Below are 53,830 nucleotides of genomic sequence, written 5' to 3' on the forward strand. Positions count from 1 at the left end.
AGGTCTCACTCCGGGGCGACTCGATTACTTTATCAGATCCGTTCGGGCTGTCAATTTCCCGTTCTTCTCCGATTCCGCCGTTTCCGGGTCCGCTTTCGCGTTCCCTTCCGGGCGGCTGTTGCCATTTCATCAGATCCTGCGCGTTTGTCAAAACCGCGCTTTCCCTGATTCCCGCCAGGGGCCGGCAGGCGCGACTGAGCCGCGTCGGCCGGTTGTCTGGTGGTTCCCCTCCGGCCGGTCGCCTGTCGGCGTCCCGCTCCGTGTGGGGCGAAGAGAACAGTATGCCCAGGGGATGGCCGCGTCAAACCGAACGGCGTGATTCGTTGAAGCGTGTTGCGTCCGCGGTGCGATGTGTTCGCATTCGTGCAGGTCATCACGGTTATCGGAAAGCGGATCCCGGTCGAGAAGGCCGACCGTGAGTCCCTCCGCTCCCCTCCCCGCGCTCGCCCGGCGGCACGCTGGGTGCGGGTCGGCGGGCGAGCGATCGCGTCCGTGGGGTGCGGGGGCGGCGGGCGTCCGGTCCCTCAGTTCGCCAGGGCGGCGAACTTGCCGGGCTCGTAGGAGCCCCCGGGGTTGCGGACGATGACGTTGAGCCTGTTGTTGGCGTTGATCATGGCGATGAGGGAGACCAGCGCGGCGATCTGGTCGTCGTCGTAGTGCGCGCGGACGTCGGCCCAGGTCGCGTCGGACACGCCGCCGGAGGCGTCGGCGACGCGAGTGCCCTCCTCGGTGAGGGCCAGCGCGGCCCGCTCGGCGTCGGTGAAGACCGTCGACTCGCGCCAGGCCGCCACCAGGTTGACGCGGGTGGCGTCCTCGCCCGCGGCGGCCGCGTCCTTGGCGTGGTAGTCGACGCAGAACCCGCAGCCGTTGATCTGGCTGGCGCGCAGCATCACTAGGTTCTGGGTGGCCTCGGGCAGTGACGACTGCGTGATGGCGAGGGCGACGTTGTAGATCCGCTTGGCGATCTTGGCGCCGAGCGGGTTGGTCATCAGGTCGAAGCGCGGTTCCATGGTGTGCTCCCTTGCTCTGCGGTAGGTGTGGTCAGGTGGTGCGGGGAGATCGGCAGGGGGGTCAGCCGGAGTGTCCGGGCTGGTAGTCGCCGCCGCGCTCGGCGACGATGACGCCCATCCGGTTGGTGGCGTTGATGAGTGCGATCAGCATCACCAGGTCCGCGAGCTGGTCCTCGTCGAAGTGCCGGGCGGCGGTGTTCCACACCGCGTCGGTGACGCCGCCGGAGGCGTCGGCGATGCGGGTGCCCTCCTCGGCCAGCTCCAGCGCGGCCCGCTCGGCGTCGGTGAAGACCGTCGACTCGCGCCAGGCCGCCACCAGGTTGACGCGGGTGGCGTCCTCGCCGGCGTGCGCGGCGTTCTTGCTCCACACGTCGGTGGCGTAGCCGTCGCCGTTGACCTGGCTGACGCGCAGCAGCACCAGCCGCTGGACCGCCGCGGGCAGCGTCGAGTCGTCGAGGATCGTCCTGCTCGCCGCTCCGAAGTGCCCGGCGGCCCTGGCCGCCGTTCCGGAGGGGGTGTCGAACAGGTTCGCGCGTGCCGGCATGGCGTGCTCCTCATCGGGAGTTCGTGGGCCGCGGTTCGTCGCCGCGGCATCTGGCGACCATGAAGATGCCGACGTCCCCGTTCCCGTGACGGCTCGCCGGCGTGACGCACGCCACTCCTCGCGGCCGTCACAACGAGGGTGGCGGCGGCATCTTGTGCGTGTGCCGGCCCGCACCCGCGGCAGCACGGGCACCAGGTGATCGACGACAGGCGGGAGCCCCGAATGGACGAGCACGGCCGACCCACCGACCGGTCCGCGGCGGCGGACGCCGCCACGGAGGCGTTCGTCGCGCACCGCGGCCTGCTGTTCACCGTCGCCTACGAGATGCTCGGCTCGGCCGCCGACGCCGAGGACGTGCTGCAGGAGACCTGGCTGCGGTGGTCGGACGTCGATCTGGGCGGCGTCCGCGACCGGCGCGCCTACCTGGTGCGGATCACCACGCGCCAGGCGCTCATGCGCATGCGGACGCTGCGCCGCCGCAAGGAGTCCTACGTCGGTCCCTGGCTGCCCGAGCCGCTGCTGACCGCGCCGGACGTGGCGGAGGACGTCGAGCTGGCCGACAGCGTCTCGATGGCGATGCTGCTGGTGATGGAGACGCTCGCGCCGACCGAGCGGGCGGTGTTCGTGCTCCGCGAGGTGTTCGACCTGCCCTACGACGAGATCGCCGCGGCCGTCGCCCGGACGCCGGCCGCGGTCCGCCAGATCGCCCATCGGGCGCGGGCGCACGTGGCCGCCCGGCGGCCGCGGGCGGCGGTCTCGTCGGCGGAGGCCCGGGACGTGCTCGCGGCGTTCCAGCAGGCCGTCGAGTCGGGGGACGCGCAGCGCCTGCTCGACGTCCTGGCCCCGGACGTCGTGCTGCTGACCGACGGCGGCGGCGTGGTCCGGGCCGCGCTGGCGCCCGTCGTCGGGGCCGGGGCCGTCGCGCCCGTCCTGGGCAGGATCGGCGGGGAGGCGGCGCTGCGGCCCGAGCAGGTCAACGGCTACCCGGCGCTGGTCGTGCGGGTCGGCGGCCGCATCGACACCGTGATCGCCGTGCGCGTCGAGGACGGCCTCATCACCGGCCTCTACGCGGTGCGCAACCCCGAGAAGCTGTCACGGATCGAGCGGGAGACCGCGCTGCACCGCTGACGGGTCCTCGGGCCGGGCCGTCATCCGGCGGCGCGGACGACGGCGTCGCCGGCGTCGGTGCGGTAGTAGAGGACGGACCGGCCGGTGCGGCGGCGCTCGACGAGGCCGGCGTCCAGCAGGACGCGCAGGTGCCGGCCGACCGAGCCGAGGGTCTGGCCGGTCAGCGCCACGAGCTGCGTGGTGCTCTTCGGGTCGGCGAGCAGGACGAGCGCGGCGGCGCGGTGCGGGCCGAGGAGGCGGGCGAGGGGCGCGGGCGCGGCGGCGGGACGTTCGGCGAGCGTGCCGGAACAGGGGTAGGTGAGGGCGTAGCGGCCGGTGCCCTCCCAGCTGGTCCAGCGGCCCTGCGACGGGGTGACGGGCACCAGGAGGAGCTGGACGCCCGCGAGCTCGCGCGGCGGGTAGTCGCCCATGTTGGTCCGCAGGCGGTCGCCGCCGAGCCAGCGCATGCCGGGGCGCAGGCCGTCCAGGGCGGCGGCCCAGCCGCCGCGGCCGAGGCGGCTGGTGCGGGCGACGATGTCGGCCTCCAGGACGTGGCGGCGGCGCGTCCAGTCGGGCCGGACGGTGCGCTCCCACACCCAGGCGAGCAGGTCGGCGGCGCGGTGCGGGAGGTCGTCGCGGTCCAGGGCGTCCGGGAGGGGGCCGCGCAGGGAGCGCAGCAGGTCGTGGCGGGCGGCGGCGGGCGGGGCGGCGCGGAGGACGTCCAGCTCGCGGTCGAAGTCGGGGGCGTCCTCGCCGGTCGGGGTGGGCGTGATGAAGTCGGCGTTCCAGTCGGGGCCGAAGGCGGCGGTGACGAGCCGCGCGGTGACCGGGTCGGCGGTCAGGCGGTCCCGGTAGGCGGCGCGGTGCGTGTGCAGCCAGGCGCGTTCGCCGGGGTGGACGGCGCGGTCGCGGTGGAGCGTTATCAGGCAGGCGATCGTCTCCGACAGGGGCGACACCGTGAAGCGGCTGCCCGCGAGGGTGTCGGCGTTGATCTGCCACCAGCCCATGTTTCGCCTCCACGCGAAACTGTAACGGGTGGCGGCGGGAGCGTCCGACACTCCTCCGCATGCGTACTTACGGGGAACTGTTCAGGACGCGCGAGTTCACGCCGCTGTTCGCGATCTCGGGGTTGCAGGTGACGGCGCAGACGATGGCAGGGCTGGCGCTCGGCACGCTGGTGTTCGCGCGGACGGGGTCGCCGCTGCTGGCGGCGCTCAGCATGTTCGGCTCGTCGTTCGCGCAGCTCGTCGGGGCGGTCGCGCTGCTGTCGGCGGCGGACCGGTTGCCGCCGCGCGCTGCGGCGGCGGCGATGGCGTTGATGTTCGCGGCGGCGACGGCGGTGCTGGCGATTCCGGGACTGCCGCTGTGGGCGGTGTTCGTGCTGCTGCTGAGCGAGGGGCTGGTGGCGTCGCTGTACAGCGCCGTCCGGTACGGGCTGATCACGGAGATCCTGCCGCGCGAGGGGTTCGTGCTGGGCCGGTCGGTGCTGAACATGTCGACGGGCCTGGTGCAGATCGTCGGGTTCGTGGCGGGCGGGCTGCTGCTGGACCGGCTGTCGCCGCGCGGGGTGCTGCTGGCGGGCGCGGCGCTCTTCCTGACGGCGGCCGGGGTCGCGGCGACCGGCCTGACGTCGCGGCCGGCGCGCGCGGGCGGCAGCGTGTCGGTGGCGGAGACCTGGCGGACGAACCGGGTGCTGCTGTCGTCGCGCGAGCGGCTCCCCGCCTACCTGGCGCTGTGGGTGCCGAACGGGCTGATCGTCGGGTGCGAGTCGCTGTTCGTGCCGTACGCGCCGAGCCACGCGGGCCTGCTGTTCGCGATGGCGGCGGCCGGGATGCTGGCGGGCGACACGGTGATGGGCCGGTTCGTCGCGCCGCGGTGGCGGTCCCGGGTGAACGCGCCGCTGCGGTTGCTGCTCGCGGTGCCGTATCTGGCGATGCCGGTGCATCCGCCGCTCGCCATCGCGGTCGTGGTGGTGACCGTGGCGTCGTTCGGCTACTCGGCGAGCCTGCTGCTGCAGGAACGGCTGGTGATGCTGACTCCCGAGGAGATGAGCGGGCAGGGCCTCGGGCTGCAGTTGTCGGGCATCTTCGCCATGCAGGGGGTGGGGGCGGCGCTCGCCGGCGGCATCGCGCAGGTGTCGTCGCCCGCGGTCGCGATGGGCGCGATGGCGCTGGCGTCCTCGGCGGTGACGCTGGCGCTCGCGCCCCGGCTCAAGTCCGTTTCCTACAAGACCGCCGGGGCGCCGGTGCAGCAGGCTTGAGGCATGAGCATCGATCTTGACGCCGCCACGGACTTCATGGCCACGCACGCCCGGCTGCTGGACCGCCGCCGGTTCGCCGTCCTGCTCGGCGACGGCGAGCCGGCCGCACTGCTGGCGGCGGTGAACGCCTACCGCAACCCCGACGGGGGTTACGGCAACGGCCTCGAACCCGACCTGCGCTCCCCCGAGAGCCAGACCGGAAGCGCGCTGCACGCCTTCGAGGTCTTCGCCGACCTGCCGCCCGCGGACGAGGCCGTGGCCCTCTGCGACTGGCTGGCGACGGTGTCGCGGCCCGACGGCGGCGTGCCGTTCGCGCTGCCGGTGATCCGCCCGGCGGGCTGCGCGCCGTTCTGGACGTCCGCCTCGCCCGCGTCCTCGCTCCAGATCACGGCGGCGGTCGCGGCGCAGGCGCACCGCGTCCAGGACCCGCGCGTCGCCGCGCACCCCTGGCTGGAGGGCGCCACCGCCTTCTGCCTGGACGCCATGGAACGCCTGGAGGAGGCGCCGAACGCGATCGAGCTGATGTTCAGCCTGCACCTGCTGGACGCCCTCGGCGACGGGACGGCGAAGCTCGCGGAGCGCCTCGGCCACTTCATCCCCGACGACGGCTGGCTGCGCGTCGCGGGCGGCCAGGAGGACGAGAAGCTCGGCCCGCTCGACTTCGCGCCCTCCCCCGACGGCCACGTCCGCGCCCTGTTCTCCGCGGCGACGGTGGCCGAGGAACTGGACGCGCTGGCCGGCGAGCAGCTCGACGACGGCGGCTGGACGGTGGACTTCGCCAACTACTCCCCCGCCGCGACGCTCGAATGGCGCGGCTACGCGACCGTCCAGGCCGTGGCGGTCCTGCGGCGGAACGGGCGCGCCTGACGTCCGCGCCCGCGCCCCGTTAGGATCGCCGGCAGGGGGCGGCTGATCGACAAGATCGCGTGGGTGCGGCCGGAGGGCGGGCGGGTCCTGTCCACCCGCTCGCGCGGCAAGGACGTCTGGTACCTGCCCGGCGGCAAGCGCGAGGCCGGCGAGAGCGACGAGCGGACGCTGCTCCGCGAGATCGCCGAGGAGCTCGCCGTCGGCCAGCTCATCTTCGACGACCTGCGGGACGCCGGCCGCCTCAGGTGAGGTCCTTGGACTCGTGCAGGGCCATGTCCATCGCGATCGCGGTGGCGACCGCCAGCGTCCGCAGTGGCTCGGCCACCCGCTCCTCGATCGTCACGTCGTACTTGTCGGCCGTGGTCAGCAGGTGCGTGGCGATGCCGGCGAACTTCTTCTGCACGTAGGCGACCCGGTTGCGCTCCCGGTCGATGACGTGGAAGTGGTTGCGGGAGATGTCCACCGTGATCTCGCCGACCTTGCCGCCCTCGGCGTCGCGCAGGATGTAGCGGCGGCCGACGCGCTCGGTGTTGATCGAGCCGATCGCCTCGCCCTCCGGGCCGCGCACCGAGATGAGCATCCGGCCGACCTCCTTGTCGACCTCCAGCATCGGGTCGCCCTCGGGGCTGGACAGGACGACCGAGCGGGGATCCAGCTCGGACTTGCCGGGGAAGACCGACTTCAGCGTCTCGCCGCGCCGCCGGGTCAGCTGGTCGGCGACGGCGAGGACGGTGCCGTCGGTGTCGGTGACGCGGTACCGGCTGCGCGCGTAGGGGCCCCGGCGCGGCTGGTCCACGCGGAACCTGTCCTGAGTGAAGAGTTCTGTCACGCGGGCGATCCTGCCAAGCCGCGCGCCCCCGCGAAAGGGTTTCGCGGGCGTGCGAGCCCTGAGTCAGCGGGCCGCTCCAGGACGTTAAAGGGGGCGGCCCTCGCGGGCCGCCCCCTTTTCACGGGGTCATCCGATCGGAGATCAGAAGTCCATGCCGCCGGCGCCGTCGGGCATCGCCGGAGCGGCGTTCTTCTCCGGCTTCTCGGCGATGACGGCCTCGGTGGTGAGGAACAGGGCCGCGATCGACGAGGCGTTCTGCAGCGCGGAACGCGTCACCTTGGCCGGGTCGAGGATGCCCGACTCGAACATGTTGACGTACTCGCCGGTGGCGGCGTTCAGGCCCTCGCCGGGGGTCAGGTTGCGCACCTTCTCCACCACGACGCCGCCCTCGAGGCCGGCGTTCACGGCGATCTGCTTGAGGGGCTCCTCCAGAGCGCGCTTGACGATCGCGGCACCGGTGGCCTCGTCGCCCTTCAGCTCCAGCTTGTCGAAGGCCTTGGTGCCGGCCTGCAGCAGCGCGACGCCGCCGCCGGGGACGATGCCCTCCTCGACGGCCGCCTTGGCGTTGCGGACGGCGTCCTCGATGCGGTGCTTGCGCTCCTTCAGCTCCACCTCGGTGGCGGCGCCGGCCTTGATGACCGCGACACCGCCGGCGAGCTTGGCCAGGCGCTCCTGGAGCTTCTCGCGGTCGTAGTCGGAGTCGGTGTTGTCGATCTCGGTGCGGATCTGGTTGACCCGGCCGGCGATCTCGTTGGCGTCACCGGCGCCGTCGACGATGGTGGTCTCGTCCTTGGAGACGACCACCTTGCGGGCGCGGCCCAGCATGTCGAGGCTGGTGTTCTCCAGCTTGAGGCCGACGTCCTCGGAGATGACCTGGCCGCCGGTCAGCGTGGCGATGTCGCCCAGCATGGCCTTGCGGCGGTCGCCGAAGCCCGGGGCCTTGACGGCGACGGACTTGAAGATCCCGCGGATCTTGTTGACGACCAGGGTGGCCAGCGCCTCGCCGTCCACGTCCTCGGCGATGATCAGCAGCGGCTTGGAGGACTGCATGACGCCCTCCAGGACCGGCAGCAGGTCCTTGTTGGCCGACGCCTTGCCCTGCACGATGAGGATGTAGGGGTCGTCGAGGACGGCCTCCATCCGCTCGGGGTCGGTGACGAAGTAGGGCGAGATGTAGCCCTTGTCGAAGCGCATGCCCTCGGTGAGCTCCAGCTCCAGCCCGAAGGTGTTGCTCTCCTCGACGGTGATGACGCCTTCCTTGCCGACCTTGTCCATCGCCTCGGCGATCATCTGGCCGATCTGGACGTCGCCCGCGGAGATGGAGGCGGTGGAGGCGATCTGCTCCTTGGTCTCCACGTCCTTGGCGAGCTTGTGCAGCTCCTCGGAGACGCGCTCGACGGCGGCCTCGATGCCCTTCTTCAGGGACATCGGGTTGGCGCCGGCGGCGACGTTGCGCAGGCCCTCGCGGACCAGCGCCTGGGCGAGGACGGTGGCGGTGGTGGTGCCGTCGCCCGCGACGTCGTCGGTCTTCTTGGCGACCTCCTTGACGAGCTCGGCCCCGATCTTCTCCCACGGGTCCTCGAGCTCGATCTCCTTGGCGATCGACACACCGTCGTTGGTGATCGTGGGGGCGCCCCACTTCTTCTCCAGCACGACGTTGCGGCCCTTGGGGCCGAGGGTGACCTTGACGGCGTCGGCGAGCTGGTTCATGCCGCGCTCGAGACCGCGGCGGGCCTCTTCGTCGAACGAGATCATCTTTGCAGCCATGAGGCTCCAGTCCTCCCGGAACAGGTGGCCATAAACGGATCGAGGCGACGCCCGCGACGGACGGATCCGTCCGGGCGGCTGCCATTCCGCCGCCGGACGGGGACCTCGTCGTCCCGACCCGAAGCTGTGGGATTATCACTCGCCACAGCCGAGTGCTAATGGTGTGTTTAGCACTCTACCCCGTCGAGTGCAAGCGGAGGACGGGCTCGTCCGGATACCTCCGGGATGCCCTCTCCCAGGGCCGACGTCCGATGGTGGGGCGTTCGCGCCCGGTGGGACGCGCGGGACGCGGCGGCCGTCCGCACCGCGATCGGGGGCGGCGGCAGGACAAGCCTATGACCGCAGGTCGGACGGCCGGTAACGGTCACCGTCCGACGCCTTCACCAGCGGCAGCACGGCGCTCTCCAGCTGCCGCGGCACCCGCATGCCGTAGCGGGCCTCCAGCCGCGCGCGGGCGCGGACGTAGCGGTCGGCGGCCTCCTCCAGGGAGTGCGGGACGGTCGCGACGCCGAGCGGTTCCAGCAGGTGGCGGCTCATCTTCAGCAGCTCGCCGCGCACCCGGTCGGCCATGCCGCGCCGGCGCTTGCTGACCAGCCACAGCGTCCAGTCCCAGAAGTGCGCGTCGATGGGCTGCAGGGTGTCGGGGCCGACCCGCCAGGGCCGGTGCCGGCTGCGCGCCACCTCGGGGAAGACCAGGTCCACCTTGACCGGCCCCGGGAAGATCATCAGGTAGCCGGCGCAGTCGCCGAGCGGGTCCCACTGCGCGCTCAGCGGGCCGTGCGCGGCGGCGATCCCGGGCAGGTCGGCGGCCAGCTCGCCGAAGTCCTCGACGATCACCTGGTAGTCCCAGTCGGACAGTTCGGTGGCGGTGCCCCGCGCGCGCGAGCCGATCGGCTCGACGCGCCGCACCGCGGGATGGGCGCGCACGGCCGCGGCCAGGTCCTCCGCTATCCCCATGCCACGGCTTTTACCCCCATCTAGCAGTAAAAAGCCCCCCGAACATGGCCGCATCCCGCACCGGAGCGCGGGACGCGGCCGTTCGGCGGGCCGTCCGGGGGCGGCGGCGGATCAGCCGCCGGCCACCGCCGGGATGATGGAGACCTGCGCGCCCGCCGGCGTCGCGGTGTCCAGGCCGTCGGCGAACCGGACGTCCTCGTCGCCCACGTACACGTTGACGAAGCGGCGGATCTTGCCGGCGTCGTCGAGGATGCGGGCCGCGATGCCGGTGTGGGCGGCCTCCAGGTCGGCGACGACGGCGCGCAGGGTGTCGCCCTCGGCCTGCACCTCCGACGCGCCGCCGGTGTAGGTCCGCAGGATCGTCGGGATGCGCACGGACACGCTCATGCTGCTGGCTCCTTGCTCGGGTGGATCGGTGCGGCGGGGGCGGGCGGGCTCAGGCGAGGTCCGCGGCCCGGAAGGCTTCCAGGGTCGGGGCGATGTTCGCGCTCGGCGCGACCGACGAGGAGATGGCGTCCAGCGTCTTCAGGCCGTCGCCGGAGTTGATGATGACGGTCTCGGCGGACGGGTCGAGCGCGCCCGACTCCACCAGCTTGCGCAGCACCCCGACGGTGACGCCGCCCGCGGTCTCGCCGAAGATCCCCTCGGTGCGGGCCAGCAGCCGGATGCCCTCGACGACCTCGGCGTCGGTGACGTCCTCGACGGCGCCGCCGGTGCGGCGCACCACGTCCAGCACGTACGGGCCGTCGGCGGGGTTGCCGATCGCCAGCGACTTGGCGATCGTGTCGGGCTTCACCGGGCGGACCACGTCGTGCCCGGCCTTGAACGCCGCCGCCACCGGGCCGCAGCCCGCGGCCTGCGCGCCGAACACCTGGTACGGCTTGTCCTCGACCAGACCCAGCCTGATGAACTCCTGGAAAGCCTTGTCGATCTTGGTGAGCTGGGAGCCGGACGCCACCGGGACCACGATCTGGTCCGGCAGCCGCCAGCCGAGCTGCTCGGCGATCTCGTAGCCGAGCGTCTTGGAGCCCTCGGCGTAGTAGGGGCGGACGTTGACGTTGACGAACGCCCAGCCGTCCTGCTCGCCGGCGATCTCCGAGGCGAGCCGGTTGACGTCGTCGTAGTTGCCGTCCACGGTCACGAACGTGCCGCCGTACACGGCCGTCGTGATGATCTTCTGGGACTCCAGGTTCGACGGCACGAACACCGCGCTGCGGATCCCGGCGCGGGCCGCGGCGGCCGCGACGGCGTTGGCCAGGTTGCCGGTGGACGGGCAGGCCAGCACCTTGAAGCCGAGCTCGCGGGCGGCGGCGAGCGCGACCGCGACGACGCGGTCCTTGAACGAGTGCGTGGGGTTGCCGCTGTCGTCCTTCACCCAGAGCCGCTGCAGGCCGAGCGCCTCGGCGAGCTGGTCGGCGCGCACCAGCCGGGTGAGGCCCGGCTCGGTGTTCGGGGTGTCGGTGACGTTGCCCGGGACGGGCAGCAGCCCGCGGTAGCGCCAGATGTTGCGCGGCCCGGCCTCGATGGAGGCCCGGGTGACGTCGGCGAAGTCGTAGGAGATCTCCAGCGGCCCGAAACACTCCTCGCACGCGTAGTGCGGGCCGAGTTCCCTGGTGTGACCGCACTCGCGGCAGGTCAGCGCGGTCGCGGGTCCGAGATCGGTAGCAGGCGTGAGCGCCATGAAGCGAGGCCCTTCCCCCATCTTTCCTGCGCCACCTTGGTCGCAGGCCGGAGTTGGCACCATCTCCCGGCCGGCCTCGCAGGTCGCGAGCGCGGTGGCCGGGTGGTTGCCGGGGCTTCGCAGGGCCGGTCCCTCCACCCCTCTGGATGAGCGATATGAAGTTGTTTAGCCAGAGATTACACGAACTGCCCGTTTACCTGATCGGCCGGGGTCGTCCGTTCCGGACACTACCCGGCCGCGGCGGGGTTCACGCGGGCCGCCCCACCTCGCGGTCGCGTGCGTCGCCGCCGTCCTCCGACGGCGCGCGCGGGGCGGGCACCGCGCACCCCTCGGCGCCGTCCGCCGCCCGCTCGGCGCCCTGGGTCGGGTCGAGGAACACGTGCCGGACGAGCGGGACCTCCCGGCAGAGCAGCCCGTCCACCTCGCCCGCGACGTCCTCGGCCTGGTCGGCGCTGATGTCGTCGGCGAAGCCCACCTTCGCGGCGACCAGCAGCTCGTCCGGGCCGAAGTGCAGGGTGAACAGCTCGTCCACCCGCGCCACGCCGGGCGCCCCGGCGATGACCTCGCGGATGCGGTCCTGCACCTCGCGGTCCGCGGACTGCCCGATGATCAGATCCTTGCTGTCGCGGCCGAGCGCGAACGCCACCGCGATGAGCAGCAGGCCGATCACGATGGAGGCGACGCCGTCGTAGACGTGCGACCCGGTGAGCTGGCGGAGCAGCAGGCCGAGCGCGGCGACGACGAGGCCGATGACCGCGGCGGTGTCCTCCAGCAGCGCGGCCTTGAAGGTGACGTCCGGGGAGCGCCGCACGTGGTCGACGATGTCGCGCCCGTTGTCGCGGGTCTCCTTGCGGGCCTGCGAGTACGCCCGGATCCACGAGGTGCCCTCCAGCAGCACGCCGGCGCCGAGCACGGCGTAGGCGAGCCACACCCCGCCCTCCTCGCCGGGCGGCGACAGGATCGTGTGGACGCCCTCGTAGATGGAGTAGCCGGCGCCGGCCACGAAGATCCCGAACGCGGCGAGCAGCGACCAGAAGTAGCGCTCGTTGCCGTAGCCGAAGGGGTGCCGGTGGTCGGCGGGCCGCGCGCTGCGCCGCAGGGACGCCAGCAGGAACCCCTGGTTCATGGTGTCGGCGACCGAGTGGGCGCCCTCGGCCATCATCGCGCTGGACCCGGCGACGACGCCCGCGACCAGCTTCACGACGGCCAGGATGAGGTTCGCCACGCCCGCGACGATCACGGTCTTCTTCGTCTCCGAGGCCATGCGGCAGCCGATACCCCCCGCTTCGTCCCCTAACCCGGCCCCCGCCGCCGCGCTTCCCCCGGGTCGCTTTGGTGCGGCTTCGCCTCGACTGAGAGGCTTCCGCCTATGAGCCAAGTGCTGGTGGCGTCCAACCGTGGACCGGTCTCGTTCGCGCTGTCGGGTGAGGGAGATCTGACGATGCGGCGAGGCGGCGGCGGCCTGGTCTCCGGGCTCGCCTCGGTGACCGGCCCCGGCGGCCCCGACGTGCTGTGGGTGTGCGCCGCGCTCGGCGACGCCGACCGCGCCGCCGCCCGGCAGGCCCCCGAGGGCCGTCTGGACCGCGCCGGCCACGACACCGGCGGCGCGGCCGTCCGGATGCTCGACATCCCCGCCGCGACGTTCCACCGCGCCTACAACGCGGTCGCCAACTCCACGCTCTGGTTCGTCCACCACCTGCTGTACGACACTCCGCGGGCACCGCACTTCGACGCCCGCGCGCGCCGCGACTGGCAGTCCTACGAGGCTTACAACGCCGCGTTCGCCGACGCGCTCGCCCGCGACGCCGAGCCCGGCGCCAAGGCCGTGATCCAGGACTACCACCTGTCGCTCGCGCCCGCGCTGCTGCGCGAGCGCCGCCCCGACCTGCGGATCGCGCACTTCTCGCACACGCCGTGGGCGCCGCCGGAGTACTTCGCGCTGCTGCCCGACGACGTCGGTGCCGCCGTCCTGGAGGGCGTCCTCGGCGCCGACCACGCCGGGTTCCTCACCGAGCGGTGGGCGGCGGCGTTCCTGGACTGCTGCGAGGCGCTGCTGCCCGGCGCCAAGGTCGACCGGCACGCCCGCACCGTCACCCGCGCCGGGCACGTCACCCGCGTCGGCGTGCACGGCCTCGGCGTGGACGGCGCCGGGCTGCGCGCCCGCGCCGCCGAACCGGACGCCGCCGCGCACGCCGAGGCGCTCCGCGCGCAGGTCGGCGGCCGCCGGCTCATCGTCCGCATCGACCGGACCGAGCTGTCCAAGAACATCGTGCGGGGCCTCGCCGCCTACCGCGAGATGCTCGCCAACCACCCCGAGTGGCGCGGCCGCGTCGTCCACCTGGCGTTCGCCTACCCCTCCCGGCACGACCTGCCCGAGTACCGCGAGTACACCGCGGCCGTGCAGCGCGTCGCCGGGGAGATCGTCGACGAGTTCGGCACGCCGGACTGGGAGCCGCTGATCCTCCAGGTCAACGACGACTACCCGCGCTCGCTCGCCGCCTACGGCCTCGCCGACGTGCTGCTGGTCAACCCCATCCGCGACGGCATGAACCTCGTCGCCAAGGAGGGACCGGTGCTGTCGCGCGCGGGGTGCGCCCTGGTGCTGTCGCGGGAGGCGGGCGCCGCCGCCGAGCTCGCCGACGACGCCGTCATGGTCAACCCCTACGACGTGTCGCAGACCGCCGAGGCGCTGCACCAGGCCCTGCTGATGCCGCACGACGTGCGGGCCGAGCGGTGCGCGCGGCTCGCCGCCGCCGCGACGGCGCTGCCGCCCCAGCGCTGGTTCGCCGACCAGCTCGCCGCGCTCGACTAGAACGCGGCGGTCCGCACCGGAGCGTCAGACCCTGCTCATCGCAGGGGAGGTCAACAGGCACTCCACCGCGTTGGGCTCGTGCCGGCGGCGCCACCGCTCGCGCATGTCGGCCTTGCGGTAGGTCATCCGCCGGTTGGCGGTGGCGCGGGCCAGGCGCGCGAGCTGCGCGGGCGTCGCGCGGGCGGCGCCGCTCGGCGTGTAGCCGTGGTCGGGCAGCCGGTCGCCGAACGCCGTCTCGGCGAGGCCGATCTCCCACTCCTCCAGCCGCCGCGCCCACGACCCGACGCGGCTCGAACCGACCTCGCCCTGCGTCCGGTCGTGCCAGCGCTTCTGCTTCGGGACGGTGAGCCTCGCGATCGACTGCGGCTCCGCCATCGCCGGGTCGTAGTCCTCGCCGAGGAAGGCGCAGAGCCGGGTCAGCTCGTCGGCCGGGTCGGCGACGAGCCGCTCGTACTGCAGCTCGTAGTAGCCGTCGGGGCCGAGGCGCGCGGCGTGCCGGCGCCCCATGTCGATGGCCTCCCGCCACGCCGACACCGCGTGGTAGACGTCCTGCTTGTACCAGGGCATCTCCTTCAGCGACGCCACGCAGTCGCGGCCGTCCCGGATGAGGTGCACGAACTGGGCGTCGGGGAACATGCGCAGCAGCAGCGGCACGTGCTTGAAGTAGCTCGGCCGCTTGTCGCCCCAGCGGGGCTTGTCGAACCGGTCGGCGTAGGCGCGGAACACCGTCGCGGCCAGCGAGCCGACCGTCGGCGGCGCCGCGGCGATCCGCTCGACGACCGCCGCGGCGTCCAGGCCGAGGTCGTGGAACTTGCTCTCCCGCCGACCGGTGATCCACTCGCCGATCGCGCGCCTGTTCTCCCTGTCCTCCAGGTCACCGAAGTCGCACCTGCGCGTGTAGAGCGGGAGCAGGAAGCGCGTCTCGGCGGGGATCGCGATCCGCGGGTGCGAGTGCAGCATCAGCTGGAGCAGCGTGGTGCCCGAGCGGGGGCAGCCGATAACGAAGATCGGCCGGTCAGCGTGGGTGGCCATGCAGGCGATGCTGCTGGAAACCGCGCCGCCGCACCGCCGTAGTGTCCGTACCGTTGCCGACCCATTGCCGTCCGTGAACGTCATCTGACCGCCGCGTGGAACGGGCCGGGGGCGCGGCGGGCGCGCGGCGCGGGCCGGCGGCGCGGGTCAGGTGTAGGACTCGCCGAGCGTCTGGCGGACCTGCTTGCGCGCCTCGTGGATCCGCGACTTGACCGTGCCGAGCGGCAGCTGGAGCTGCTCGGCGATCTCGGCGTACTCCAGCTGCGACACGTCGCGCAGCACCAGCGCCTGGATCAGGTCGGGCTTGCGCGCCTCCAGGTCCTCCATGGCGTCCAGGATGTCCACCCGCGAGCCGGCGATGACGCTGGTGCGGCGCGGGTCGGGACGCTGCTGCGGCAGCTCGCCGGCCTGCTCGACCGAGCGGCGCTTCAGCGAGCGGTAGGTGGAGCGGGAGGAGTTGGCGACGACCACGTGCAGCCAGGTCGAGAACCGCGACCGGCCCTCGAAGCGGTGGATGTTGCGGGCCACCTGCAGCAGCGCGTCCTGGCACGCCTCCTCGGCGTCCTGCCGGCAGGGCAGGAAGCGCGACGCGTGCCGCAGCACGTCCGGTTCGATCTTGCGGAGCAGCTCGTTGAGGGCGCTCCGATCGCCCTGGGCCGCCTTGAGGGCCAGCTCTTCGGTCCGTTCATCGAATGCCATCGCCGCTGCCTCAGTGCTCGCTCGCCCACACACCCCGTTTGTTGGGCATGATACGGGAGTGTCCTTCCCACCGACTGTCGGCCGTTACCGAATCGATCGCGTCCTCGGGTCCGGGGCGTTCGCCTCGGTCTGGCTCGGGCACGACGACGCGCTGGACTCCCAGGTGGCCATCAAGGTCCTCTCCGGAAGTCTCATCGATGACCTCGACGTGCGCAATCGTTTCCTGGAAGAGGCCCGGATCCTCCGCCGCGCCGATTCCGACAAACTGGTCAGAGTGCACGACATCGGGGACCTGCCCGACGGCCGCCCCTACTTCGTCATGTCCTACGCCGACCGGGGGACCCTGGCCGAGCGCATGCGCGAGCGGCCACTTCCGGTCAGCGAGGCGCTGGTCCTGGCCGAGGAGATCGCCTACGGCGTCGAGGTCATCAACGCCCTCGGCGTCATCCACCGCGACCTGAAGCCGTCCAACGTGCTGTTCCAGTCCACCCGCGGCGGGGGCGAGAAGCTGCTCATCGCCGACCTCGGGCTGGCCAAGGCGCTCGCGCACGCGTCGGGCGCCTTCACCCTCCCCGTCGGCACGCCCGGCTACATGTCCCCCGAGCAGGCCCGCTTCGGCGGCGGCCTGGACGTCCGCGCGGACGTGTACGGCCTCGGCGCGCTGACCTACCACATGCTGACCGGCCGCCCTCCGGGACCGGCGCCGATCAAGGTGGCGCCGAGCGAGCTGCGCGACGGCCTGTCCCCGGCGTTCGACCAGGTCATCCTGCGCGCTCTGGAGGTCGAGCGCGAGAAGCGCTGGCCCACCGCCGAGGCGTTCGCCGAGGCGCTGGCCACCCTGCGCCCCACCACCGCCCCTGCATACGACGACCCGCCACCGGCACTGGAGGCGACCGTGAGCGACCAGTACTACCCGGGGCCCGAGCAGCCCCGCCGACCCGAGCGCACCCCGACCCACCCCGACGCGAACCGGCCCGATGACGCGCGCACCTCCGAGATGCGGGCGCCGGGGCAGTACCAGGGCGGTGGCGGCGACGCCACCATCGTGGACGGGCCGGGCGCGCAGTACGGCGGGCCCGGGCAGGGGCCCGGTTACACGCAGGGACCGGGGCCTGGACCTGGGCCGGGGCCGGGGCCGGGCCAGGACGACGCCGAGCGGACGATCTCGATCTCGACCGGGCCCGGCGGCGGGCCTTCGCAGCAGGGGCCCTACGGCGGTCCCGGCGGGCCGCCGCCCGGGACGGGCGGTAAGACCGCCGTCTTCCACGGGCAACAGCAGTATGGCGACGGTCCCCCGCCCGGCGGGCCTGGTGGGCCTGGTGGGCCGGGTGGGCCTGGCGGGCCGGGTGGGCCTGGCGGGCCGGGCGGGCCGCCGTCCGGGGCCTCGAAGCGGGGCCGGCACGGCGGCGGGTCGTCGCGCAGCCTGCTGCCGTGGATCATCGTGGCGGTGATCCTCGCCGTCGCGCTGGCCGGCGGGCTGCTCATCGGCACCCTGCTGGACAAGGGCGACGACGATGGCGGCGGCACGAAGAAGGCGGCGCTGCCCGCCGACTTCGTACGGGTCGCCGACAAGTCCGGGAAGATCAAGGCGGCGGCGCCGAAGGCGTGGCCGCTCGGCCCGGCGCCGACGTGGACGCCCTCGTCGGTCGGGCTCGCCGACGCCACCGCGCGCCCGGTGCTGCGCGCCGCGCAGAACGTCGCGAACTTCCCCGGCAGCGGCACGAGCCCCGGCGTCTTCATCGGCCTCACCACCGACGTCGCGGCGGGCAAGCTGCCGCCGCCGAGCGCGGCGTCGCACGCGAGCTGCACCAAGGGCGCGACGGAGAACTACACCTCGCCCGACAAGCAGCTCACCGGCACCATCGTCCGCTTCACCGCCTGCAAGTCCGGGACGCCGCAGGTCGCCGAGGTCGGGCTGCGCGACAAGTCCGGCAAATTCGGCGCCTGGGTGCGGGTCAAGGAGAACGACGGCCGCAACCTCACCACCCGCATCCTGGACACCCTCAAGCTGACGGCCCCGTGACCGCGCGGCGGGCGAGGCGCGCGGCCGTCGCCTCGTCCGCTGGCAGGAACGCCTCCAGCCGCAGCTCGGCGAGCGTCACGTCGGCGGCGGTCGCGAACGTGGTGATCGTCGTCATGAGCCGCAGCTCGCCGCCGTCCGCGCGCAGCCGCAGCGGGACCGCGAACCCCAGATGCCCCGGCCCCGGCGGGACGTCCGGCGCGTACGGGGCGAGCTCGGCGACGAGCCGGTCCAGCCGCTCGTCGGGATCGCGGAGGGCGGCGGCCCGCAGGTTCTCCACGACGTGCCTGGCCCATTCGGCACGGTTCACGATCCGCGGCGCCAGACCTTCGGGATGCAGCGCCAGCCGGTAGACGTTGACGGGCGGCTCCAGCAGCTCGGGCGCGGCGCCCTCCTCGAACAGCGCGAAGCCCGCGTTCGCCCCGACGAGCACGCCGTGCCGGTCGACGACGATGGCGGGATAGGGCATGTGCGCGTCGAGGATGTGCCGCAGCGCCGTGCGGACGGGCGCGAGCGCGGGGGCGTCCAGCGGCGTGCGCGGGTAGGCGGGGGCGAAGCCCGCCGACACCAGCAGGCCGTTGCGCTCCCGGAGCGGCAGGTCCAGGGATTCGGCGAGCCTGATGACCATCTCGCGGCGGGGCGCGGAGCGGCCGCTCTCCAGGAAGCTCACATGCCGCTGGGTCGTTCCGGCGCGCACCGCGAGTTCCAGCTGGCTGAGCCGCCGCGACGACCGGCGGTCGCGCAGCGTCCGGGAGAAGTCCACGGCCACAGTTGTAATGCGTCCCGGTGACATCCGGCGATTCCCTCCAGGGAATTGAGGCGATACCTCCGGCCGCCGCACGATGCCCGGCATGAACCACGACCTGCGCTTCGGCGTCATCGCCCCCATCGGCAAGGCCCAGTGGGGGGCGGGGACCGATCCCCGCGAGCTCATCGACTTCGGCGTGCGCGTCGAGCGGCTCGGTTTCGACTCGCTGTGGGGCAACGACTCCCTGCTGACTCCCCGCGTCGACCCGCTGACCTATCTGTCGGCGGTCGCGTCCAGGACCGAGCGCGTGACGCTCGGCACGGCCGCGCTGATGCCGGTGCTGCGCCGTCCCGTGCAGACCGCCCAGGCGCTGACGTCGCTCGACCTGCTGTCGGGCGGGCGGCTGACGGTCGGCGTGGGGGCCGGTTTCCCCGGGCGTCTGGGCAGGCCGCTCTACACGCTCTCCGAAGTCCCCTGGGAACGCCGATTCGCGCGGCTGGACGAGACGGTCGCCCTGTGGCGGCAGTTGTGGACGGCCGAGGCGCCGTCCTCCTTCCACGGGGAGTTCCTGCGCTTCGACCAGATCCCCGCCATGGCCGCGCCCGCGCAGAAGGGCGGTCCGCCGATCTGGCTGGGCGGGGCGACGCCCGCCGCACTCGCCCGTACCGGACGCCTCTACGACGGCTGGATTCCCTACCCGCCCGAACCGTCGACCTACGCGGCCGGTCTCGCCGAAGTACGCCGGGCGGCCGGCGACCGCGCGGTCACGCCAGCGCTGTTCCTGTCCGTGCTCGTGGACGGGGGCGGGCGTGCCGCCATGGACGACTTCGCTCGCGCCAACTACGGGATGCCGCTGGTGGAGCTGGAGAAGATCCAGGCCGTCGTGACCGGCGACGCCGGCGAAGTGGCCGCGCGGCTCGCCGCTTACGCCGCCGCGGGCGCCCGCCACTTCGTCATGCGGCTGGGCGCCCTGGACCTCGCGGGCCAGCGCGCCCAGCTCGATCGGCTGGCCGAAGTTGCATCGCGAGCAATCTCGATATATCGTTAACGTATCGACAACGAGAGGAGCGCACCATGCGCCACCACCACCACTTTTCCGACACCGAGGCCCGCGGTCGCCGCGGACCGCGCGGAGGCCCCGGCTTCGGCCCGGACTTCGGGCCCGGCTTCGGCCCGTTCGGCCCCGGTCCCGGCCCGCGCGGTCGGGGCGGCGGCCGGGGACGGGGCCGCGCCCGCCGCGGCAACGTCCGCGCCGCGCTGCTGGCGCTGCTCGCCGAGCGGCCCATGCACGGCTACGAGATGATCCAGGAACTCGACGAGCGCACCGGCGGCGTCTGGCGCCCGAGCCCCGGCTCGGTCTACCCGACGCTGCAGATGCTGGAGGACGAGGGCCTGGTCAGCAGCGAGGAGCAGGGCGGCAAGCGCCTGTTCTCGCTCACCGACACCGGCCGCGCCGAGGCGTCGGCCCAGGCCACCGCCCCCTGGGAGGAGGTCACCGAGGCCGCCGGCGCGAGCGCGGTGCGCGGGCGCGAGGCCATCGGCCAGCTGATGGGCGCCCTGCACCAGGTCATGGCGGTCGGCAGCGAGGCCCAGCAGGCGCGGGCCCTGGACGTCGTCAACGACGCCCGCCGGCGCCTGTACGGGATCCTCGCCGACGACCCCGAAGCCGAGTGACTCCCAGCGGCGACGCCGCGACCGGATCGCCCTCCGGTCGCGGCGTCGCGTCGTTCATGGGCCGGGCTCAGCCCGGGAAGGCCGCCAGCCGCGCGTACTGGTCGGGCACGTAGAGCTTCTTCCAGATGTACAGGCGCAGGTCGTTCCGCCCGAGCCGCCGGTCGACCGGCACCCCGACGGTGGCGCGCACCAGGAAGGACGATCCGGGCGGCATGTACTTGTCGCCGCCGTCGCCCGCGACCAGGTCCCCGCCCTTCAGCTTGCGGACGACGTCGCTGCTGGTCGGCGGCGTGCACATGTCCTCGGGCACGCCCGCCTGCCACATGCACCGGCCGCGCGCGCTCGCACCGACCATGTCCCGCTTCACGAACACGTCGCCGGGGAAGTCCAGGAGCACCTTCTGCTGGGAGGGGTTGCTCAGCACGTACTCGATGTAGGCGACCTTCGATCCCCCGGCGGCCCCCGCCTGTTGGGTGGACACCCCGGCCCCGGAGCCGGCGCCCACGGCTGCGATCCGGTACTTCGACCCGTCGGCCGTCGCGACGTCCACGGGCGAGCCCGTCTTCGGCATCGCGCCCGTACCGCCCGTCGAGGCCCCCGCCGGCCCGCTCGGCGCGACGCCCCCGTCGTCGCCTCCCGGCATCATGAGCAGCACGCCGACCGCGACCGCGGCCGCCACCGCGATCGACACGCCGCCGAGGATCAGGCCGAGGCGCCGCCCGCCGCCGCCCTGCCGCTCCTGCTCCCTGCGGGCGCGGTGCCGATCGCTGCGCGACCCGATGCGCACCTGCACGCCGCTGGTGTCGTGCACCGTCGGCGGCGCGGGCGCGTTCCACGGCCCGTCCCCAGGTCGCCGCGGCATTCCAGGCTGCTCGTTCACCGTCATCGCTCCCCACTGCCCCGTGCGCGCATCGCAATCCGACGCAACAAACCATCACATTTTGCCGCAATTGGGTCCGAGGTTCACAGGCGCCCCGTCCGTCACGCGCCTCACATCGTTCGCACGGCCTTCACGTGGAGCTCGCGCGAAGTTATCCACAGGCTGGGGAAAGCCTGGTGCGACGTCCTCCCGGCGGGCACGCTTGAAGAACGGCACCGCAGGTGGCGCCCGTTTCTTGACAGCAGAACAGTGCTCGACGGCACGACAGTGCGCACCGCGCCGCCGCGGCACCCCGGCGGCGCGACCGCGTCCGCGCCCGCCGGGATTACGCGCCCTCGCCCTCCCCGGCGGAACCGGCCGCGGCCTCGATGGCGCCGGTGAGGCCGTCCAGGAAGTCCACCACTCCCTCCGGCCCGTCCACGATGAGGTCCGCCCGCTCCGCGAGAGCGGTGACCTCGACCGATCCGCTGCAGACCTTCACCCCGGGCACGCCGTCCGCGCGCAGGCCGTCGACGGCGTCGAACGCGGCGAGGTCGCCGAGGTCGTCGCCGGCGAACAGGACGGCCGACGGCGCCCCGGCGCCCCCGTCGAGGAAGCCGCGGAGCGCCCGGCCCTTGTCCATGCCGGGCGGGCGGAGCTCCAGGACGAAGCGGCCGGGCTCGACCACCAGCCCGGTCCGCTCGGCGAGGGCGTCCATGAGACCGCGCAGCCGGTCCAGGGCGACCTGCGGCTCGGCGGCGCGCCGGGTGTGCACGGCGAGCGCCTGCCCCTTGTCCTCGACGAAGACCTCGGCGGGGGCGCCCGCCGCCGCGAGGATCTGCGGCAGCTTGGCGCGGGCCTCGGCGACGCCCGGCGGCGGCGCGGGCGCGGTGAGCTCGCCGGACTCCCACCGCTCCAGGCCGTACTGGCCGAGGACGACCAGGCCGTCGATGTCCCCGAACCCGCCGTACTCGACCGCGACGGCGGCGGGCCGGCCGGTGATGATGACGAGGGCGCCCACGTGCGGGGCGAGGCGGGCGAGGGCGGCCGCGGCGCGCGGGTGGGCCCGCGCCGCGGCCGGGTCGTCGACGATCGGCGCGAGGGTGCCGTCGAAGTCGAAGCCGAGCACGGCGCCGGCGGGGGCGTTGCGGATCGCGTCGAGGCCGTCGGTTCCGGCGGCCGTACGCGGGCGGGGAGAGTTCACCCGACCAGTCTTGGGCACTCAGGGCCGGATGCCGAGGCGACGCGCGGCGCGCTGCCGCTGCCGCTGCGTCCGCATCCGGCGGAGGCGCTTCACCAGCATCGGATCGTGCTCCAGCGCCTCGGGGCGGTCGATCACGATGTTGAGGAGCTGGTAGTACCGCGTCGCCGACATGTCGAACGTCTCGCGGATCGCCTGCTCCTTGGCGCCGGCGTACTTCCACCACTTCCGCTCGAAGGCGAGGATCCGGCGGTCGCGGTCGGAGAGGAGACCGGCGGGGAAGGCGTGCTCGTCCTCCGCGTCGGCGTCGGTCGGTTCCAGGGCTGAGCCGTCGTTCATGCTGCCGTCCTGATCGGGCTCCCTGCCCGGGTGGTCACCACCGGCGCGGGATCCCCTCTGTGGTCACTAATCCCGGGCTGTCCGGGTTCGGCCGCTGCCATGCTACGCGTCCACACCGGCTCCCACCGGTGGTTCGCGGGGAACGGCAGGACCGGTTCAGTCGATCACACCGGAGGGCATCACCGCGGCCCGTGTCCGAACCCGGCGCGGCCCCCAGGAAGACCGTGAAAACATGTAGCATACATCTGAATCGTCCGGTATCCGAGACAGCCGACTGAAATGGGGTGCCACGAATGGCGGCGGACACCTCCCCGGCGGGGCCGGTCCCCGGCGACGGACCGGCCGGGCTCCCCGACCAGGCCCTCGCCGACATCTCCCTGGCCCTGTTCCACCTGCGCCGCGTCTGGGGCAAGCCCGACCTGGTGAAACGGATCCGCGCCCAGACGTCCGCCGGCCCCGGCGGCCGCCCCCTGCAGCTGTCCAACCTCATGGTGGTCCACGTGGTGGGCGGCCTGTCCCTGGAATGCGCGAACCGCGAGCCCGCCGGCGAGGTCACCGTCGGCGCCGTCGCGGAGCGGCTGGAGATCGACCCGTCCACCGCCAGCCGCCTGGTCGGCCACGCCATCGACGCCGGACTCGTCTCCCGCCGCCCGTCCCCCCTCGACGCGCGCCGCGCCAACCTCGGCCTCACCGAGGCCGGCCTCCGCGTCAAGCAGGTCGCCGACCGGTTCCGCCGCGCCTACCTCGCCGAGCTCATGTCGGATTGGACGCGCGAGGAGCGGACGGTCTTCGCCGAGCTGCTGACCCGCTTCACCAACCGCGCCGCCCACAGCCCCATGGACCACGACGTGAACGTCGACAAGATCTTCCAAGAGGCCCGCGCCGACCCGCCGACGGACACCTGAACCCTCTTGGCCGCCGCGCCCCATGACCATCCGCCGGGCAGAGCCGGCCGACGCCGCGGGCATCGCCACCGTCCACGTCCGCTCCTGGCAGTCCGCCTACCGCGGATCGATCCCCCAGGACCACCTCGACCGGTTGAGCGCCGACGAACGCCGCCCCCTCTGGGAACACCGGATCGCAGCGTCGTCCTGGCCCGTCCGCGGCGTCCTGGTCGCCGAGACCGACGGCCGCCTCACCGGCTTCGCCCCCTTCGGCCCGACCCGCGACAAGGACGCCGACCCCGCGACCGTCGCCGAGGTCGCAGCCCTCTACCTGGAGCCCGAAGCGCAGGGCTCAGGACTCGGCCGCGCCCCCATAGCGAAGGCCCTCGACAACCTGACGACCGCCGGCTACACGCAGGTCACCCTCTGGGTCCTGAACACCAGCACGAAGGCCCGGCTCTTCTACGAGAACACCGGCTGGCGATCGGACGGCACCGTGAAAACCACCACAGCCCGAGGACCCGAACTCACCGAGCCCCGCTACCACCGCGAACGCCTCGCCCTTCCGCCCGGTCACCGCACGCCTCCCCCACCGAACGAGCCCGCCAGCGAACGCCCGCCCCCTCACCACCACGGACACCGGTAACCGTCCCCAACATCGCGACGCCCACAGAACACCCCCTCGCCACTCCGGCGACCACATGCCTCCTCCAACGAACGAGGGCAACGGCAGATCAACGGCGAACGCCCGCTCTCACCATCACGGAGGCCAGTAGTCATCCTTGACATCACGACACTCAACGGATCCCATCGCCAGCCCGGCGGCCGCGACTCCCGGACGCCTCCCCCACCGAACAAGGACACCGGCAGATCAACCGGCGAACGTCCCGCCAAGAAGCCCGTTAGTCGTCCCCACCATCACGGCGCTCGCCGGGCAAGCCATCACCAGCCCAGCGGCCATAACCCCCGCATGCCCCTTCCGTCCAACGAGGGCAACGGAGATCAACGGTGGAAGCCCGTCCCCTCACCACCACGGGGGCCGGTAATCGTCCTCATCATCGCGGCGCTCAGCGGATACGCCATCACCAGCCCGGCGCTCGCCGGAGTCCGGCGCCGACACCGGCGAAACGCCGTCCGCAGGCCGATCCTCGACCTGCCCGCCCGCAGCCGGACCGCCCGGCGGAACAGCAGTCGGCGGACCATCAACCTGCAAGTCCGCAGCCGGTCCACCCGGGCGAACAGCGGGCGGCGGATCATCCGCTCGCCCACCAGCGGTCGGCGGACCATCGAGCTGGACGCCCGCAGGCGGACCATCCGGCGGAACGGCGGCCGGTGATCCATCAAGCCGGACGGTCACGGGCGGATCGAGGTCCGGGGGAACCGCCTCAGCAGGCAATTCCATCTCCTCGGCCCGCTGCTCCTCAGCCTGCAGCTCTCCGGTCCGCCGTTCTCCGGATCGCTGCACCTCGGCCTGCGGATCTCCAGCTTCCTGCGCCTCGGCCTGCTGCGCCTCGGCCCGCCGTTCTCCGGACCGCTGTTCTCCGGACCGCTGCACTTCGGTTTCGGCGGAGGCGGTGGTGTCTACGGCTTCCTGCGGTTCCATGGCGCTCAGGCGGAACCGCTCCCATTCGGCGTCGTCGAAGGAGAACTCGTCCTCGGCGGGAAGCTCTTCGCGAGGCGGGCGAGGGCCGCCTGCGGATCCGCCGGACGGGCGCGCGTCTCCGGCGGGCGGGGTTGGGAGACCGTCCGCCGCTGAGGTGACGTCGCGCTCCGCGGCCGCGTCTCCAGAGCCGGGCGTCTGTCGTTCCGCGAGCGTCGCGTGGACCTCGCCGTGCACGTTGCGCACGGCGTCCGCGTCGTCCGTCGGGGCGGGGCCTGCGAGAGGCGGCACCGGGAGCGGGTCGCCAGGGGTGACGCCGGGGGTCGAGGCGGGCAGCAGGTCGCCGTGGCCGGTGGCGGGCAGGCGGTCGCGGCGAGTGATCGTCGGGGAGTCGGTGCTCTGCCAGATCGGATCGTCGGCGATCCGCGCGGCGGGCGGGTGCGTGGCGACAGCGGTGCCGCCGCCCGAGCGGTGCGCGGCGGTCTCGTAGGCCGTTTCCTCGTCGTGCGCGGCGCGGGCGGGCTCCGCCTGCGGCTCGCCCGGACCGTCCGAGCCGCCCGGACCGTCGAAGTCGTCGCCGTCGTCGGAGCTCGGGCGCCCGCGCTGCCGCCAGCCCATCAGCAGGCTGAGCAGCACGACGGTCGCGCCGGCCGCGAGGATGCCGAGGATGAGATTCTCCGAGCCGTGGGACGGTTCGGCGGCCACCGGCTTCGGCTGCTGCTCCTGGGCGGCGGACTTCGGCGTCGCCACCGCACCGTGGGACGAGCGGTTGATGCGGGCGGCGGCCGTCAGGGCGCTGGACGCGTCGAGCGAGCCCGCGCAGTTGGTGAGGCCCGTCGGCCGCCCGGCCCGCGCCGGCGACCCGAGCACCAGCGCCTGCCGCACCTGGTCGGGCGTGAGCTTGGGGTAGCGCGACCGGATCAGCGCGGCGACCCCGGCCACCAGCGCCGACGACGGGCTGGTGCCGGTGCCGACGACGTAGCCGCTGCCGGTGTCCGCGCTGACGATGTCCACGCCCGGCGCGCACACCGCGACGTAGGGCCGGCGGTTGCTGTCCTTCCAGACGCGGCCCTTCTGGTCGAGGGCCGCGACGGCGATCACCCCGGGGTAGGCCGCGGGGAAGTTCTTGCGGTTGGCGGTCGCGCCGTCGTTGCCGGCGGACGCGATCAGCACCACGCCGTGGTCGAGGGCGTAGCGGATCGCCTTCTCCTCGACGGTGTTGCCGTTGTAGAACTGCTGGCCGCCGCCGAGCGACATGTTGATGACGCCGGCGCCGTGGTCCACGGCGTAGCGGATGCCCGTGGCGACGGCGTCCCGGCTGCGGCCGAGGTCGGTGCCGTTCCGCCGCATCGGGTCGTCGTTCTCCCAGGTGACCCGGATCGACAGGATCCGGCTCTGCGGGGCGATGCCCAGCACGCCCTGCTGCAGGCCGGCTCCGTGCCCGTGCCCGGCGATGATGCTGGCCATCGACGTGCCGTGCTTGCCCCAGTACTTGCCGCCGGGGCGCCGGGTACCGCCGGTGAGGTCCGGCCCCGCGACGACCCGGCCGGACAGGTCGGGGTGGCGCTGGTCGACGCCGGTGTCGAGGACGGCGACCGTGATGTCCGCTCCCTTGGACCACTTCCAGGCGCGCGACACCCGCAGCGAGTTCAGGTACCACTCGCGGGCGCGGATCTGGTCGGTGCGGGCGGCCAGCAGCGCGCCCGCGGCGGTGCCGCGAACGGTCTGCTCGCGGTGCCCGGGGCCGTCCTCGGGCACCAGCGCGGCGGGAACGGCGACGGCGGCGGCGAGGGTCAAGGCCGTGAGGGACGCGGCGGTGCGAGTACCGAACGACGGCAGGAGGCGGGCACGGCGGGGACGCGCAGGGGTCACGCCGCCGCACCTCCTCCCGGCAGTCGGCCGTGGCCCGGGGACCGGACGAACCGCCGCATCAGCTGCGCCGACGGCCCAGATCCCCGGTCGCACCTCGACCGACCCGCGAGGCGCGAAAAGTCATTCTGCCACGCCATCCGGATCCCCCTCGGGCACTCGACGCATTCGGGCACGCTCTGGGACAGCGCGGATCATCTTCCCGCCCTCGCCCACCCGTACCACCACCACCTCCGGTGAACGCCGGAGGTTAGGGGGCTACTTGCAGGTGCCGTAAGGGCGGTCGCAGTGCAGGAGGGAGCCGCCGAGCTTCGGGCGGACGCCGTCCACCAGCCCGTCCGGTCCCGTGACGAGCCAGTTCGGGCCTTGCAGCAGTGCGAAGGCCGCGTCATCGCCGAGGGCGCTCTGGCCGACGCCGGTGCGCCAGCTCTGCACGGCGGTCTCCATCGTGAGGCCCATGTCGGCGGTGACGACGGTGGCCGCCACGTAGCGGCCCTCGTAGCGGCACTCGACGCGGGTGGCGTCGGCGTCGCAGGAGTCCGCGCCCGCGGCGCGCAGGGCGGCGGCGATCTGCTTGGTGTCCTGCTGGGAGCGGGCGCTCGCGACCGGGGTCGCGCCGTCGTCGCCGTTCGCGGCGAGGAAGGCCGCGACGCCCGCGGTGGCCAGGATCGTGCCGCCGACCGCACCGGCCAGCGCGAGCAGGGGTTTGGACTTCATGGCGACAAGAATGCCGTACCGGCAGGTAACTTCCGGCCGGTTCGGATGTTAGCCGGGCCACGTAAGCGACCACTGCCACCAGCACGAAGACCGTCCCGACGGTGAGCCCAAGCCCCTCACCAAGGGACCCAAAGACCCCACCCCGCAGGCCCCCAAAGCCCCTCCCCCTGAGCGCACGCAATGCCCGCCGGGGCGGCATCGCGAAAGCCCGCCTCGAAGCGCGCGCAGGGCTCGCCCCGCGGCACACGCTTTTCCACCGGCGGGGTGAAGGCCGCCCTGAGACGCGCGCAAGGCTCGCCCAGCGGTGTGCGCAGAGCATTCCTGGCGGTGGCGCGAAACCCCGCCCCCAGAACGCGCGCGAGGCTCCCCGGCGATACGCGCAGAGCTTCCGGCGATGGCGCGAAGGCCTCCCCCGGAGCGTGCGCAGGGCTCGCGCGGCGGTGTGCGTAGGGCTTGCCCGCCGGTGGCGCAAGGCTCCTTCCCGCGGGGTGTGCAGGGCTTGCCCGCCGCTGGTGCGGAGGTGTCTTCACGTGGGGGACGCAGGGGCCTTACCGCGACGCGCGAAGGCCCCTTCCCGTGCGGTGGGAAGGGGCCTTGCGGCGGGGCGGCCCGGTCGCCGGTCAGACCGAGCCGGCGCCCGTCAGGGAGCGGACCGACAGGTCGTCGTAGCGCTCGTCGTCGGCCTTCTCGCGGCCGAACAGCGTGCCGAGCACGGCGCACAGGAAGCCGAACGGGATCGACACCAGGCCCGGGTTCTCCATCGGGAACCAGTGGAAGTCGACGCCGGCCGGGAACAGCGACAGGCTCGCGCCGGTCACCGGGTCGACCTTGCCCGACACCACCGGGGAGAAGAACACCAGGACGAGCGAGCTGAGCAGGCCGCCGTAGATGCCGGCGACGACGCCCGCGGTGTTGAAGCGCTTCCAGAACAGCGACAGCACGATCGCCGGGAGGTTCGCCGCGGCCGCCATCGCGAACGCCAGCGCCACCAGGAACGCCACGTTCATGTTCTTGGCGATCACTGCGAGGATCACCGCGAGGGTGCCGATGAACAGCGCCGAGAAGCGCGCCACCGCGACCTCCTGCGACTCGCGCGGCCGGCCGAGCATCAGGACGTGCCCGAAGAAGTCGTGCGCGAGCGACGTCGAGGACGCCAGCACCAGCCCGGACACCACCGCCAGGATGGTGGCGAACGCGACGGCGGCGATGAACGCCAGCAGGATCTCCCCGCCGACGCGGCCCCCGACGAACTCGCCCACGGCCTGCGCGAGCTGCGGCGCGGCGGTGTTGCCGGCCGGGTCCTGCGCGACGATCGCGGCGCGCCCGACCAGCGCCGTCGCGCCGAAGCCGAGCGCGAGCGTCATCAGGTAGAAGACGCCGACCAGGCCGATCGCCCAGTTCACCGACGTGCGGGCCGCGCGGGCGTCCGGCACGGTGAAGAACCGGGTGACGATGTGCGGCAGGCCCGCGGTGCCGAGGACGAGGGCGAGCGCCAGGCTGATGAAGTCCAGCTTGTTGACCAGGGTCTGCCCGGGGTCGCCGGCGATCTCCTTGCCGTACTTCAGGCCCGGCTCCAGGAACGCCTGGTCCTTGCCGCTCGCGTCGGCTGCGGAGCCGAGGAGCGCGCTCAGGTTGAAGCCGAACTTGGCGAGGACGAGCACCGTCAGCACGGCGGCGCCGCCGAGGAGCAGCACCGCCTTGACGATCTGGACCCAGGTGGTGCCCTTCATGCCGCCGAACATGACGTACACGATCATGAGGGCGCCGACCGCGATGATCGTCACCGTCTTGGCGGTGCCGGCCGACATGCCGAGGAAGGTCTCGCCGGGGTGGATGCCGAGCAGCAGGCCGACCAGCGCGCCCGCGCCCACCATCTGGGCGAGCAGGTAGAACACCGAGACCGTGACGGTGGACACCGCGGCCGCGGACCGGACCGGGGGCTGGCGCATCCGGTAGGACAGCACGTCCGCCATGGTGAACCGGCCGGCGTTGCGCATCAGCTCGACGAGCAGCAGCGTGAGCAGCCACGCGACGAGGAAGCCGATCGAGTACAGGAAGCCGTCGTAGCCCGACAGCGCGATGATGCCCGCGATGCCGAGGAACGAGGCGGCCGACATGTAGTCGCCGGCGAGCGCGATGCCGTTCTGCGGGCCGGAGAAGACGCGGCCGCCCGCGTAGAAGTCGTCGGCGCTCTTGGTGTTGACCCGCGCCCAGATGGTGATGGCGAGGGTGATCCCGATGAACACCACGAACATCGCGAACGTGAGCACGCGTCCCCCCATGGACTCGGCGGCGGATCCGGCCAGGGCGCCGGCCGGCGCCACGGCCGCGCTCACCGCAGCCATCCCGGGTCCGGGCGCACGGCGCCGGACCAGCCCTCGCGGGCGCGCTGCTCGGCCACGGCACCGGACTCGTGCCCGGCCGGCGCGCCGGAACCGGGCCGCGCCCGCGCCCCCTCGACGGCGCCCTCGGCCGCGTCGTGCACCGCCCGGCGCGCGAACGGGACGCCCGCGGCCTGCTCGGCCTCCTCCCGCAGCTCCCGCGCCAGCGGGTCGAGGATCTTGCGGGCGTAGGACGTGTAGGCCCACGCCAGCAGGAACGTCGACACGAACTGCAGGACGCCGAGGATCAGCCCCACGTTGATGTTGCCGAGCACCCGCTGCCCCATCAGGCCGCGCGCGAACGCCGACAGCAGGACGTACAGCAGGTACCAGCCCAGGAACGTGGAGACGATCGACACCGCCAGCCACCGGAACCTGGAGCGCAGCAGCCGGAACCGCTCGTCCTGCGCCAGCGCCGCGTAGCGCCTCGCCTGCTTCTGCCGGACGCGGCCGCTCCCCCGGCGCTCGGGCGGCCCTGAGTCCCAGACCATCCGGCCCTCCCCTGACTCATCATGACCCTGTGTAGTGATTGCATCACTATGAGATCAAAGAATGATGGCGGGTAGTGGCCAGTTCGCGAGAATGCAAGAAAAAGTCGCCACAGCAAGGTCAACATTGCCCGGGAGCAACCCCGGTCCATCCTGAATCATTGCGATTCCATCCGGAATGCTCCGTTGGTCGGCGCCGAGATCAACGCGCAGCTAAAACGGACGATCGGGACCGACCGCAGCCCCGGACCGCCGCTGGGACAGGGCCCGGGAGCAGAAGACTAGAACTCGCCCATCACCCTCCGCACACGCTTTACCGACATCACCCCTTGCGCATCCCAGCCCGCAACCTGGGACTTTCACCCTCTGCAACCGGTCGATCGCCACAAAAGCCCGAGCGTGCAGAGCAAAGGCCGCCGCGCCACGAAAAAACGGCCCTGCTGACCCGAAAATCCGAAAGTGCCGACATCCAATGCCGCCACCGGGAGAGCGCAACGCAGAACACCGCAAAAGCGGCACATACCTGACCACCCTGATGGGATGCCGCCGGCACGGCCACCGCGTCCCGCCCCGCGAACGTTCTCCGGACGGTGCCGCTTCCCGCCGCGCCGCACAGGCCACGCCCCTCCTCTAGATCGATCCGACCGGCCCATCAAGGAGATACGCCCCGCGACCCGGCGGCGGTATTGTGTGCGCGACGGCCCCGTCGTCGCGCCCCTGTAGCTCAGTTGGCCAGAGCAGCCGCCTTGTAAGCGGCAGGTCGCCGGTTCGAACCCGGCCGGGGGCCCATCTCCCCTCTGACGTGCGAGAACGCCGGTGAGAGGTTGGTCATCGGCGGTGTGCGCCGCTGGAACAGAGGAAAACTCTCTCTGGGGGTGCTGCCAGGACCCGGCGGACCGAGAATCTGGCCGCGGGCGGGTTCCAGGCCGCGATCGACGCGCGCGCCCTGCTCTCCACGCCGGAGGAGAGGCAGAGAAGACCGTCCGCACCCTATGTCCAGGTCGTTCAGTGATTCGCCGTGGAGCACCTCCATGGCAAGACCGCTTCGCCTAGAGGCACAATTCCAGGTGTCCCGGCGATGGCCGCCGGCGGCGGAGCACTGCTGTACGCCGAGGTGGCGGACCTCGTACCCGACGCGGTTCCTGAATCGGCTAACGCCGTTGACCGGTCGGTTGCCGCTCAGGCCCCGTCACTTCCAGGTGCGGTCGAGGAAGTCGGCGATCAGCGGGGCGATCTCCGGTAGGTGGGTTTCCAGGGCGAAGTGCCCGGTGTCGAGAAGGTGGAGTTCGGCGCGGGGCAGATCCCGGAGATAGGCGTGGGCTCCGGGCGCGGTGAAGAAGGGATCGCCGGCTCCCCAGACGATCAGGGCGGGCGGCGTGTGCCGGCGCAGCCACGCCTGCCAGCGGTCGTAGCTCTCGATGTTCGTGCGGTAGTCGGAGAAGAGCGCCAGCTGGGCCGCCTTGCGCCCTGGCCGGTCCAGGAAGTGCTGGTCGAGGATCCAGCCGTCCGGGGCGATGAGCTCGGGGTCGGTGACGCCGGCCTCGTACTGGTGGCGGGTGCCGGACAGGGTGAGCAGGTCGCCGAGCGCCGCCTCGGCGCCAGGGTGCCGGTAGTCGGCGAGGAGCGCGTCGCGGGCCGCGTCCGACAGCCCGTCCTCGTAGACGTTGCCGTTCTGCACGACGAGGCCCGCGATCGACTCGGGGCGGCGTTCGGCGAGACGGAAGCCGACCGGTGCCCCGAAGTCGAACACGTACATCACGAACCGGTCGAGGCCGAGCCGCCGGACGAACCCCTCGGTGATGCCGGCGAGCCGGTCGAACGAGTACGTGAAGCCGCCCGGGACCTCGGTGCGGCCGAAGCCCGGGTAGTCCGGCGCGATCAGCCGGTAGCGGGAGCCCAGCACGTCGATGAGGCGGCGGAACTGGTGCGACCCGGACGGGAAACCGTGCAGGAGCAGCAGCACGGGAGCGCCGGCCCGGTCGGGCAGGGACTCGCGGTAGAAGACATCGACCCCGTCGACCTCCACGTGGCGGTGGACGGTGCGAGCGACTGAAGCAGGCACGTCTAATTCCTTCGTTGTCGATGGATACGTTAGCACCCTCAGGCTAACGTATTGGAGGCTGGATGTAGAGTTAGTCGCATGAGTGCGCTCGTGCCCCTGACCGGAGAACCGCTGGCCTTGGACCTGGTCAACACCCGCCCAGCCAACGGCGACCTGCTCGCCACCCCCGGCGACCTGTGCGCCTGGTGGGCCCTCCAGGCCGGTCGCCTCCCGGACGCAGCGCCCGAGCAGGTCACGGCCGCGGATCTGGCCGCCGTCCAGGCCGTGCGCGAACACACCGCCCGCGCCCTCGCCCGCGCACGCCGGGGCGAGCAGCCCGCAGCCGCCGACCTGGCGGGCATCAACCAGGCGCAGAGCGCCGCACCCGCGATCAGCGAGCTGGCGTGGGACGGATCCGCGGTGACCGCCACGCGCAGACGCGACGGGTCGCCGGGCCGGCGCCTGGCCGCCTGGCTCGCGGAGGACGCCGCCGGGCTCCTGGCCGATCCAGCGGTCACCAAGATCCGGGAGTGCGAGGCGCACGACTGCGTACTGCTCTTCCTGCCCGCCCACCCTCGCCGCCGCTGGTGCTCGGCCGCCCGCTGCGGCAACCGCGTACGCGTCGCCCGTCACTACCAACGGCACAGGGCCGGATAGCCCCACCGCCCCTCCCGTGAGTGCGCCTTACCAGGGCCACCGGATCACGGCAGGAGAGGCCTGAACCTCACCCGGCGGCCGCCGGTGAGGGACGCCTCGCGCGTTCGCTGGAAGGCACTGGCACCTGCGACACGACGGCCTCTCACCCGGCTCGGTGCCGGTGAGAGGCCGTTGTGCCGGATCTCCGCGTTCTAGGCGAACTGGATGATCTGCAGGTAGGTGCCATCGGGGTCGGCGAACGTTCCGAAGCGGCCAGAAGAACGATCTTCGGGGGGAACGAGCCAGTCCACCCCGGCCGTGCGCAACCGCGCCTCGACGGCGTCGAAGTCGTCGACGTGGAAGTTGAGGATCATCCGGCCCGGCTCGCCGTTCTCGGCCTCGACGTCGTCGCGCTGCCGGACGACCAGCAGGACGCCGCCGAGATCGATCGGCCCATCTCCCTCGACGGCGGCACCTGGGACGTCGACGACAGCGCGGGGATCGTCGGCAGCCTGGGAGCGTTGCGCGGGCGGCCGGCGGGACGGTCGCCGCGGATTCGGTAAGCGGCAGGTCGTCGGCGGCGACGTGTCAGCGGTTCGGCCCGCCGGCGCGGTCGCTCGTCCGCCGGCCGGCGGCGAAGGCGCGGAGGACGGCGGTGGTCCTGCGGTCGGCCCTGAGGAGGGCCGGGACGAGGACGTAGACGGCGGCGGGGACGACGATCGCGGTCATGACCAGGGTGCGCAGCACCAGCGGCAGGTGGGCGGTGGCGGGTCCGAGGAGCAGGAAGGCCACGGTGATCGTCGGGTAGACGGCCAGCCAGGTGAGCAGGGCGCGGCGGTGGACGGACGGGGTCGCGGTCGGGGCGGTCGGCACGGTCATGGGGATCCTTCCGGGACGCGGCCGGAGGTCCCATCTCCAACCGAATGGTTGGAGTCTGGCACGGCCGCGCCCACATGTCCAACCATCCGGTTGGAATTGCGCTACCGTGGGGGCATGGCCTGGGACACCGCACGCACCAAGCAGCTCCTCCTCGACGCCGCCGTCGAGGAGTTCGCCGAGCACGGGCCCGAGGGCGCCCGCGTCGCCCGCGTCGCGGCGCGAGCGGGGGTGAACAAGGAGCGGATCTACCAGTACTTCGGCGGCAAGGACCGGCTGTTCGGGGCGGTGCTGGCCGCCGAGCTGGCCGGGCTCGCCGCCGCGGTCCCGCTGTCGGCCGAGCAGGCCGGGGACCTCGGCGACTACGCCGGCCGCGTCCACGACTACCACCTCGCCCACCCGCACTTCTCCCGGCTGCTGGCATGGGAGGGCCTGCAGCACGGCGCGCAGGGGGACGGCGGCGCCGTCGCGGCGGAGGCCGAGCGGGCCGCGCACTACGCCGAGAAGGTCCGCGCGGTCGCCGCCGCCCAGGACGCCGGCGCCCTGACCCGCGACGCCGACGCCGCCCGCCTGACGTACGCCGTCATCGCCCTCGTCAACGCTTGGTTCATGCTGCCCCAGGTCGCCCGCCTGCTCCTGTCCGCGGTCCCGGATCCGCGCCCGGCCGGCGACCGCGACGCCCTGGTCCTGCTGGTCCGGCGGCTGACCTCGAACGGAACGGGTTGATCGGCGGCCGGCGAGGGAGCGGACGCCCGGGGCGAGCAGCCGCGTGAACCGGATCGACCCTTTCGTCATGGTTCGGCGGGGTTCTAGCCTGCCGGGATGGACAGTGATCGGTTCGTGGCCGGGTTCGACTACCCGATGTTCGTGGTGACCGCCGTCGACGACGGGACGGGGGCGCGGGCCGGGTGCCTGGTCGGGTTCGCGACGCAGAGCAGCATCGAGCCGTTCCGGTTCCTGGTGTGCCTGTCCCGGCGCAACCGCACGTTCCGGGTGGCGGAGGGGGCGTCGGTGCTGGCGGTGCACGTGCTGGGGCGGGACGAGGGGCAGCTCGAACTGGCGGCCCTGTTCGGGGAGCGGACCGGGGACGACGTCGACAAGTTCGCGCGGTGCTCGTGGCGGCCGGGCCCCGGCGGGGTGCCGCTGCTGACGGACGCGCGGCGGTGCCTGGTGGGACGGATCCTGGAGCGGGTCGAGCTCGGGGACCATGCCGGGTTCCTGCTGGAGCCGATCGAGGTGACGGCCGACGACGAGAGTGCGCCGCTGTCCTTCCGCACGCTGCCCGACCTGGAGCCGGGCCACCAGGCCGGCTGACGCGGCCCGGGTCGATCCGATGCGCACGTGAAGGCGCGCCGGACCCGGCGGGTCCGGCGCGCCGCGCTGCGTCCGCGCCTGGTTTCAGGGTCGCCGGGCGCCGCTACTTCGGTGCGGCGGAGGGCGGCTGGGAAGAGGAGCCCTGCACGCACACCGGCACGTAGCCGGGGGCGGGCTTGGCGGGCGGCTGGCTGGGCGCGGGCGCGGCGGCGACCCGCTGGCCCCCCGGAAGCTGGATGCAGGTCACGGTGACCTGGGGCGCGGAGGCGTCCGGGGACGGGGCCGCCGCCGGACGCGCCGCCGGCGCCGGGGCCTGGTTCTGGGGGTTCTCGGCCGCCGAGGCCATCGACAGCCCGGCGGAGATCAGGGCGAGGCCGGCGAGGACGCCGGTGCCGGCGGTGGCGAGGAGACGTTTGCTCATGCTGCTCCCATTCAGGGGGTCTGCTGCCGCAGACGTGCGGATGGCGAGAACGCGTCGCTACGCACCGATACCCGCAATCACTCATGGTAATCGAATGGATACGTTGCGGCAGAAAACCCAGGTGGGGGCGTCAGCGGGTGCAGGTGCCTCCGGCTCGGGCGAGGGGGGCGGTGAGGGGGAGGTTCGCGGAGGAGTCGCCGACGTGGACGCGGTAGCAGCCGGGCGCGGTGGTCCAGGCGCCGTTCTTCCAGACGGCGAAGGCGCGGGCGTCGAGGCGGACGGTGACGGTCGCGGTCTGGCCGGGCTCGAGGGTGGTCCTGTCGAAGCCCTTGAGCTGCAAGGGCGGTTCGCCGGTCGAGGCGGGGAATCGCAGGTAGACCTGGGTGACGTCGGCGCCGGTGCGGCGGCCGGTGTTGGTGACCTTGGCGGTGACGGTGGCGCCGCCGCCCGCGGCGGGGGTCACGCGCAGGTCGGAGTGGGCGAAGCGGGTGTAGGACAGGCCGTAGCCGAACGGGAAGAGCGGCTGGATGTTCCTGGCCTGGTACCAGCGGTAGCCGATGAGCAGCTTCTCGCTGTAGGTGGAGTGGGGGACGCCGGCGGCGTCGGTCACGCCGGGGTACTGCGCCTTGGTGCGCAGCGGGCCGTCGGCGAGCTTCCTGGGGAAGGTGACGGGCAGCTTGCCGGAGAAGTCGGCGTCGCCGAACAGCAGGGCGGCGATGGCGTCGCCGTCGACCTGGCCGGGGTACCAGTTCTCCACGACCGAGCGGACGGAGCCGAGCCAGGGCATCTCCAGCGGCCCGCCGTTCTGCAGCACCACGACGGTGTTGGGGTTGGCCTTGGCGACCGCGCTGACCAGGGCGTCCTGGTCGCCGGGGATGCGGAGGCACTGCGAGAAGTTGGGGACGGGGACGGCCGCCAGGAAGGGGTTGCACACGGCCTGGTGCGGTTTCAGGTCGGCGCGGTCGTTGCCCTCGGTCTCGGCGTTGTGGACGAAGACGATCGCGACGTCGGCGTCCCTGGCCCGCGCGGCGGCGAGCGCCGGGAGGGCGCCGCCGTCGTAGACGACCTTCGCGCCGCCGCGGGCGGCCCGGTCGCGCAGGGCGTCGAGCGGGGCGGTGACGCCGGGCTGGAGGCCGAAGGTCGGCACGTGGTTGCTGCCGAAGCCCTGCGAGGCGAGCCGCGCGCCCGTCCTGGACGCGGGCAGCCCGATGACCGCGATCCTCCTGGCGGACGGGGCCAGCGGCAGCAGGCCGCCGGAGTTCTTCAGCAGGACCGAGCCCTCGCGGGCGATCCGCCCGGCCATGGCGAGGCTCGCGGGCGTGGTGGCGGTCCGGGCGTCCGCGACGGAGCCGGGGACGGGCGGGTGCTCGAACAGCCCGAGGCGGAACATGGGCGTCGCGATGCGGCGGACCATGTCGTCCAGGCGCGACCGCGGGACCGTCCCGGCGGTGACGGCGGCCTTGAGCTTGGCGCCCCACGCGGCGGGCTGGAGCTGGGAGACGCCGAAGTAGCCGTCGCCCGCCATCTCCATGTCGAGCCCGGCGTTGGCGGACGGCGCGGTGGAGTGGGTGGCGCCCCAGTCGCTCATGACGAACCCGTCGAAGCCCAGCTCGTCCTTGAGCAGGTCGTGCAGGAGCGGCTTGTTCTCGCAGGCGTGGACCGAGGCGACGCGGTTGTAGGAGCACATCACCGAGCCGGCGCCGGCGTCCAGGGCGTCCTGGAAGGGCGGCAGGTAGATCTCGCGGAGGGTGCGCTCGTCCACCTCGGAGGAGCTGGTGTTGCGGTCGTACTCCTGCTCGTTGAGCAGGAAGTGCTTGGCGGTGGCGATGACCGGCCGGCTCTGGATGCCGCGGACGAGCCCGGCGGCCATCCGCCCGGTGAGGTAGGGGTCCTCGCCGGCGTACTCCAGGTTGCGGCCCGACCGCGGGTTGCGCGCCATGTTCATGCCGGGGCCGAGGACGACGTTGACGCCCTTGCGCATCGCCTCGTCGGCCAGCACGCCGCCGTAGGCCCGGATCAGGGCGGGATCCCAGGTGGCGCCTTGGGCGATGCCCTGCGGGAACGCGGTGGTGCCCTTCTGCTGGAACCCGATGCCGCCGGAGCTGTCGTTCAGCACCAGGTCGGGGACGCAGAGGGCCGGGTTGCCGGGGATGACGCCGGACGCGCCGCGGTTGGGGCTCGCGGGGTTGTAGAGGCCGATGCCGGTGACCATGCGGATCTCGTCGTCGAGGGTCATCGCGGCCACGAGCCGGCGGGCGCGGGACTCGGGCGTCCCGCCGCTCGTCCAGGGGCACCGCGCGGCGGACGCGGCGGCCTGCGGGGCGGGGACGGTGACGGTGGCGGCCGCCGCCGCGGCGGCGAGCGCCAGGGCGAGGGATCGGCGGGGGCGAGGCGACGAGGGGTGGATCATCGCGTGCTCCTCGGGAGGGCGCCGCGCGGGCGGCGGCGAGCGCAGACGGCGGATCTTACCCACCGGCGGGACCGGGACGGAAGGGCGCCCGCGCGGCGGCTTGGGGCGGGGACCTCACCTTCGCCCAGGATCTGCTGGACCAGGAGCTCGCCCGGATTCAGCAGGCCCCCGGGACGGGCTGACGTCCGGCCGCCCCCGAGGCCGGCACCGCCCGGGATCCGCCGGGTGGCGGGGCAGGACGGCGACGGCCAGCAGCGCCGCCGCGACGCCGCCGAGCAGCAGGGGCAGGGCGCGCCCGTGCGGCCAGGCGGGCCCGAACAGGACGCCGCCGGTGACCAGCAGGTGCACCTTGGCGACCACCGTCGCGGCGAAGCCGATGGTGACCATCCGGTGGCGCTGCAGGGCGGTCTGGAGCTGGGCGACGCCGAGGCCGGCCGCGACCACGAACAGGTAGGGGTAGACGGTGCCGGCGAGCGCGGCGGGCCCCTGGTGGAGCCGCGTCATGCCGGCCAGGGCGATCTCGGCGGTGCCGATGAGGAGCCCGGCCGTGACGCCGAGCGCCGTCCCGGCGGGCGGCCGGGCGTGCAGGCCGCCGCCGGGCCGCTCGCACGCGAGGAAGACCGCCACCGGCAGCACCAGGCAGAGCGGCACGACCAGCGCGAGCAGCGCGGGCGGCGGCGGGACCGCCGGGGGCGGGTGCCCGCCGGGGGCCGTCGCGGCGAGCATGGCGGTGCCGGCCGCGACCAGCGCGGCGGCGGTCCATTCGCGGGCGGCGAGCCGCTCGGCGAACCAGCCGACCGCGATGCCGAGCCAGACCGTCAAGGACGCCAGGAACACCGGCTGGGCCTGCGGGATCGCGAGGGTGTGCAGCGCGAGGCCCTGCAGGACGAGGCCGAGGAGGACCACGCCGGCGCCGACGAGCCAGCGCGGCTCGGCCAGCATCCGCGCGAGCAGCTCGGCGGGGCGGTCGCCGCGCAGCGGCGGCATGCGGTCGGCCGCGACCTTGAACAGGGCGACGCCCACCCAGTAGACCCCCGACGAGGCGAAGGCCACGAACACCGCGGGCCAGACGAGCACGGCCGCCTCCTCGGGTCGCCGGCGGCGGGCCGGTGGGGCGCGCCGGTGACGTGACCATAGAACGCTGTTGGCCGTTCGCCAACAACTTCCCGGCAATTCGCCCCACCCTATTGGCGTTCTGCCAACAACGCCCTAGTGTGGCGTCTGCTCGACCCGGGCCCCCGGTTCGGCGCCGCGGCCCGGCGCGCGTGCGGCCGGTGCCGCCCCGGTCCCCGGACGGCACCGGCCGCGCGCCGCGCGACGGGAGCGAGGCGACGACCGAGGCGACGATCGAGGCGAGGGAGGTGGACGCCATGGCCCTGGCCCACGTGCCGCGCCGCGTGCAGGGACTCCTCGGCGAGGTCGGCGAGCTCTTCGTCATCGCGCTGGAGGCCGCCCGCCGCACCTGGGACGTGCGGACCTGGTGGTGGGAGTTCGTCGAGCAGGCCTGGTTCCTGGCCCGCGTGACGAGCGTCCCGGTGATCCTCGTGTCGCTGCCGCTCGGCGCGACCGTGGCGCTGCAGGTCGGCCAGCTCGCCGCGCAGCTCGGCGCGCAGTCGGCGACCGGCGGCGCCGTCGTCGTCGGCCTCGTCCGCGAGGTCGCGCCCATCGCCGCCGCGCTGATCATCGCGGGGGCGGGCGGCGCGGCGATGACCGCCGACATGGGGGCGCGGCGCATCCGCGACGAGCTCGCGGCGATGGAGACCATGTCGGTCAACCCCGTGCACCGCCTCGTCACGCCGCGCCTCTGGGCGGGCAGCCTGGTCTCCACGCTGCTGGCCTCGCTGGTGATCGTGGCGGGCGCGGCCGGCGGCTTCGTGTTCAACGTGCTGCTGCAGGACGTCACGCCGGGCGCCTACTTCGACGGCGCGGTGTCGTTGCTGCACACCTCCGACCTCGTGGTGACGCTGCTGAAGGCGTGGCTGTTCGGCGTCATCGCCTCGGTCGTCGCCTGCTACATGGGGATGAACTGCGCGGCGAGCCCGGTCGGCGTCGGCCGCGCGGTGAACCGGGCGATCGTGGTGGCGTTCATGCTGGTGTTCGCGCTGAACTACGTCATTACGACGGTCTACTTCGTCGCGTTCCCGCCGAGGATCTGATGGCCGACCTCCTCCTCCCCCGGCGGATCGCCCCGAAGCTGCGCGGCGCCGCGGCCGGCTCGCTCCAGCGGACCGGCGACCTCGCGCAGTGGCCGGTGTTCGTCTACCGCATCCTGCTCTACTCCCTGCGCGACCTCGTCTGGCGGCGCAAGTACGCCAAGACGGTCGCCCGGCACGTCAGCGACGTCGTCATCGGCGTCGGCGCGACCGTCGTCGGCGGCGGCATGGTGTTCGTCATCTTCACGATGGCGTTCTTCGTCGGGACCGAGGTCGGGCTGCAGGGCTACACCGGGCTCCAGTCGATCGGCGCGCAGTCGTTCATGGGCCTGGTCGGGTCGTTCGCCAACGTCCGCGAGATCACCCCGGTGATCGCGGCGACGGCGCTCGCCGCGCAGTGCGGCTCGGCGTTCACCGCCGAGCTCGGCGCGATGCGGATCTCCGAGGAGATCGACGCCCTGGAGGTCATGGGCATCGCCTCGTTCGCGTACCTGATCTGCACCCGGGTCGTCGCGGCGCTCATCGCGCTCGTGCCGCTCTACCTGATCGCGCTGTTCGCCAGCTTCTTCGCCACCCGGTGGATCAGCACCGGGTTCTTCGACCTCGCGCCGGGCGTCTACGACTACTACTTCCGGCTCTACCTGCCGACGATCGACCTGGTCTACAGCGCGATCAAGGTCGCGGTGTTCGCGTTCGCCGTCATCACCATCCACTGCTTCTACGGCTACTACGCGACCGGGGGCCCGGCCGGCGTCGGCCGCGCGGCGGGCCGCGCGATCCGGCTGTCGATCATCGTGATCGTCACCCTGAACCTGCTGCTGTCCTACGTGTTCTGGGGCAGCGGCGCGACCGTGAGGCTGACCGGATGATCAACGAGGAGATCCCGCTGCCGCGCCGCCTGGCGATCACCGCGGTGACGCTCGCGGTCGCCGCGGCCGCGCTGTACGTCCTGGTGGCGCGGCCCGGCGCAGACGGCGGGACGGTGCTGACCGCCGAGTTCGGGCGGGCCGGGCAGGGCCTCGGCACCGGCACGCCGGTGAAGGTCCGCGGCGTGACCGTCGGGTCGGTCGCCGGGGTGACGCTGACGGACGGCGGGCGCGCCCGGCTCCGCCTGCGCCTCGACCGGGGCACCCGCGTGCCCGACACCGCCACCGCCTCGATCGAGCCCGCCTCGGCGTTCGGCCCGAAGTTCGTCGACCTCGCCCCCGGCGCGCACGCGCGCACCGGCCCCTACCTCGCCGCCGGCGCGCGGATCGCCCGCACCTCCGACCCGCGCGACCTGTCGGACCTGATCGCCGCCGCGGGCTCCCGGCTCGGCGCGGTCGACGCCGAGGAGGTCTACACCGTCGTGCACACGATCGCGCAGGGCCTGGACGGGCAGGGCGTCCGGCTGCGCGCCACCATCGACCACAGCCGCGTCCTGCTGGACGTCGCCTACGACAACCGCGCGAACGCCCGCCGCTTCCTCGCCGACGGGGCGCTGCTGTCGGGCGCGCTCGCCGGCAAGGGCGACGAGGTCACCGCGATCTCCGGCGACCTGAACGACCTCATCGCCACCACCGCCGCCGGGCGCGGCCGCCTCGCCGGGTTCGCCGACGGCCTGACCGATGTGTCGCTGCTCGTCGCGCACGGCTTCGACGCGCGCGGCGCGCAGCTCGGCGAGGGCTTCCGGTCCGCCGAGCGCACCGCCCGCATCCTCTACGCCCAGCTCGGGCTGCTCGGCGACGCCGTCCGCACCGGCAGCGAGCTGCTGCCGCTCTACGGGCGGCTGGCCTCGCTGCCCGGCCCGGACGGCAAGCACTACCTGCGCTCGCAGGGCTACCTGCCGACCAGCCCGTGCGCGCTCATCGTCGGCCTGTGCGGCACCGGCACCGGCACGGAAGGGGGGCGGTGATGGCGTCCCGCGCCCGCACCCGCGCCGGGCTGCTGGTCCGGCTGGCGCTCTTCGTCGCCGTGACCGGGACGCTGACGGCCGTCATCGGCATGCAGATCGCCCGGGTGGACGTCGGCGGCGGCTGGCGCCTCACCGCCACCTTCGACGACGTCAGCGGCCTCGCCCCCGGCGACCAGGTGAAGATCGCCGGGGCGCCCGCCGGGCGCGTCGACGGCGTGCGGGTGGTGGACGGCCGCGCCCGCGTCGCCATGACCGTCGACGACGGCGTGACGCTGCCCGCCGACAGCGAGGCCGCGATCCGCTGGCGGGACGCGATGGGGCGCCGCGTCGTCTACCTGATCCCCGGCACCAGCGCCGCGAAGCTGCCGCACGGCGCGCACATCGCCCGCACCCGCTCGGTCGTGGACGCCGGCGCGCTGCTCGACCAGCTCGCCCCGCTCACCAAGGCGCTGGACCCCGCGCAGGTCAACCAGGTGCTCGTGTCGCTGGCGCAGGCCCTCGACGGGAACGCCGGGAACATCGACCGGCTGATCGGCGACGTCGACCGGCTCTCGTCCACGATCGCGGCGCGGCGCGCGACGCTCCGCCAGATGCTGGCCGACTACGCCACCGTCACCGGCATCATCGCCCGCCGCGACAAGCAGATCGGCGCGGCCGTCGACGACCTGGTCAGCCTGAGCAGGGCGTTCGCCGACAACCGCAAGCTGATCGACGCGACGATCGTGCAGCTCGCCGCGCTCGCCCGCACCACCGACGCCGTCCTGGCCGGCAACAGCGCCGAGCTCGCGAGCGTGGTGAACCGGCTGTCGGCGTTCACCTCCGGCGTGCAGCGCAACCGGGGCACGCTGCTGCAAGTGCTGAACTCGGCGGGGCCGAAGCTCCAGCACATCTTCGCCGCCGTCGACAACGGCGGGTACGTCGAGGCCGCGATCCCCTGCATCACCCTCGCCGCGCCGCCCTGCCCCTACCCCACCCGCCTGCCCGGCCCGCGCGAGGACGCCGGCCGCGTCGACTCCGCGCAGGACCTGCGCAAGCTCATGGTCGGAGGGAACTGATGGCGCTGAAGTCGTTCCGCGACCGCAACAAGATCACCGTCGGGCTGGTGTCGGCGGCCGTCCTCGCCTCGCTCGTCCTCGGCGTGTACCTGGTCGGCACCCGCGGCCTGCTCCAGGACCGCTACACCGTCAGCGGCACCTTCGCCGACACCGGCGGGCTGCGCTCCGGCGACGAGGTCCGGATGGCGGGCGTGCGGATCGGCGAGGTCACCGCGGTCCGCCCCGACCACGCCCGCGGGCAGGTGACGGTCACCTGGAAGGTCGACGCCGGCGTCGCGCTCGGCCCGCAGACCCGCGCCGAGATCAAGGTCGCGAACGTGCTGGGCGGCCGCTACCTGCGGATGGCCGGGCCCGTCGGCACCCCGCACCTCGCCGACCTGCCCGAGCGGCGCCGCCGCATCCCGCTGGACCGCACCGCGTCCCCGACGACGATCAACGACGTGCTCGGCGCGTCCACCCGCACCGTCGCCCGGCTCGACACCCGCGCCATCAACAAGATCATCGCGGAGCTGGACGGCATCGGCGCCGGCGACCGCGGCCGGCTCGGCCACGCGCTCGGCAACCTCGCCGAGCTCGCCGACACCGTCAACGCGTCCGAACCGCAGATCAAGCAGCTCCTGGACAACGGCGACCGCGTCCTCACCCTCGCCCACACCAAGGACCGGCAGCTCTCGCAGCTCCTCGCCAACGTCCAGATCATGCTGGACGAGCTCCAGCGGCGCCGCACCGAGCTCGCCGGGTTCCTGCACAGCGGCGACAAGACCGTCACCGCGCTCACCGCGCTCATCGACCGGCAGCAGGCCAAGCTGCTGTCGGTCATCGCGGACCTGCGCGGCACCCTCGGGACGCTGCGGCCGGCCACCGGGAACTTCAACGCCCTGCTCGCCTGGGCCGGGCCGACGCTGTCGGGCCTCGCCGGCACCGGCGGGAACGGGCCGTGGCTGGAGGTCCTCGCCACCGGCCTCGGCCCGCTGTCCCCGCGCGACCTCGCCGACCTGGCGAAGCTCGCCCCGCAGGGAGGCGGGAAATGAAGCGGCTCCTCTGCTGCGCGTCCACCCTGGCGCTGGTCGCCGGGCTCGGCGGCTGCTCCGTCACCGGCGCGCGCGGCACCTACAGGCTGACCGCCTACTTCGCCAAGGCGCCGTCGCTGTACGCCGACTCGCGGGTGAAGGTGATGGGCGCCGACTCCGGCACCATCACCGCTGTCAAGGACGAGCAGACCCGCGTCCGCGTCGAGCTGGAGATCGACCGCGACGTGCCCGTGCCCGCCGGCGTGCACGCCGTCATCGCCTCCTCCGACGCGCTCGGCGAGCGGTACGTGGCGCTCACGCCGGTGTGGAAGCCGGGGATGCCCAAGGCCGCGCCCGGCTCGGTCATCCCGCAGGAGCGCACCGAGCTGCCGGTGGAGATCGACGAGGCGCTGGACGCGTTCGCCAAGCTCAACCGATCCCTGGACGCGGGCGCCCTCGGGCCCGCCGTGCACCGCGCCGCCGGCGCCGTCGACGGCCGCGGCGCCGACATCAACCACGCGCTCCAGGACACCTCCGCGCTGACCCGGAACCTCGCCGCGCAGGACCAGAAGATCGCCTCGCTGGCGCGCGGGCTGCACTCGCTCGCCGCCGACCTGAACGCCCGCGACCGCGACCTGTCGGGGCTGCTGGACTCCTTCGCCACCACCAGCCGCACCCTGGCCGAGGAGCGCACGCAGCTGCGGGACTTCGTCGCCGGGCTCGCCGCCGCCATCCGCAAGAGCGGCGTCCTCATCACCGCCTACCGCGAGACGCTGCCGGGCACCGTCGCCGACCTGTCCAACATCGTCCTCGGGCTGAAGGGCAACGCCGCCGCGCTGAACCAGGCCATCGCCGCGCTCGGGCGGTTCGCCGACGTCGCCGTCGACGCCTGGGACCGCCGCAACCACGTCGCGACGATCCGCGTCGTCGTCGCCGGGACGCTCCGCACCTGGCTCCAGCCGCTGTTCACCGCCATGGGCTGGGGCACCGTCCCCTGCCTGAAGGACGCGCCCGCCCTGGAGGACTGCACGCCGCCCCCGGGCACGGACCGAGGAAAGGCCCCCCGATGACGCCAACTCCAAGGGGACGGGCCGTGCTCGCGGGCGCGACCGCGGCCGTCCTCGTCGCCGCGAGCGGCTGCACGCTGCAGACGATCGGCGCCCCGCAGGGCGGCACGACCCTCGTCGCGGTCTTCGACGACGTGCAGAGCCTCGTCGTCGGGCACAGCGTGCAGGTCGCCGACATCCGCATCGGCACCGTCACCCGGATCGGCCTGGCCGGCTACCGCGCGAAGGTGACCATGTCGCTCGGCGGCGGGCGGCGCGTCCCCACCGGCACCACCGCGACGATCGCGCGGTCGTCGCTGCTCGGCGAGAACTACGTCCGCCTCGACCTGCCGGCCGGGCGCGGCCTGTCCACCGGGCCCTTCCTCGCGAACGGCGCCGTCCTCGCCCGCACCTCCACGCAGCCCGACCTGGAGCAGATCAGCGACCGCGTCGGGCCGCTGCTCGCCGCCCTCGGCGGCCAGGACCTCGCCACCATCTCCGGCGAGTCCGCCACCGCGCTGGCCGGCAACGGCAAGAAGCTCAACACCCTCATCGCCCGCGCCGCCGCCGTCGGCGACGACTACGCCGCCGCCAGCACCGACCTCGGCCACGCCCTGGACTCCCTCGGCCGCCTCGGCCGCGACCTGCGCAAGGGGAGCGACCGGATCGACCGGCTGCCCGGCAGCGTCGCGCTCGCCACGCAGCGCCTCCAGGCCGACCGCACGCACCTGCGCGCGTCGATCGAGGCGCTGCTGAAGCTGGCACGGTCGGTGAACGCCAAGGTCCAGCAGCGGCACGCCGCCCGCCTCGCCGTGCTGCTGAAGCGCGCGGACGCGCTGCTCGCCGCCGCCCTGCGCGGCCGCGACGACCTGAAGACGCTCGCCGCCACCGTCCTCGGGTTCCTGCGCGGGCCGTCGGTGTCCTACCGGGGGCAGGCCCTGCTGTTCCTGTGGATCAAGGGCTTCCTGCCGGACGCGGGGGCGGGGGCGGGCGCGGCGAAGCCCGCGTCCACGCAGCGAAAGACGCTGGACGGACTGCTGGAGCCGCGCCCATGAGGAACCTGCGGATCGTCACCAACCTCGCGTTCTTCGTCCTGCTCGGCGTCCTGCTGTCGGTGTGGGCGGTCCGCAGCATCATCCACATCGACGCGCTGGAGAAGCCGTTCCCGGTGACGGCCGACTTCGCGTCCTCGCCGGGCCTGCACAGCGACCTGGAGGTCACCCACCTCGGCGTGCGCGTCGGCCAGGTCGGCTCGGTCCGGCTGGCCGGGGACCACGTCGCCGTCCGCCTCGACCTGGACCGCGGGGTGCGCGTCCCGTCCGACGTCGGCGCGCGCGTGCTGCGCAAGTCCGCGATCGGCGAGCCCTACATCGAGCTGTCCTCCCCCGCGCGGAAGGCGGGGACGCCCGCGCCGCCGCTCCGCGCCGGCGACCGCATCCCGCTCGCCCGCACCGCCGGGACCACCGACTACAAGCAGCTCTTCGACGGGCTGAGCCGCACCCTCGACGCCGTCGACCCGCGCGACGCCCGCACCCTCGTCCACGAGCTCGCGACCGGCGTGCAGGGGCGCGGCGGCGACCTGCACGACATGATCGGCGACGCCGACCGGCTGACCGGCACCCTCGCCGCCGACGCCGGGACGCTGGACGCCCTCGCCGGCCAGCTCACCCGCCTCACCGCGACCCTCACCGACCACCGCGGGCAGATCGCCTCCGGCGTCGACGACCTCGCCGCGCTCACCGCCGCGCTGCGCCGGTCCGACCGCGACCTGAACAGCGTCCTCGACCAGGGGCCCGGCACGCTCCGCGACCTGGACCGGCTCCTGGAGACGGCGCGGCCCGGCCTGGACTGCCTGCTCGCGGCGGCGGCGACGCCCACCGCGCCGCTGCTCACGCCCGCCAACCAGGCGCGGATCCGCCACGTCCTGCAGCTCATCCCGACGCTGCGGGCACTCGTCGCCGACATCACCGCGACCGACCCGAGCGGCGACTACCTGCGCGTCACGCCCGTCATCACCATCGCGGGCTCGCGGGCGCCGAAGGAGTACACCACGCCGGTGCCGAAGCCCGCCGCGCCCGCGCTGACGCTCTGCTCGGCGGCGGGCAAGGCCCAGCCCGCGGCGAAGGCCGGAACTGCGGCGAAGGCACCGGCGAAAGCCGCGGCGTCGCCCGGCATGACGGCGCGGCCAGTCGCCGGCCGGGAGGAGGCGCCGCCGCCCTCGCGCTGGCTGCCGCTCCTGCCGCCCGTCCTGGCGGGGGCCGTCGCCCTCGCCGCCGTCGCCAACGTCCTGCGCGCGCTCCGCCGCCGCTCGTCCCGCTGAACACCGGAGGACCCATGGCCGAGACAGAGACCGCGACCGCCCCCGAGGCCGTCGAGGAAGAGGCCGTCGAGGAGAAGGACGAGATCGAGGAGGAGAAGGAGCCGGAGCGCGCCGGGCGGCGGTGGGCGAGGGTGCCGAGCACGCCCGCGCTGGTGCGCGTCACGGTCGCGGCGGTCCTCCTCGCGTCGGCCGTCACGGCGGGCCTGCAGTGGCACCGGGCCGACCAGGCGGCGCGGCGCGACGCCGAGCGGCGCGCGGTCAAGGCGAGCGCGGCCGAGTTCGGGCAGGCGCTGCTCAGCTACGACCACACCAGGCTGCAGGCCGCCCGCAACCGCGTCCTCGCCCTCACCTCCGACGACTTCGCCAAGACCTACGACGAGGCGTTCACCGGCGGCCTGGAGGGCGTCATCACCCGGTTGAAGGCCGACGCGACCGCGACCGTCCGCACCGTCTACCTCGGCGACATCGACGACGGGACGGCCAGGGCCGTCGTCGTCATGGACTCGGAGGTGCACAGCACCGCCGGCACCCGCCGCGTCCTCGGCTCCTACCTGGACATGACCCTGACGCGGCACGGCGGCGCCTGGCGCGTCACCGACGTCACCTCGGTCGGCGCCGCGAACGAGAGCATGACCGACCCGCAGGGCAAGCAGCAGAGCACGCCCTCGCCCGCGCCGTCCCCCAGCCCGTGATCGCGTAGGGACGGGGGGACGGGGGCGATGGACGACCGGGCGGGGGCGGCCGCGCCCCGCTGGGAGCGCATGGAGCCCGACGAGCGGCGCGACCAGATCCTGGCGCGCGCCCGCGCCCTGTTCAGCGAGCGCCCCTACGCGTCGGTGTCCACCGCCGAGATCGCCGCCGCCGCGGGGGTCAGCCGCGGGCTGCTGAACCACTACTTCGGCACCAAGCGCGAGCTGTACCTCGCGGCCGTGCGGCAGATGCTGACGGTGCCGCCGGTCCCGGTGCCGTCCTTCGCCGGCGGCGCCGGCGTCCGCGAGCGGATCGGGCAGAGCGTCGAGGGCTGGCTGGAGCTGCTGGGCCGCAACCGCGAGACGTGGGTGGCGGCGCTGGAGATGTCCTCCTCCGGCGGCGACCCCGAGCTGGAGCGGATCCTGGCGGCGGCGCGGGAGGTCGCCGTCGACCGGATGGCCGAGGTCGTCGGCCTCGCCCCGGCCGCCCGCGCGCGCCCGGAGGTCCGCGCCGCCTTCCGCGGCTACTCGGGGATGGCCGAGGCGACCACGCGGGAGTGGCTGAAGCACGGGCGGCTGTCCCGGCCGCAGGTCCGCCTGCTGCTGGAGGAGGTCCTCGTGCACCTGCTGGACCGGGTCGTTCCCGACCTCATCGGCCCGGTTCCTTGATCGATTGCGCGATCGTTGGCACAATCCCCCTCCGACGAGCGGCATCGCGCATGACCCATCCGGATCCCCCGATCAGGCGGTCGACGCCGTGACCACCACCGCAGCCGACCGCCGTCGGATGCACTGCGTTCGGCCCGAACCCGCGAGGGCGGGCCGAGAAGGACCGGTTGCATGGGGACCACATCGCGCCAGCGCCACGCCGAGCCCGCCCCGGGCGAGGACGAGCGGCCCGCGCCGCGCCGGAGCCGGCGCCGCCGCGTCCTGATCTGGACGGCGGCGGCGTCCGCGGCGGTGCTCGCCGCCGGCGCGCTCGCCGCGGGCGGCTTCTACTGGCGCCTCGACCACAACATCCGCCACGAGGACACCGACCGCCTCATCGGGTCGGGCCGGCCGCCGAAGCTGAACGCCGCGCTCAACATCCTGCTGCTCGGCACCGACGACCGGTCCGGCGCGAACGCCGCCTACGGGCCGGGGATGACCAAGGAGCCGCCGCGCTCCGACACGATGATCCTGCTGCACCTGTCGCCGGGCGGCGACCGCGCGATCGGGGCGAGCCTGCCCCGCGACCTGATGGTCCCGATCCCCTCCTGCACGCGCGCGGACGGGACGCGGACCGGGGCCGTGGCGGCGGGCATGCTGAACTCCTCCTTCACCCTCGGCGGCGCGTCCTGCACGGTGAAGACGGTCGAGGGCTTCGCCCACGTCAAGATCGACCATTTCATGCAGGTCGACTTCACCAGCTTCAAGAACGTCACGACCGCCGTCGGCGGCGTCGAGGTCTGCCTGCCGCGGGCGGTGGACGACCGGGACTCCAAGCTGCGCCTCGGCAAGGGGCGCCACGTCATCGAGGGCGAGACCGCCCTCGCCTACGTCCGCAACCGGCACGGGCTCGGCGACGGGTCGGACCTGCAGCGGATCCGGCGGCAGCAGCAGTTCATGGCCTCGCTCGCCCGCAAGGTGCTGAGCGCCGGGACGCTCACCGACCCGACGAGGCTGCTGCCGCTCGCCGAGGCGGGGACGAAGTCGCTGACCACCGACGACGGGCTGACCGTGACCGGCATGGTGAGGATCGCGCAGGGGATGCGCGACCTCACCGCGGGCGGCCTGCGGTTCGTGACCGTGCCGACCGGCGCCTACGCGCCCGACCACAACCGGGTCGCGCTGAGCGAGCCCGCCGCCGGGCGCTTCTTCGACGCCGTCCGCGCCGACCGGACGCTGCCGGGCGCGTCCGCGAGCCCGTCCGCCGGCCCGCCGGCCGGCCGCCGCGTCCAGGCCAAGGCCGGAAAGGCCAAGGCGAAGACCGGAGTGAAGACGATCCCGCAGCAGCCGGACGAGGTCGGCGCCGGCGACGACGCGTGCGCGCCCGCCGGCCGGAAACCGGACGCGCACGCCTAGACCGGCAACCGCGGGCCGCTCCGCGGCGTCTCACCGGTGATGGGCGAGTGGAGGCGGCGGCGCGGGACCGCGATGGACGACGCCGTCGACCGGCGTCCCGAGCTGCGGCTCGGTGTCCGGCTCGCCGAGGTCGAGGCGCTGTACGCCGCCGCGCTCACCGCCGGCGGCGACGCCGACGAGCGGCGGCTCTGCGCGGAGCTGGCGGCGGCCGCCGCGGCGCTCGCGGCGTCGGCGAGGGCGGCGGCGCGCGGCCGTCCCGAACCGCGCCCGGCCCCGGCGCGGCGGGCGGCGCCGCGCCACCGCACCCGCCTGGAGCGCCGGCTGTCCGCCGCCGAGCGGACCGCCGACCGGATCGTCGCCCGCGCCCGGCGCGGCCCCGGCTGAGGGATGCGGGAGGCCCGTGGGGCAGCGCCGCGCGGCGGGGCGCCGTGCGAGCATGGCGGGCGTGGACGGGACGGGGCCGCATTTCACCATCGGCGACGGGTACGCGTGCTACGAGGGCGCGGTGACCGCCGGGTCCGTCCACCGGCACGCCGCCTTCCAGGTGGCCGTCGGCGTCCGCGGCGAGGCCGGCGCGGACGACGCGGCCGGGACGCGCCATCGCGGCGCGGCGCTGATCGTGCCGCCGATGGCCGCGCACCGGCTCCTCCCTGCGCGCGCGCTGCGCGTGTTCTTCGTCGAGCCGCACTGCGCGTTCGCCGACCGGCTGCGCCCGCTCTGCGGGGACGGCGTCACCCCGGCCCCCGGCCTCGGCGGCCTCCGCGAGGAGGACGTCCGGGCCGCCGGCGCCCGCCCGTCGGGCGAGCTCGACGGGCGGCTGCTGGCCGCCATGCGGGCGCTGGCGGACGGGCCGGTGCCGCTGGCCGCGCTCGCCGCCGACGTCGGCCTGTCCCCCCAACGGCTGCGCGCGCTGGCTCGGGCGGAACTCGGCATGCCGCTGGCGCGCTGGCGCGTCTGGCGGCGCCTCGCCGCCGCTGCCGACGCGATGCGCGCGGGGCGGCCGCTCGGCGACGCCGCTCTCGCGGGCGGCTTCGCCGACCAGGCCCACTTCACCCGGGAGATGCGGCGGATGATGGGGATCACGCCCGCCGAGGTCGCCCGGATGCTGCGCGCGTCAGCCGCGGCGCGCGGTGTAGACGGAGATGGAGCCGTTGACCGTTGACACCGCCGCGGTCTCCCGCACCCCGCGGAACCCCGCGTCCGCGATGAGGCCCGGCAGCCTCCCCTCGGCGTTGAACCGCGTGTTCTCGCGGCCGTCCGCGAGCTGCACCACGCGGAACGCCAGCCGCATCGCCGGGGTGCGCTGCCGCCCGAAGTCGGCGATGACGAGCTTGCCGCCGGGCCGCAGCGTCGCGTGCATCGCGTCCAGGATCGCCCGCTTCATCGGGACGGGGCACTGGTGCAGGACGAGGCTGGACACGACGGTGTCGGCGGTCCCGGCGCCGACGACGTCCGCCAGCGCGTCGCCGAGTCCGGCGCGCCACTCCACGCCGCCGGCGCCCGGCTTGCGGCGGGCCAGGGCGAGCATCTGCGGGTCGGGGTCGACGCCGACCACGCGGGCGTCCGGCTCGATCCCATGCAGCAGCAGGGCGAGCGTCCCGGTGCCGCAGCCGACGTCGACGACGACGTCGCCGGGCCGCACCGCCGCGTGCATGGCGAGCGTGCTCCGCCACAGCCGCTCCCGCGACAGGGCGACCACGGAGTCGTAGAGGCGGGGGAGGCCGAAGCGGCCGAGGGCGGGGGTGAAGGTCTGCTCGGTCATGGCGGCAGTGTCGTCCGCCGCGCCCCGCCCGGTCTTGAACGAACCGCTCGTCAGGCGGGGCCGAGGGGCAGGCGGACGGGCGGCGGGAGCGGCGCCGGGGCGGGGTCGGCGCGGAAGGACTGGAGGATCAGGGCGGCGAAGCGCCGCGAGGCCGCCGCCCTGATCTCGGGCGTCTCGGCCCGGATGCCGCCGTTGGCCATCAGCGCGAGGACGACGTCCTCCAGGACGAGGTCGGCGCGCAGGCCGCCGGCGTCCTTGGCGCGGCGGAGGAGTTCCAGCATCAGGCGGAGGGAGCGCTCGCGGTCGGCGGCGGGCGCGGCCTCCGGCGGGAGCCGCGCCACGGCCGCGCGGGCCGCGTCCCGGTCGAGGGCGCGCACCTCCAGGAGCCTTTCGATGGCGCGGCGGAACCCCTGCCAGGCGTCGGGGTCGGCGAGGCCCTCCTCGACGATCGTCGAGCAGAAGTCGGTCCGCCCGGCGAGCGCCTCGGTGAGGAGCGCCTCCTTGGTCGGGAAGTGCCGGTAGACCGTCGCCGGGCCGACCTCGGCGCGCCGCGCGATCTCGCGGACCGGCACGTCCGGGCCCTCGGCGGCGAACGCGGCGCGGGCGACGGCGAGGATGCGCTCGCGGTTGTCCCGGGCGTCCGAGCGCGGCCGCCGTCTCACTTGCGCCGTCACGCCTCTCACTTTAGGCGACCGGGCGGGGCGTCCCGTTACGGTCCGGGACATGAGAGCCGTTCAGTTCAGCGAGTACGGGCCGCCCGCGGTGGTGGGGGTCGCCGATGCCGAGGAGCCGCACGCGGGACCCGGGGAGATCCGCGTCGCCGTGCGGGCGTCCGGGGTGTCCACCGGGGAGACCCGCCTGCGGTCGGGGGCGTGGCGCGACCTCGTGCCGGTGGCGTTCCCCTACCGGACCGGGTTCGACGCCGCCGGTGCGGTGGACGAGGTCGGCGCCGGCGTCACCGGCGTCGCGCTCGGCGACGCGGTGTTCGGCGTGGTCGACATGGCCGCGCGGGGCGCCAACGCCGACCATGCCGTCCTGGTTGCGTGGGCGCCGAAGCCCGCCGCGTGGAGCTGGGCGGAGGCGGGCGGGGCGGCGGGCGGCGCCGAGACCGCCACCCGCGTCCTCGACCGGCTCGGCGTGCGCGCCGGTCAGACCGTCCTGGTGCAGGGCGCGGCCGGCGCGACGGGCACGGTCGCCGTGCAGTTCGCCGCCGCGCGTGGCGCCACCGTCATCGGGACGGCGAGCGAGCGCAACCACGACGTCCTCCGCTCCCTCGGCGCCGAGCCGACGACGTACGGGGCGGGCCTGGTCGAGCGGGTCCGGGCGCTGGCGCCGGGCGGGGTGGACGCGGTGCTCGACTGCGCCGGCGGCGCCCTGCCCGACCTGATCGCCGTCGCGGGCTCCCCCGAGCGCGTCGTCACGATCGCCGACTTCGCGGCGGCGTCCCACGGCGTGCACCTGTCGCGCGGGGCGCCCGTCGGCGCCGACGACCCGGGCGCCGAACCCCTCGCCCTGCACGGCCTCGCGGCCGCCGTGGCGCTGGCCGACCAGGGCCGCCTGCGGATACCGGTCGCGGCGGCGTTCCCGCTCGCCGACGTCGCCGCCGCCCACGAGCTGAGCGGGTCCCGGCACGCCCCTGGCAGGATCGTGCTCCTGCACTGAGGCGTCACGCGCCGCGCGGGGCGACGAGGCCGGACTCGTAGGCGAGGACCACGAGCTGGGCGCGGTCGCGAGCGGCCAGCTTGGTCATCGCGCGGCTGACGTGCGTCTTCGCGGTGTGCGGGCTGATCACCA

At 73.9% G+C, this 53,830-nt stretch carries 56 protein-coding genes, 1 tRNA gene and 1 riboswitch (1 of these 58 cut by a window edge); of the genes, 29 read left to right on the forward strand and 28 right to left on the reverse strand.

All coding sequences use genetic code 11. From position 1 onward, the window contains the following. Positions 1 to 524: 524 nt before the first annotated feature. Positions 525 to 1,010, reverse strand: a complete 486-nt coding sequence (locus K1Y72_RS33495) for a carboxymuconolactone decarboxylase family protein (protein WP_220170550.1) — start codon at positions 1,008 to 1,010, stop codon at positions 525 to 527. A gap of 61 nt (positions 1,011 to 1,071) precedes the next feature. Continuing rightward, on the reverse strand, positions 1,072 to 1,554 hold the full coding sequence (locus K1Y72_RS33500) for a carboxymuconolactone decarboxylase family protein (protein ID WP_220170551.1): 483 nt from the start codon (positions 1,552 to 1,554) through the stop codon (positions 1,072 to 1,074). A 222-nt stretch (positions 1,555 to 1,776) separates the two neighbouring features. Between K1Y72_RS33500 and K1Y72_RS33505 the strand changes: the two genes are divergently transcribed. Beyond that, the gene (locus K1Y72_RS33505) at positions 1,777 to 2,682 is read left to right on the forward strand and encodes an RNA polymerase sigma-70 factor (protein ID WP_220170552.1); all 906 of its coding nucleotides are present in this window, start codon (positions 1,777 to 1,779) and stop codon (positions 2,680 to 2,682) included. A gap of 20 nt (positions 2,683 to 2,702) precedes the next feature. Here K1Y72_RS33505 and K1Y72_RS33510 read toward each other — a convergent pair whose 3' ends face one another. Beyond that, positions 2,703 to 3,668 carry an ArsR/SmtB family transcription factor gene (locus K1Y72_RS33510; protein WP_220170553.1) on the reverse strand — a complete coding sequence of 322 codons (966 nt, stop codon included), beginning with the start codon at positions 3,666 to 3,668 and terminating at the stop codon, positions 2,703 to 2,705. A 59-nt stretch (positions 3,669 to 3,727) separates the two neighbouring features. On the opposite strand from K1Y72_RS33510, the gene K1Y72_RS33515 reads away from it, so the two are divergent. The 3 genes from K1Y72_RS33515 (at position 3,728) to K1Y72_RS33525 (ending at position 6,037) form a co-directional block, all read left to right on the forward strand. Beyond that, on the forward strand, positions 3,728 to 4,921 hold the full coding sequence (locus tag K1Y72_RS33515; RefSeq protein ID WP_220170554.1) for an MFS transporter: 1,194 nt from the start codon (positions 3,728 to 3,730) through the stop codon (positions 4,919 to 4,921). A 3-nt stretch (positions 4,922 to 4,924) separates the two neighbouring features. Continuing rightward, positions 4,925 to 5,788 (forward strand): hypothetical protein, encoded by an 864-nt coding sequence (locus tag K1Y72_RS33520; RefSeq protein WP_220170555.1) that lies wholly within the window; start codon positions 4,925 to 4,927, stop codon positions 5,786 to 5,788. A gap of 63 nt (positions 5,789 to 5,851) precedes the next feature. Then, the gene (locus tag K1Y72_RS33525; protein ID WP_308287346.1) at positions 5,852 to 6,037 is read left to right on the forward strand and encodes an NUDIX domain-containing protein; all 186 of its coding nucleotides are present in this window, start codon (positions 5,852 to 5,854) and stop codon (positions 6,035 to 6,037) included. Here the strand turns inward: K1Y72_RS33525 and K1Y72_RS37465 are convergent. The 6 genes from K1Y72_RS37465 to K1Y72_RS33555 form a co-directional block, all read right to left on the reverse strand. Continuing rightward, entirely contained in the window at positions 6,030 to 6,617 is a 588-nt protein-coding gene (locus K1Y72_RS37465) for a phospholipid scramblase-related protein (RefSeq protein WP_220170556.1), read from the reverse strand. The two genes, K1Y72_RS33525 and K1Y72_RS37465, sit on opposite strands and share 8 nt — an antisense overlap. A 141-nt stretch (positions 6,618 to 6,758) precedes the next feature. Beyond that, the gene (gene groL / locus K1Y72_RS33535; protein ID WP_220170557.1) at positions 6,759 to 8,384 is read right to left on the reverse strand and encodes a chaperonin GroEL; all 1,626 of its coding nucleotides are present in this window, start codon (positions 8,382 to 8,384) and stop codon (positions 6,759 to 6,761) included. 333 nt (positions 8,385 to 8,717) lie between these two features. Next, a complete protein-coding gene (locus K1Y72_RS33540) occupies positions 8,718 to 9,341 on the reverse strand; it encodes a nucleotidyltransferase domain-containing protein (protein WP_220170558.1) in 624 nt (207 codons plus the stop codon). A gap of 111 nt (positions 9,342 to 9,452) precedes the next feature. Continuing rightward, entirely contained in the window at positions 9,453 to 9,728 is a 276-nt protein-coding gene (locus K1Y72_RS33545; protein WP_220170559.1) for a MoaD/ThiS family protein, read from the reverse strand. A gap of 49 nt (positions 9,729 to 9,777) precedes the next feature. Then, positions 9,778 to 11,043, reverse strand: coding sequence for a threonine synthase (gene thrC, locus K1Y72_RS33550; RefSeq protein ID WP_308287347.1), 1,266 nt, complete (start codon positions 11,041 to 11,043; stop codon positions 9,778 to 9,780). Then, positions 11,037 to 11,175, reverse strand: a riboswitch (SAM riboswitch). (Overlaps the previous gene by 7 nt.) Before the next feature lie 94 nt (positions 11,176 to 11,269). After that, complete coding sequence (locus K1Y72_RS33555; RefSeq protein WP_220170560.1) at positions 11,270 to 12,286, reverse strand: cation diffusion facilitator family transporter; 1,017 nt, start codon at positions 12,284 to 12,286, stop codon at positions 11,270 to 11,272. 105 nt (positions 12,287 to 12,391) lie between these two features. On the opposite strand from K1Y72_RS33555, the gene K1Y72_RS33560 reads away from it, so the two are divergent. Continuing rightward, the gene (locus K1Y72_RS33560; RefSeq protein ID WP_220170561.1) at positions 12,392 to 13,834 is read left to right on the forward strand and encodes an alpha,alpha-trehalose-phosphate synthase (UDP-forming); all 1,443 of its coding nucleotides are present in this window, start codon (positions 12,392 to 12,394) and stop codon (positions 13,832 to 13,834) included. A gap of 24 nt (positions 13,835 to 13,858) precedes the next feature. On the opposite strand, the gene K1Y72_RS33565 is transcribed toward K1Y72_RS33560, so the two are convergent. Both K1Y72_RS33565 and K1Y72_RS33570 read right to left on the reverse strand, forming a co-directional pair. Next, positions 13,859 to 14,866, reverse strand: a complete 1,008-nt coding sequence (locus K1Y72_RS33565; RefSeq protein WP_220170562.1) for a sulfotransferase family protein — start codon at positions 14,864 to 14,866, stop codon at positions 13,859 to 13,861. Between the two features lie 147 nt (positions 14,867 to 15,013). After that, positions 15,014 to 15,565 carry an RNA polymerase sigma factor gene (locus tag K1Y72_RS33570; RefSeq protein ID WP_220170563.1) on the reverse strand — a complete coding sequence of 184 codons (552 nt, stop codon included), beginning with the start codon at positions 15,563 to 15,565 and terminating at the stop codon, positions 15,014 to 15,016. Positions 15,566 to 15,623: 58 nt separating this feature from the next. Between K1Y72_RS33570 and K1Y72_RS37470 the strand changes: the two genes are divergently transcribed. Continuing rightward, positions 15,624 to 17,588 (forward strand): serine/threonine-protein kinase, encoded by a 1,965-nt coding sequence (locus K1Y72_RS37470; protein WP_220170564.1) that lies wholly within the window; start codon positions 15,624 to 15,626, stop codon positions 17,586 to 17,588. Here the strand turns inward: K1Y72_RS37470 and K1Y72_RS33580 are convergent. After that, positions 17,569 to 18,348, reverse strand: coding sequence for a helix-turn-helix transcriptional regulator (locus K1Y72_RS33580; protein ID WP_308287348.1), 780 nt, complete (start codon positions 18,346 to 18,348; stop codon positions 17,569 to 17,571). The two genes, K1Y72_RS37470 and K1Y72_RS33580, sit on opposite strands and share 20 nt — an antisense overlap. An 88-nt stretch (positions 18,349 to 18,436) precedes the next feature. Here K1Y72_RS33580 and K1Y72_RS33585 point away from each other — a divergent pair, with 88 nt between their 5' ends. Together K1Y72_RS33585 and K1Y72_RS33590 are read left to right on the forward strand one after the other, a co-directional pair. Then, positions 18,437 to 19,381 (forward strand): LLM class flavin-dependent oxidoreductase, encoded by a 945-nt coding sequence (locus tag K1Y72_RS33585; RefSeq protein ID WP_220170566.1) that lies wholly within the window; start codon positions 18,437 to 18,439, stop codon positions 19,379 to 19,381. Between the two features lie 26 nt (positions 19,382 to 19,407). Beyond that, positions 19,408 to 20,007 (forward strand): PadR family transcriptional regulator, encoded by a 600-nt coding sequence (locus tag K1Y72_RS33590; RefSeq protein WP_220170567.1) that lies wholly within the window; start codon positions 19,408 to 19,410, stop codon positions 20,005 to 20,007. Between the two features lie 67 nt (positions 20,008 to 20,074). Here K1Y72_RS33590 and K1Y72_RS33595 read toward each other — a convergent pair whose 3' ends face one another. From K1Y72_RS33595 to K1Y72_RS33605, 3 genes are all read right to left on the reverse strand, one after another. Then, positions 20,075 to 20,869, reverse strand: coding sequence for a hypothetical protein (locus K1Y72_RS33595; protein ID WP_220170568.1), 795 nt, complete (start codon positions 20,867 to 20,869; stop codon positions 20,075 to 20,077). Positions 20,870 to 21,212: 343 nt separating this feature from the next. Then, complete coding sequence (otsB, locus tag K1Y72_RS33600; protein WP_220170569.1) at positions 21,213 to 22,070, reverse strand: trehalose-phosphatase; 858 nt, start codon at positions 22,068 to 22,070, stop codon at positions 21,213 to 21,215. Between the two features lie 18 nt (positions 22,071 to 22,088). Beyond that, positions 22,089 to 22,406: a DUF3263 domain-containing protein gene (locus tag K1Y72_RS33605; RefSeq protein ID WP_220170570.1), complete on the reverse strand. Its 318-nt coding sequence runs from the start codon at positions 22,404 to 22,406 to the stop codon at positions 22,089 to 22,091. 293 nt (positions 22,407 to 22,699) lie between these two features. Here K1Y72_RS33605 and K1Y72_RS33610 point away from each other — a divergent pair, with 293 nt between their 5' ends. Together K1Y72_RS33610 and K1Y72_RS33615 are read left to right on the forward strand one after the other, a co-directional pair. Continuing rightward, positions 22,700 to 23,311: a MarR family winged helix-turn-helix transcriptional regulator gene (locus K1Y72_RS33610; protein WP_220170571.1), complete on the forward strand. Its 612-nt coding sequence runs from the start codon at positions 22,700 to 22,702 to the stop codon at positions 23,309 to 23,311. Positions 23,312 to 23,333: 22 nt separating this feature from the next. After that, the gene (locus K1Y72_RS33615) at positions 23,334 to 23,936 is read left to right on the forward strand and encodes a GNAT family N-acetyltransferase (protein WP_220170572.1); all 603 of its coding nucleotides are present in this window, start codon (positions 23,334 to 23,336) and stop codon (positions 23,934 to 23,936) included. Positions 23,937 to 24,314: 378 nt separating this feature from the next. On the opposite strand, the gene K1Y72_RS33620 is transcribed toward K1Y72_RS33615, so the two are convergent. The 4 genes from K1Y72_RS33620 to K1Y72_RS33635 form a co-directional block, all read right to left on the reverse strand. Beyond that, positions 24,315 to 26,762, reverse strand: a complete 2,448-nt coding sequence (locus K1Y72_RS33620) for a S8 family serine peptidase (RefSeq protein ID WP_220170573.1) — start codon at positions 26,760 to 26,762, stop codon at positions 24,315 to 24,317. Positions 26,763 to 27,017: 255 nt separating this feature from the next. Continuing rightward, a complete protein-coding gene (locus tag K1Y72_RS33625; RefSeq protein ID WP_220170574.1) occupies positions 27,018 to 27,476 on the reverse strand; it encodes a hypothetical protein in 459 nt (152 codons plus the stop codon). Positions 27,477 to 28,096: 620 nt separating this feature from the next. Continuing rightward, on the reverse strand, positions 28,097 to 29,821 hold the full coding sequence (locus tag K1Y72_RS33630; RefSeq protein ID WP_220170575.1) for a monocarboxylic acid transporter: 1,725 nt from the start codon (positions 29,819 to 29,821) through the stop codon (positions 28,097 to 28,099). Beyond that, positions 29,809 to 30,348, reverse strand: a complete 540-nt coding sequence (locus tag K1Y72_RS33635) for a DUF485 domain-containing protein (protein WP_220170576.1) — start codon at positions 30,346 to 30,348, stop codon at positions 29,809 to 29,811. Before K1Y72_RS33635 ends, K1Y72_RS33630 begins: the two co-directional genes overlap by 13 nt. A gap of 710 nt (positions 30,349 to 31,058) precedes the next feature. Here K1Y72_RS33635 and K1Y72_RS33640 point away from each other — a divergent pair. Continuing rightward, a tRNA-Thr gene (locus K1Y72_RS33640) sits at positions 31,059 to 31,132 on the forward strand. Positions 31,133 to 31,534: 402 nt separating this feature from the next. On the opposite strand, the gene K1Y72_RS33645 is transcribed toward K1Y72_RS33640, so the two are convergent. Then, positions 31,535 to 32,407 carry an alpha/beta fold hydrolase gene (locus K1Y72_RS33645; protein WP_220170577.1) on the reverse strand — a complete coding sequence of 291 codons (873 nt, stop codon included), beginning with the start codon at positions 32,405 to 32,407 and terminating at the stop codon, positions 31,535 to 31,537. Positions 32,408 to 32,485: 78 nt separating this feature from the next. Here K1Y72_RS33645 and K1Y72_RS33650 point away from each other — a divergent pair, with 78 nt between their 5' ends. Then, positions 32,486 to 33,043 (forward strand): CGNR zinc finger domain-containing protein, encoded by a 558-nt coding sequence (locus K1Y72_RS33650; RefSeq protein WP_220170578.1) that lies wholly within the window; start codon positions 32,486 to 32,488, stop codon positions 33,041 to 33,043. Positions 33,044 to 33,234: 191 nt separating this feature from the next. Here K1Y72_RS33650 and K1Y72_RS33655 read toward each other — a convergent pair whose 3' ends face one another. Beyond that, positions 33,235 to 33,396, reverse strand: coding sequence for a VOC family protein (locus K1Y72_RS33655; RefSeq protein ID WP_372453058.1), 162 nt, complete (start codon positions 33,394 to 33,396; stop codon positions 33,235 to 33,237). Between K1Y72_RS33655 and K1Y72_RS33660 the strand changes: the two genes are divergently transcribed. After that, positions 33,379 to 33,585, forward strand: a complete 207-nt coding sequence (locus K1Y72_RS33660; RefSeq protein WP_220170579.1) for a hypothetical protein — start codon at positions 33,379 to 33,381, stop codon at positions 33,583 to 33,585. The two genes, K1Y72_RS33655 and K1Y72_RS33660, sit on opposite strands and share 18 nt — an antisense overlap. A gap of 25 nt (positions 33,586 to 33,610) precedes the next feature. Here the strand turns inward: K1Y72_RS33660 and K1Y72_RS33665 are convergent, their stop codons facing one another. Next, positions 33,611 to 33,901 carry a putative antibiotic biosynthesis monooxygenase gene (locus K1Y72_RS33665; protein ID WP_220170580.1) on the reverse strand — a complete coding sequence of 97 codons (291 nt, stop codon included), beginning with the start codon at positions 33,899 to 33,901 and terminating at the stop codon, positions 33,611 to 33,613. A 114-nt stretch (positions 33,902 to 34,015) separates the two neighbouring features. Between K1Y72_RS33665 and K1Y72_RS33670 the strand changes: the two genes are divergently transcribed. Continuing rightward, the gene (locus tag K1Y72_RS33670; protein ID WP_220170581.1) at positions 34,016 to 34,624 is read left to right on the forward strand and encodes a TetR family transcriptional regulator; all 609 of its coding nucleotides are present in this window, start codon (positions 34,016 to 34,018) and stop codon (positions 34,622 to 34,624) included. Between the two features lie 96 nt (positions 34,625 to 34,720). After that, positions 34,721 to 35,212 carry a flavin reductase family protein gene (locus K1Y72_RS33675; protein WP_220170582.1) on the forward strand — a complete coding sequence of 164 codons (492 nt, stop codon included), beginning with the start codon at positions 34,721 to 34,723 and terminating at the stop codon, positions 35,210 to 35,212. A gap of 103 nt (positions 35,213 to 35,315) precedes the next feature. On the opposite strand, the gene K1Y72_RS33680 is transcribed toward K1Y72_RS33675, so the two are convergent. The 3 genes from K1Y72_RS33680 to K1Y72_RS33690 all read right to left on the reverse strand — a co-directional run bounded on the left by K1Y72_RS33680 (position 35,316) and on the right by K1Y72_RS33690 (position 39,120). Continuing rightward, on the reverse strand, positions 35,316 to 35,633 hold the full coding sequence (locus tag K1Y72_RS33680) for a hypothetical protein (RefSeq protein WP_220170583.1): 318 nt from the start codon (positions 35,631 to 35,633) through the stop codon (positions 35,316 to 35,318). 130 nt (positions 35,634 to 35,763) lie between these two features. Further along, positions 35,764 to 38,043, reverse strand: coding sequence for a beta-glucosidase (locus K1Y72_RS33685; RefSeq protein ID WP_220170584.1), 2,280 nt, complete (start codon positions 38,041 to 38,043; stop codon positions 35,764 to 35,766). 114 nt (positions 38,044 to 38,157) lie between these two features. Next, positions 38,158 to 39,120 carry a hypothetical protein gene (locus K1Y72_RS33690; RefSeq protein WP_220170585.1) on the reverse strand — a complete coding sequence of 321 codons (963 nt, stop codon included), beginning with the start codon at positions 39,118 to 39,120 and terminating at the stop codon, positions 38,158 to 38,160. Between the two features lie 293 nt (positions 39,121 to 39,413). On the opposite strand from K1Y72_RS33690, the gene K1Y72_RS33695 reads away from it, so the two are divergent. The 13 genes from K1Y72_RS33695 to K1Y72_RS33755 all read left to right on the forward strand — a co-directional run bounded on the left by K1Y72_RS33695 (position 39,414) and on the right by K1Y72_RS33755 (position 51,436). Further along, entirely contained in the window at positions 39,414 to 40,199 is a 786-nt protein-coding gene (locus K1Y72_RS33695; protein WP_220170629.1) for an MlaE family ABC transporter permease, read from the forward strand. Next, entirely contained in the window at positions 40,199 to 41,065 is an 867-nt protein-coding gene (locus K1Y72_RS33700; protein WP_220170586.1) for an ABC transporter permease, read from the forward strand. The genes K1Y72_RS33695 and K1Y72_RS33700 overlap by 1 nt, the downstream gene beginning before the upstream one ends. Next, entirely contained in the window at positions 41,062 to 42,090 is a 1,029-nt protein-coding gene (locus tag K1Y72_RS33705; protein ID WP_220170587.1) for an MCE family protein, read from the forward strand. Before K1Y72_RS33700 ends, K1Y72_RS33705 begins: the two co-directional genes overlap by 4 nt. Then, complete coding sequence (locus K1Y72_RS33710) at positions 42,090 to 43,145, forward strand: MCE family protein (protein ID WP_220170588.1); 1,056 nt, start codon at positions 42,090 to 42,092, stop codon at positions 43,143 to 43,145. Before K1Y72_RS33705 ends, K1Y72_RS33710 begins: the two co-directional genes overlap by 1 nt. Then, the gene (locus K1Y72_RS33715) at positions 43,145 to 44,176 is read left to right on the forward strand and encodes an MlaD family protein (RefSeq protein WP_220170589.1); all 1,032 of its coding nucleotides are present in this window, start codon (positions 43,145 to 43,147) and stop codon (positions 44,174 to 44,176) included. Before K1Y72_RS33710 ends, K1Y72_RS33715 begins: the two co-directional genes overlap by 1 nt. Further along, positions 44,173 to 45,225, forward strand: a complete 1,053-nt coding sequence (locus tag K1Y72_RS33720) for an MCE family protein (protein WP_220170590.1) — start codon at positions 44,173 to 44,175, stop codon at positions 45,223 to 45,225. The genes K1Y72_RS33715 and K1Y72_RS33720 overlap by 4 nt, the downstream gene beginning before the upstream one ends. A gap of 23 nt (positions 45,226 to 45,248) precedes the next feature. Further along, positions 45,249 to 46,256 (forward strand): MlaD family protein, encoded by a 1,008-nt coding sequence (locus tag K1Y72_RS33725; RefSeq protein ID WP_308287350.1) that lies wholly within the window; start codon positions 45,249 to 45,251, stop codon positions 46,254 to 46,256. After that, positions 46,253 to 47,521 carry an MlaD family protein gene (locus tag K1Y72_RS33730; RefSeq protein WP_220170592.1) on the forward strand — a complete coding sequence of 423 codons (1,269 nt, stop codon included), beginning with the start codon at positions 46,253 to 46,255 and terminating at the stop codon, positions 47,519 to 47,521. Before K1Y72_RS33725 ends, K1Y72_RS33730 begins: the two co-directional genes overlap by 4 nt. Before the next feature lie 14 nt (positions 47,522 to 47,535). Further along, on the forward strand, positions 47,536 to 48,213 hold the full coding sequence (locus K1Y72_RS33735) for a hypothetical protein (protein ID WP_220170593.1): 678 nt from the start codon (positions 47,536 to 47,538) through the stop codon (positions 48,211 to 48,213). A 27-nt stretch (positions 48,214 to 48,240) separates the two neighbouring features. After that, positions 48,241 to 48,879, forward strand: coding sequence for a TetR/AcrR family transcriptional regulator (locus K1Y72_RS33740; protein ID WP_220170594.1), 639 nt, complete (start codon positions 48,241 to 48,243; stop codon positions 48,877 to 48,879). Between the two features lie 171 nt (positions 48,880 to 49,050). After that, positions 49,051 to 50,274, forward strand: coding sequence for an LCP family protein (locus tag K1Y72_RS33745; RefSeq protein ID WP_220170595.1), 1,224 nt, complete (start codon positions 49,051 to 49,053; stop codon positions 50,272 to 50,274). Between the two features lie 72 nt (positions 50,275 to 50,346). Next, positions 50,347 to 50,658, forward strand: a complete 312-nt coding sequence (locus K1Y72_RS33750) for a hypothetical protein (RefSeq protein WP_220170596.1) — start codon at positions 50,347 to 50,349, stop codon at positions 50,656 to 50,658. Between the two features lie 52 nt (positions 50,659 to 50,710). Further along, complete coding sequence (locus K1Y72_RS33755; RefSeq protein WP_220170630.1) at positions 50,711 to 51,436, forward strand: helix-turn-helix domain-containing protein; 726 nt, start codon at positions 50,711 to 50,713, stop codon at positions 51,434 to 51,436. Here the strand turns inward: K1Y72_RS33755 and K1Y72_RS33760 are convergent. Further along, positions 51,389 to 52,036: a class I SAM-dependent methyltransferase gene (locus tag K1Y72_RS33760; protein WP_220170597.1), complete on the reverse strand. Its 648-nt coding sequence runs from the start codon at positions 52,034 to 52,036 to the stop codon at positions 51,389 to 51,391. The two genes, K1Y72_RS33755 and K1Y72_RS33760, sit on opposite strands and share 48 nt — an antisense overlap. A gap of 50 nt (positions 52,037 to 52,086) precedes the next feature. Then, entirely contained in the window at positions 52,087 to 52,710 is a 624-nt protein-coding gene (locus K1Y72_RS33765; protein WP_308287351.1) for a TetR/AcrR family transcriptional regulator, read from the reverse strand. A gap of 49 nt (positions 52,711 to 52,759) precedes the next feature. Between K1Y72_RS33765 and K1Y72_RS33770 the strand changes: the two genes are divergently transcribed. After that, entirely contained in the window at positions 52,760 to 53,698 is a 939-nt protein-coding gene (locus K1Y72_RS33770; RefSeq protein WP_220170599.1) for an NADP-dependent oxidoreductase, read from the forward strand. 4 nt (positions 53,699 to 53,702) lie between these two features. Here the strand turns inward: K1Y72_RS33770 and K1Y72_RS33775 are convergent, their stop codons facing one another. Next, a protein-coding gene (locus tag K1Y72_RS33775; protein ID WP_220170600.1) for a response regulator crosses the window boundary here: on the reverse strand, positions 53,703 to 53,830 show its 3' portion. Its footprint extends 532 nt past the window's final position; the window shows 128 of its 660 coding nt (coding positions 533-660); its start codon lies beyond the right edge, outside the window; it ends in the stop codon at positions 53,703 to 53,705.

The sequence above is a fragment of the Actinomadura parmotrematis genome (assembly GCF_019458805.1).
Lineage (GTDB): Bacteria > Actinomycetota > Actinomycetes > Streptosporangiales > Streptosporangiaceae > Spirillospora > Spirillospora parmotrematis.

What these genes read in the sequence shown, in the direction of transcription:
- K1Y72_RS33675 (WP_220170582.1), top strand. Translation starts at nt 34,721, where the DNA reads ATGGACAGTGATCGGTTCGTGGCCGGGTTCGACTACCCGATGTTCGTG.
- K1Y72_RS33560 (WP_220170561.1), top strand. Translation starts at nt 12,392, where the DNA reads ATGAGCCAAGTGCTGGTGGCGTCCAACCGTGGACCGGTCTCGTTCGCG.
- K1Y72_RS33515 (WP_220170554.1), top strand. Translation starts at nt 3,728, where the DNA reads ATGCGTACTTACGGGGAACTGTTCAGGACGCGCGAGTTCACGCCGCTG.
- K1Y72_RS33770 (WP_220170599.1), top strand. Translation starts at nt 52,760, where the DNA reads ATGAGAGCCGTTCAGTTCAGCGAGTACGGGCCGCCCGCGGTGGTGGGG.
- K1Y72_RS33680 (WP_220170583.1), bottom strand. Translation starts at nt 35,633, where the DNA reads ATGAGCAAACGTCTCCTCGCCACCGCCGGCACCGGCGTCCTCGCCGGC.
- K1Y72_RS33500 (WP_220170551.1), bottom strand. Translation starts at nt 1,554, where the DNA reads ATGCCGGCACGCGCGAACCTGTTCGACACCCCCTCCGGAACGGCGGCC.
- K1Y72_RS33760 (WP_220170597.1), bottom strand. Translation starts at nt 52,036, where the DNA reads ATGACCGAGCAGACCTTCACCCCCGCCCTCGGCCGCTTCGGCCTCCCC.
- K1Y72_RS33705 (WP_220170587.1), top strand. Translation starts at nt 41,062, where the DNA reads ATGATCAACGAGGAGATCCCGCTGCCGCGCCGCCTGGCGATCACCGCG.
- K1Y72_RS33740 (WP_220170594.1), top strand. Translation starts at nt 48,241, where the DNA reads ATGGACGACCGGGCGGGGGCGGCCGCGCCCCGCTGGGAGCGCATGGAG.
- K1Y72_RS33635 (WP_220170576.1), bottom strand. Translation starts at nt 30,348, where the DNA reads ATGGTCTGGGACTCAGGGCCGCCCGAGCGCCGGGGGAGCGGCCGCGTC.
- K1Y72_RS33745 (WP_220170595.1), top strand. Translation starts at nt 49,051, where the DNA reads ATGGGGACCACATCGCGCCAGCGCCACGCCGAGCCCGCCCCGGGCGAG.
- K1Y72_RS33565 (WP_220170562.1), bottom strand. Translation starts at nt 14,866, where the DNA reads ATGGCCACCCACGCTGACCGGCCGATCTTCGTTATCGGCTGCCCCCGC.
- K1Y72_RS33710 (WP_220170588.1), top strand. Translation starts at nt 42,090, where the DNA reads ATGGCGTCCCGCGCCCGCACCCGCGCCGGGCTGCTGGTCCGGCTGGCG.
- K1Y72_RS33540 (WP_220170558.1), bottom strand. Translation starts at nt 9,341, where the DNA reads ATGGGGATAGCGGAGGACCTGGCCGCGGCCGTGCGCGCCCATCCCGCG.
- K1Y72_RS33590 (WP_220170567.1), top strand. Translation starts at nt 19,408, where the DNA reads ATGCGCCACCACCACCACTTTTCCGACACCGAGGCCCGCGGTCGCCGC.
- K1Y72_RS33650 (WP_220170578.1), top strand. Translation starts at nt 32,486, where the DNA reads ATGAGTGCGCTCGTGCCCCTGACCGGAGAACCGCTGGCCTTGGACCTG.
- K1Y72_RS33700 (WP_220170586.1), top strand. Translation starts at nt 40,199, where the DNA reads ATGGCCGACCTCCTCCTCCCCCGGCGGATCGCCCCGAAGCTGCGCGGC.
- K1Y72_RS33555 (WP_220170560.1), bottom strand. Translation starts at nt 12,286, where the DNA reads ATGGCCTCGGAGACGAAGAAGACCGTGATCGTCGCGGGCGTGGCGAAC.
- K1Y72_RS33665 (WP_220170580.1), bottom strand. Translation starts at nt 33,901, where the DNA reads ATGACCGTGCCGACCGCCCCGACCGCGACCCCGTCCGTCCACCGCCGC.
- groL (WP_220170557.1), bottom strand. Translation starts at nt 8,384, where the DNA reads ATGGCTGCAAAGATGATCTCGTTCGACGAAGAGGCCCGCCGCGGTCTC.
- K1Y72_RS33685 (WP_220170584.1), bottom strand. Translation starts at nt 38,043, where the DNA reads ATGATCCACCCCTCGTCGCCTCGCCCCCGCCGATCCCTCGCCCTGGCG.
- K1Y72_RS33545 (WP_220170559.1), bottom strand. Translation starts at nt 9,728, where the DNA reads ATGAGCGTGTCCGTGCGCATCCCGACGATCCTGCGGACCTACACCGGC.
- K1Y72_RS33520 (WP_220170555.1), top strand. Translation starts at nt 4,925, where the DNA reads ATGAGCATCGATCTTGACGCCGCCACGGACTTCATGGCCACGCACGCC.
- K1Y72_RS33570 (WP_220170563.1), bottom strand. Translation starts at nt 15,565, where the DNA reads ATGGCATTCGATGAACGGACCGAAGAGCTGGCCCTCAAGGCGGCCCAG.
- K1Y72_RS33630 (WP_220170575.1), bottom strand. Translation starts at nt 29,821, where the DNA reads ATGGCTGCGGTGAGCGCGGCCGTGGCGCCGGCCGGCGCCCTGGCCGGA.
- K1Y72_RS33505 (WP_220170552.1), top strand. Translation starts at nt 1,777, where the DNA reads ATGGACGAGCACGGCCGACCCACCGACCGGTCCGCGGCGGCGGACGCC.
- K1Y72_RS33610 (WP_220170571.1), top strand. Translation starts at nt 22,700, where the DNA reads ATGGCGGCGGACACCTCCCCGGCGGGGCCGGTCCCCGGCGACGGACCG.
- K1Y72_RS33585 (WP_220170566.1), top strand. Translation starts at nt 18,437, where the DNA reads ATGAACCACGACCTGCGCTTCGGCGTCATCGCCCCCATCGGCAAGGCC.
- K1Y72_RS33615 (WP_220170572.1), top strand. Translation starts at nt 23,334, where the DNA reads ATGACCATCCGCCGGGCAGAGCCGGCCGACGCCGCGGGCATCGCCACC.
- K1Y72_RS33595 (WP_220170568.1), bottom strand. Translation starts at nt 20,869, where the DNA reads ATGCCGCGGCGACCTGGGGACGGGCCGTGGAACGCGCCCGCGCCGCCG.
- K1Y72_RS33625 (WP_220170574.1), bottom strand. Translation starts at nt 27,476, where the DNA reads ATGAAGTCCAAACCCCTGCTCGCGCTGGCCGGTGCGGTCGGCGGCACG.
- thrC (WP_308287347.1), bottom strand. Translation starts at nt 11,043, where the DNA reads ATGGGGGAAGGGCCTCGCTTCATGGCGCTCACGCCTGCTACCGATCTC.
- K1Y72_RS33605 (WP_220170570.1), bottom strand. Translation starts at nt 22,406, where the DNA reads ATGAACGACGGCTCAGCCCTGGAACCGACCGACGCCGACGCGGAGGAC.
- K1Y72_RS33715 (WP_220170589.1), top strand. Translation starts at nt 43,145, where the DNA reads ATGGCGCTGAAGTCGTTCCGCGACCGCAACAAGATCACCGTCGGGCTG.
- K1Y72_RS33730 (WP_220170592.1), top strand. Translation starts at nt 46,253, where the DNA reads ATGAGGAACCTGCGGATCGTCACCAACCTCGCGTTCTTCGTCCTGCTC.
- K1Y72_RS33750 (WP_220170596.1), top strand. Translation starts at nt 50,347, where the DNA reads ATGGACGACGCCGTCGACCGGCGTCCCGAGCTGCGGCTCGGTGTCCGG.
- K1Y72_RS33695 (WP_220170629.1), top strand. Translation starts at nt 39,414, where the DNA reads ATGGCCCTGGCCCACGTGCCGCGCCGCGTGCAGGGACTCCTCGGCGAG.
- K1Y72_RS33495 (WP_220170550.1), bottom strand. Translation starts at nt 1,010, where the DNA reads ATGGAACCGCGCTTCGACCTGATGACCAACCCGCTCGGCGCCAAGATC.
- K1Y72_RS33720 (WP_220170590.1), top strand. Translation starts at nt 44,173, where the DNA reads ATGAAGCGGCTCCTCTGCTGCGCGTCCACCCTGGCGCTGGTCGCCGGG.
- K1Y72_RS33755 (WP_220170630.1), top strand. Translation starts at nt 50,711, where the DNA reads ATGGCGGGCGTGGACGGGACGGGGCCGCATTTCACCATCGGCGACGGG.
- K1Y72_RS33510 (WP_220170553.1), bottom strand. Translation starts at nt 3,668, where the DNA reads ATGGGCTGGTGGCAGATCAACGCCGACACCCTCGCGGGCAGCCGCTTC.
- K1Y72_RS33670 (WP_220170581.1), top strand. Translation starts at nt 34,016, where the DNA reads ATGGCCTGGGACACCGCACGCACCAAGCAGCTCCTCCTCGACGCCGCC.
- K1Y72_RS33735 (WP_220170593.1), top strand. Translation starts at nt 47,536, where the DNA reads ATGGCCGAGACAGAGACCGCGACCGCCCCCGAGGCCGTCGAGGAAGAG.
- K1Y72_RS33655 (WP_372453058.1), bottom strand. Translation starts at nt 33,396, where the DNA reads ATGATCCTCAACTTCCACGTCGACGACTTCGACGCCGTCGAGGCGCGG.